Origin of the sequence: Halorubrum sp. Ea1 (assembly GCF_002252965.1) — an archaeon.
Taxonomy (GTDB): Archaea; Halobacteriota; Halobacteria; order Halobacteriales; family Haloferacaceae; genus Halorubrum.
Map to the genome: position 1 here is coordinate 1 of NZ_NHPG01000013.1, position 55345 is coordinate 55345.

57 protein-coding genes and 2 pseudogenes (1 of these 59 cut by a window edge) are annotated in these 55345 nt (G+C 61.2%); 21 read left to right on the top strand and 38 right to left on the bottom strand.

Going from position 1 to position 55345, the window contains the following annotated elements; genetic code table 11:
* Positions 1–377 precede the first annotated feature (377 nt).
* Positions 378–1847, top strand: coding sequence for an orc1/cdc6 family replication initiation protein (locus tag DJ73_RS01680; RefSeq protein ID WP_170938201.1), 1470 nt, complete (start codon positions 378–380; stop codon positions 1845–1847).
* A gap of 1002 nt (positions 1848–2849) precedes the next feature.
* Here the strand turns inward: DJ73_RS01680 and DJ73_RS01685 are convergent.
* From DJ73_RS01685 to DJ73_RS01700, 5 genes and pseudogenes are all read right to left on the bottom strand, one after another.
* Positions 2850–4070 (bottom strand): RNA-guided endonuclease TnpB family protein, encoded by a 1221-nt coding sequence (locus tag DJ73_RS01685; RefSeq protein WP_094557123.1) that lies wholly within the window; start codon positions 4068–4070, stop codon positions 2850–2852.
* A 9-nt stretch (positions 4071–4079) separates the two neighbouring features.
* On the bottom strand, positions 4080–4220 hold the full coding sequence (locus DJ73_RS19550; RefSeq protein WP_141212883.1) for a DUF2080 family transposase-associated protein: 141 nt from the start codon (positions 4218–4220) through the stop codon (positions 4080–4082).
* 320 nt (positions 4221–4540) lie between these two features.
* Positions 4541–4864, bottom strand: a complete 324-nt coding sequence (locus DJ73_RS01690) for a hypothetical protein (protein ID WP_094524453.1) — start codon at positions 4862–4864, stop codon at positions 4541–4543.
* A gap of 116 nt (positions 4865–4980) precedes the next feature.
* Positions 4981–5151 (bottom strand): annotated as a pseudogene (locus tag DJ73_RS20755) (PadR family transcriptional regulator); the annotation flags it as partial.
* Positions 5152–5472: 321 nt separating this feature from the next.
* Positions 5473–6307, bottom strand: a pseudogene (locus tag DJ73_RS01700) (site-specific integrase); the annotation flags it as partial.
* On the opposite strand from DJ73_RS01700, the gene DJ73_RS20035 reads away from it, so the two are divergent.
* Positions 6291–6461: a hypothetical protein gene (locus DJ73_RS20035; protein ID WP_176451051.1), complete on the top strand. Its 171-nt coding sequence runs from the start codon at positions 6291–6293 to the stop codon at positions 6459–6461. The pseudogene DJ73_RS01700 and the gene DJ73_RS20035 overlap by 17 nt on opposite strands.
* A gap of 231 nt (positions 6462–6692) precedes the next feature.
* On the opposite strand, the gene DJ73_RS01710 is transcribed toward DJ73_RS20035, so the two are convergent.
* From DJ73_RS01710 to DJ73_RS20565, 4 genes are all read right to left on the bottom strand, one after another.
* Positions 6693–7088 (bottom strand): hypothetical protein, encoded by a 396-nt coding sequence (locus DJ73_RS01710; protein ID WP_094524454.1) that lies wholly within the window; start codon positions 7086–7088, stop codon positions 6693–6695.
* Positions 7089–7160: 72 nt separating this feature from the next.
* Complete coding sequence (locus DJ73_RS01715) at positions 7161–7457, bottom strand: DUF6516 family protein (RefSeq protein ID WP_094557124.1); 297 nt, start codon at positions 7455–7457, stop codon at positions 7161–7163.
* A 427-nt stretch (positions 7458–7884) separates the two neighbouring features.
* Positions 7885–8166, bottom strand: coding sequence for a helix-turn-helix transcriptional regulator (locus DJ73_RS01720; RefSeq protein WP_004599500.1), 282 nt, complete (start codon positions 8164–8166; stop codon positions 7885–7887).
* A 375-nt stretch (positions 8167–8541) separates the two neighbouring features.
* Positions 8542–9216 carry a helix-turn-helix domain-containing protein gene (locus tag DJ73_RS20565; RefSeq protein WP_198948036.1) on the bottom strand — a complete coding sequence of 225 codons (675 nt, stop codon included), beginning with the start codon at positions 9214–9216 and terminating at the stop codon, positions 8542–8544.
* A gap of 280 nt (positions 9217–9496) precedes the next feature.
* Here DJ73_RS20565 and DJ73_RS01735 point away from each other — a divergent pair, with 280 nt between their 5' ends.
* Positions 9497–10456, top strand: a complete 960-nt coding sequence (locus DJ73_RS01735) for an NADPH:quinone reductase (protein WP_094524456.1) — start codon at positions 9497–9499, stop codon at positions 10454–10456.
* A gap of 390 nt (positions 10457–10846) precedes the next feature.
* Here the strand turns inward: DJ73_RS01735 and DJ73_RS01740 are convergent, their stop codons facing one another.
* The 5 genes from DJ73_RS01740 to DJ73_RS01760 form a co-directional block, all read right to left on the bottom strand.
* Entirely contained in the window at positions 10847–11269 is a 423-nt protein-coding gene (locus DJ73_RS01740) for a twin-arginine translocation signal domain-containing protein (RefSeq protein WP_094524457.1), read from the bottom strand.
* Positions 11266–12042 (bottom strand): CPBP family intramembrane glutamic endopeptidase, encoded by a 777-nt coding sequence (locus DJ73_RS01745; protein ID WP_176451052.1) that lies wholly within the window; start codon positions 12040–12042, stop codon positions 11266–11268. The genes DJ73_RS01740 and DJ73_RS01745 overlap by 4 nt, the downstream gene beginning before the upstream one ends.
* A 73-nt stretch (positions 12043–12115) precedes the next feature.
* Entirely contained in the window at positions 12116–12889 is a 774-nt protein-coding gene (locus DJ73_RS01750) for a CPBP family intramembrane glutamic endopeptidase (protein WP_141212018.1), read from the bottom strand.
* Between the two features lie 1085 nt (positions 12890–13974).
* Positions 13975–14829, bottom strand: a complete 855-nt coding sequence (locus DJ73_RS01755; protein ID WP_094557126.1) for an ABC transporter permease subunit — start codon at positions 14827–14829, stop codon at positions 13975–13977.
* The gene (locus DJ73_RS01760; RefSeq protein ID WP_094557127.1) at positions 14826–15851 is read right to left on the bottom strand and encodes an ABC transporter ATP-binding protein; all 1026 of its coding nucleotides are present in this window, start codon (positions 15849–15851) and stop codon (positions 14826–14828) included. The genes DJ73_RS01755 and DJ73_RS01760 overlap by 4 nt, the downstream gene beginning before the upstream one ends.
* A 373-nt stretch (positions 15852–16224) precedes the next feature.
* Between DJ73_RS01760 and DJ73_RS01765 the strand changes: the two genes are divergently transcribed.
* Complete coding sequence (locus tag DJ73_RS01765) at positions 16225–16887, top strand: hypothetical protein (RefSeq protein ID WP_094524462.1); 663 nt, start codon at positions 16225–16227, stop codon at positions 16885–16887.
* Between the two features lie 174 nt (positions 16888–17061).
* Here DJ73_RS01765 and DJ73_RS01770 read toward each other — a convergent pair whose 3' ends face one another.
* The 3 genes from DJ73_RS01770 to DJ73_RS01780 all read right to left on the bottom strand — a co-directional run bounded on the left by DJ73_RS01770 (position 17062) and on the right by DJ73_RS01780 (position 19096).
* Entirely contained in the window at positions 17062–17481 is a 420-nt protein-coding gene (locus DJ73_RS01770; RefSeq protein WP_094524463.1) for a DUF4260 domain-containing protein, read from the bottom strand.
* A 231-nt stretch (positions 17482–17712) separates the two neighbouring features.
* Positions 17713–18396: a helix-turn-helix domain-containing protein gene (locus DJ73_RS01775; RefSeq protein ID WP_094557128.1), complete on the bottom strand. Its 684-nt coding sequence runs from the start codon at positions 18394–18396 to the stop codon at positions 17713–17715.
* Positions 18397–18484: 88 nt separating this feature from the next.
* Positions 18485–19096, bottom strand: a complete 612-nt coding sequence (locus DJ73_RS01780; protein ID WP_141212509.1) for a hypothetical protein — start codon at positions 19094–19096, stop codon at positions 18485–18487.
* Between the two features lie 389 nt (positions 19097–19485).
* Between DJ73_RS01780 and DJ73_RS01785 the strand changes: the two genes are divergently transcribed.
* From DJ73_RS01785 to DJ73_RS01805, 5 genes are all read left to right on the top strand, one after another.
* The gene (locus DJ73_RS01785; RefSeq protein WP_094524465.1) at positions 19486–20172 is read left to right on the top strand and encodes a helix-turn-helix domain-containing protein; all 687 of its coding nucleotides are present in this window, start codon (positions 19486–19488) and stop codon (positions 20170–20172) included.
* 110 nt (positions 20173–20282) lie between these two features.
* On the top strand, positions 20283–21332 hold the full coding sequence (locus DJ73_RS01790) for an ATP-binding cassette domain-containing protein (protein ID WP_094524466.1): 1050 nt from the start codon (positions 20283–20285) through the stop codon (positions 21330–21332).
* On the top strand, positions 21329–22246 hold the full coding sequence (locus tag DJ73_RS01795) for an ABC transporter permease (RefSeq protein ID WP_094524467.1): 918 nt from the start codon (positions 21329–21331) through the stop codon (positions 22244–22246). Before DJ73_RS01790 ends, DJ73_RS01795 begins: the two co-directional genes overlap by 4 nt.
* Before the next feature lie 76 nt (positions 22247–22322).
* Positions 22323–23315, top strand: a complete 993-nt coding sequence (locus tag DJ73_RS01800; RefSeq protein WP_094524468.1) for a transposase — start codon at positions 22323–22325, stop codon at positions 23313–23315.
* Positions 23316–23887: 572 nt separating this feature from the next.
* A complete protein-coding gene (locus DJ73_RS01805; RefSeq protein WP_094524469.1) occupies positions 23888–24403 on the top strand; it encodes a DUF5518 domain-containing protein in 516 nt (171 codons plus the stop codon).
* Positions 24404–24999: 596 nt separating this feature from the next.
* Here DJ73_RS01805 and DJ73_RS01810 read toward each other — a convergent pair.
* From DJ73_RS01810 to DJ73_RS01820, 3 genes are all read right to left on the bottom strand, one after another.
* Positions 25000–25470, bottom strand: coding sequence for a sensor domain-containing protein (locus DJ73_RS01810; RefSeq protein WP_176451053.1), 471 nt, complete (start codon positions 25468–25470; stop codon positions 25000–25002).
* A gap of 80 nt (positions 25471–25550) precedes the next feature.
* Complete coding sequence (locus DJ73_RS01815) at positions 25551–26372, bottom strand: CPBP family intramembrane glutamic endopeptidase (RefSeq protein ID WP_158217293.1); 822 nt, start codon at positions 26370–26372, stop codon at positions 25551–25553.
* 122 nt (positions 26373–26494) lie between these two features.
* Positions 26495–27409, bottom strand: coding sequence for an alpha/beta fold hydrolase (locus DJ73_RS01820; RefSeq protein ID WP_176451054.1), 915 nt, complete (start codon positions 27407–27409; stop codon positions 26495–26497).
* A gap of 196 nt (positions 27410–27605) precedes the next feature.
* Between DJ73_RS01820 and DJ73_RS01825 the strand changes: the two genes are divergently transcribed.
* Positions 27606–27962, top strand: coding sequence for a YbjQ family protein (locus DJ73_RS01825; RefSeq protein ID WP_094557133.1), 357 nt, complete (start codon positions 27606–27608; stop codon positions 27960–27962).
* Between the two features lie 263 nt (positions 27963–28225).
* On the opposite strand, the gene DJ73_RS01830 is transcribed toward DJ73_RS01825, so the two are convergent.
* The 3 genes from DJ73_RS01830 to DJ73_RS20045 all read right to left on the bottom strand — a co-directional run bounded on the left by DJ73_RS01830 (position 28226) and on the right by DJ73_RS20045 (position 29887).
* Positions 28226–29317 (bottom strand): PAS domain-containing sensor histidine kinase, encoded by a 1092-nt coding sequence (locus tag DJ73_RS01830; RefSeq protein ID WP_094557134.1) that lies wholly within the window; start codon positions 29315–29317, stop codon positions 28226–28228.
* A 260-nt stretch (positions 29318–29577) separates the two neighbouring features.
* Positions 29578–29724 (bottom strand): hypothetical protein, encoded by a 147-nt coding sequence (locus DJ73_RS20040; protein WP_158217295.1) that lies wholly within the window; start codon positions 29722–29724, stop codon positions 29578–29580.
* A gap of 22 nt (positions 29725–29746) precedes the next feature.
* The gene (locus DJ73_RS20045; protein ID WP_158217296.1) at positions 29747–29887 is read right to left on the bottom strand and encodes a hypothetical protein; all 141 of its coding nucleotides are present in this window, start codon (positions 29885–29887) and stop codon (positions 29747–29749) included.
* A 78-nt stretch (positions 29888–29965) separates the two neighbouring features.
* Here DJ73_RS20045 and DJ73_RS01835 point away from each other — a divergent pair, with 78 nt between their 5' ends.
* Positions 29966–30748: a methyl-accepting chemotaxis protein gene (locus tag DJ73_RS01835; protein WP_254921561.1), complete on the top strand. Its 783-nt coding sequence runs from the start codon at positions 29966–29968 to the stop codon at positions 30746–30748.
* A gap of 34 nt (positions 30749–30782) precedes the next feature.
* Here DJ73_RS01835 and DJ73_RS01840 read toward each other — a convergent pair whose 3' ends face one another.
* Positions 30783–31088, bottom strand: coding sequence for a putative quinol monooxygenase (locus DJ73_RS01840; protein ID WP_094557135.1), 306 nt, complete (start codon positions 31086–31088; stop codon positions 30783–30785).
* Between the two features lie 312 nt (positions 31089–31400).
* Here DJ73_RS01840 and DJ73_RS01845 point away from each other — a divergent pair, with 312 nt between their 5' ends.
* From DJ73_RS01845 to DJ73_RS01865, 5 genes are all read left to right on the top strand, one after another.
* Entirely contained in the window at positions 31401–32966 is a 1566-nt protein-coding gene (locus DJ73_RS01845) for a methyl-accepting chemotaxis protein (RefSeq protein ID WP_254921562.1), read from the top strand.
* 120 nt (positions 32967–33086) lie between these two features.
* A complete protein-coding gene (locus tag DJ73_RS01850; RefSeq protein ID WP_094557137.1) occupies positions 33087–33452 on the top strand; it encodes a DsrE family protein in 366 nt (121 codons plus the stop codon).
* Positions 33453–33613: 161 nt separating this feature from the next.
* A complete protein-coding gene (locus DJ73_RS01855; RefSeq protein ID WP_094557138.1) occupies positions 33614–36040 on the top strand; it encodes a PAS domain S-box protein in 2427 nt (808 codons plus the stop codon).
* A gap of 91 nt (positions 36041–36131) precedes the next feature.
* A complete protein-coding gene (locus tag DJ73_RS01860; RefSeq protein WP_094524479.1) occupies positions 36132–36563 on the top strand; it encodes a helix-turn-helix domain-containing protein in 432 nt (143 codons plus the stop codon).
* On the top strand, positions 36556–36972 hold the full coding sequence (locus DJ73_RS01865) for a helix-turn-helix domain-containing protein (protein ID WP_094527525.1): 417 nt from the start codon (positions 36556–36558) through the stop codon (positions 36970–36972). The genes DJ73_RS01860 and DJ73_RS01865 overlap by 8 nt, the downstream gene beginning before the upstream one ends.
* A gap of 17 nt (positions 36973–36989) precedes the next feature.
* Here the strand turns inward: DJ73_RS01865 and DJ73_RS01870 are convergent, their stop codons facing one another.
* Both DJ73_RS01870 and DJ73_RS01875 read right to left on the bottom strand, forming a co-directional pair.
* Positions 36990–37931 carry a 2-dehydropantoate 2-reductase gene (locus DJ73_RS01870; RefSeq protein ID WP_094557139.1) on the bottom strand — a complete coding sequence of 314 codons (942 nt, stop codon included), beginning with the start codon at positions 37929–37931 and terminating at the stop codon, positions 36990–36992.
* A gap of 175 nt (positions 37932–38106) precedes the next feature.
* Positions 38107–40161, bottom strand: a complete 2055-nt coding sequence (locus DJ73_RS01875; RefSeq protein ID WP_094557140.1) for a glycoside hydrolase family 15 protein — start codon at positions 40159–40161, stop codon at positions 38107–38109.
* A gap of 159 nt (positions 40162–40320) precedes the next feature.
* Here DJ73_RS01875 and DJ73_RS01880 point away from each other — a divergent pair, with 159 nt between their 5' ends.
* Entirely contained in the window at positions 40321–40665 is a 345-nt protein-coding gene (locus DJ73_RS01880) for a co-chaperone YbbN (protein ID WP_241881461.1), read from the top strand.
* Positions 40666–41407: 742 nt separating this feature from the next.
* Here DJ73_RS01880 and DJ73_RS01885 read toward each other — a convergent pair.
* The 3 genes from DJ73_RS01885 to DJ73_RS01895 are packed head-to-tail and all read right to left on the bottom strand — an operon-like array spanning position 41408 to position 43653.
* Positions 41408–42217 (bottom strand): nucleoside phosphorylase, encoded by an 810-nt coding sequence (locus DJ73_RS01885; RefSeq protein ID WP_094524483.1) that lies wholly within the window; start codon positions 42215–42217, stop codon positions 41408–41410.
* Positions 42218–42255: 38 nt separating this feature from the next.
* A complete protein-coding gene (locus DJ73_RS01890; protein ID WP_094557141.1) occupies positions 42256–42861 on the bottom strand; it encodes a class I SAM-dependent methyltransferase in 606 nt (201 codons plus the stop codon).
* Between the two features lie 57 nt (positions 42862–42918).
* On the bottom strand, positions 42919–43653 hold the full coding sequence (locus DJ73_RS01895) for a helix-turn-helix domain-containing protein (protein WP_094524485.1): 735 nt from the start codon (positions 43651–43653) through the stop codon (positions 42919–42921).
* 88 nt (positions 43654–43741) lie between these two features.
* On the opposite strand from DJ73_RS01895, the gene DJ73_RS01900 reads away from it, so the two are divergent.
* The gene (locus DJ73_RS01900) at positions 43742–44854 is read left to right on the top strand and encodes an MBL fold metallo-hydrolase (RefSeq protein ID WP_094557142.1); all 1113 of its coding nucleotides are present in this window, start codon (positions 43742–43744) and stop codon (positions 44852–44854) included.
* Between the two features lie 2 nt (positions 44855–44856).
* Positions 44857–46146, top strand: a complete 1290-nt coding sequence (locus DJ73_RS01905; protein ID WP_094524487.1) for an MFS transporter — start codon at positions 44857–44859, stop codon at positions 46144–46146.
* 760 nt (positions 46147–46906) lie between these two features.
* On the opposite strand, the gene DJ73_RS01910 is transcribed toward DJ73_RS01905, so the two are convergent.
* Both DJ73_RS01910 and tnpA read right to left on the bottom strand, forming a co-directional pair.
* Entirely contained in the window at positions 46907–48181 is a 1275-nt protein-coding gene (locus DJ73_RS01910) for an RNA-guided endonuclease TnpB family protein (RefSeq protein WP_094557143.1), read from the bottom strand.
* Positions 48178–48609, bottom strand: a complete 432-nt coding sequence (tnpA, locus tag DJ73_RS01915) for an IS200/IS605 family transposase (RefSeq protein WP_094557144.1) — start codon at positions 48607–48609, stop codon at positions 48178–48180. Before tnpA ends, DJ73_RS01910 begins: the two co-directional genes overlap by 4 nt.
* Positions 48610–48854: 245 nt before the next feature.
* On the opposite strand from tnpA, the gene DJ73_RS01920 reads away from it, so the two are divergent.
* Entirely contained in the window at positions 48855–49268 is a 414-nt protein-coding gene (locus DJ73_RS01920) for a hypothetical protein (protein WP_094524491.1), read from the top strand.
* 21 nt (positions 49269–49289) lie between these two features.
* Here DJ73_RS01920 and DJ73_RS01925 read toward each other — a convergent pair whose 3' ends face one another.
* From DJ73_RS01925 to DJ73_RS01945, 5 genes are all read right to left on the bottom strand, one after another.
* Positions 49290–50036, bottom strand: coding sequence for an NAD(P)H-hydrate epimerase (locus tag DJ73_RS01925; protein ID WP_094557145.1), 747 nt, complete (start codon positions 50034–50036; stop codon positions 49290–49292).
* A gap of 175 nt (positions 50037–50211) precedes the next feature.
* Positions 50212–51102 (bottom strand): sulfite exporter TauE/SafE family protein, encoded by an 891-nt coding sequence (locus DJ73_RS01930; protein ID WP_217900332.1) that lies wholly within the window; start codon positions 51100–51102, stop codon positions 50212–50214.
* Between the two features lie 24 nt (positions 51103–51126).
* Positions 51127–51408, bottom strand: a complete 282-nt coding sequence (locus DJ73_RS01935; protein ID WP_094524494.1) for a hypothetical protein — start codon at positions 51406–51408, stop codon at positions 51127–51129.
* Between the two features lie 3 nt (positions 51409–51411).
* Positions 51412–51843 (bottom strand): hypothetical protein, encoded by a 432-nt coding sequence (locus tag DJ73_RS01940; protein ID WP_094557146.1) that lies wholly within the window; start codon positions 51841–51843, stop codon positions 51412–51414.
* 130 nt (positions 51844–51973) lie between these two features.
* Complete coding sequence (locus DJ73_RS01945) at positions 51974–52489, bottom strand: redoxin domain-containing protein (RefSeq protein ID WP_094557147.1); 516 nt, start codon at positions 52487–52489, stop codon at positions 51974–51976.
* Positions 52490–52667: 178 nt separating this feature from the next.
* Here DJ73_RS01945 and DJ73_RS20760 point away from each other — a divergent pair, with 178 nt between their 5' ends.
* The gene (locus DJ73_RS20760; protein ID WP_094557148.1) at positions 52668–52934 is read left to right on the top strand and encodes a hypothetical protein; all 267 of its coding nucleotides are present in this window, start codon (positions 52668–52670) and stop codon (positions 52932–52934) included.
* Between the two features lie 123 nt (positions 52935–53057).
* Here the strand turns inward: DJ73_RS20760 and DJ73_RS01955 are convergent, their stop codons facing one another.
* Positions 53058–54596: a HAMP domain-containing histidine kinase gene (locus DJ73_RS01955; protein WP_094557149.1), complete on the bottom strand. Its 1539-nt coding sequence runs from the start codon at positions 54594–54596 to the stop codon at positions 53058–53060.
* Between the two features lie 37 nt (positions 54597–54633).
* Positions 54634–55345, bottom strand: the 3' portion of a protein-coding gene (locus DJ73_RS01960) for an RNA-guided endonuclease TnpB family protein (RefSeq protein WP_094557150.1). 515 nt of this gene lie beyond the right edge of the window; only the last 712 of its 1227 coding nucleotides appear in the window; its start codon lies off the right edge, out of view; it ends in the stop codon at positions 54634–54636.

Sequence of the window (55345 nt, forward strand, 5' to 3'; positions counted from 1 at the left end):
ACACACACCCCTCTATCGATGTGTTCGATGTGTTGCGCCCTTTGTGTTCTGTGGTTTATCAGACAACGTTTTCTATCCTACTATTCTATCGTCCAAACCCGTTCAAGAGGATGTTAAGCGTGTGGTTTCTACCGATCACCGGTGGATTGACCTGACGTAACGCAGATATCCCTCTGGACTCTTGTGCAAAAACACATCGATAGAGGGGTGTGTGTCTTCGACCGTGTACTCACGAACACATCGTCACCGGCTACCGCCAGTTAACCCATTATCATGATTATCAAGCGGTTAATCCGGTATCACGGGTTTCACACGGCTAATCACACTTCGATAGAGGTGGGGGAACCTTTTTGATAGAGGCGGGTATCAATTGGCATATGGGTACTGACGACTCCGATGATCCCGCAGATACCCGGGGACCGTCGGAGGACGAGTTGACGGCTCAAGCTGAGCTGTCGAATGCGTCGCAGTCTGATCCTTCGCGACAGTCTTCATCCTCTCACGTCACAAATGGTAACTCACAATCTGAAGACGAGGCTGACTCCGAGGAGTCATCACAGTCTATCGAGGACATGCTCCTCGAGTTCGACGATCAGGACGGGCTGATTCGGGACCGAGCGCTACTCGATCCGAATTACGTTGTCGAAGAGGACCGCATCGTGGGTCGTGACGAGCAACTCCAAGAAGTCACCAAGATGCTTCGCGTTGCGCTCGGTGACAACCGCCCCCCCAATCTATTTCTCTACGGACCGTCCGGGACAGGCAAATCCCTCATTACAAAAGCTGTTTGCCATAATATCAGCCGTATCTGTGAAAGCCGCGACATCCGGTTTGGCACTATTGAAGTGAACTGCCAGGATTTGGATACGCTTGGTATCGCCGTGTATGAACTCGTTCAGCAGGCTGCCGATGCGGCAGGTGTCCCTATCGAGGTGCCTAAACACGGCGTGGCGACGAAAGAGAAGTGGGATGAGCTCTATCGGATCGTCAACGAGCACTTCGACTCTGTTGTGTTTGTCCTCGATGAACTGGATATGCTCGTCGGACGGCGAGACAAACAGGAGCCCGCGTTTTCACGACTGCTGTATCAGCTCTCCCGAGCTGGGGCAAACGATGAGTTGAACGCATACATTTCGGTCGTTGCGATCTCAAACGACACGAAGATGATGGAGTCTGTTGGGAGTCGCGCTGTCAGTTCGTTAACTCCTGAAGACGTCCATTTCGACGATTACGACGCGAACCAACTCCAAGCAATTCTTCGACGCCGTCAGGACGCGTTCCATGACGACGTTGTCGACGACGACGTGATCCCACTCGCAGCGGCATTCGCAGCACAGACGCATGGTGACGCCAGAAAGGCGATCGATCTCATGCGGGTCGCCGGCGAATTAGCTGAACGTGAAGGCGACACCCGCGTGCGCGAAAAGCACGTCCGTACCGCACAAGAAAAGGTCGAAAAGAATCGGGTGTTGGAGGTCGTTCGCGGCATTAGCACACAGAAGAAGCTCTGTCTGTACGCCACTGCGGCGGTTGCTTCCCACACTGACGGCGGGACCGCTAGGAGTACAACTGGCTATCGTGTGTATCAGTATCTGACCGACGCTATTGACGCCGATCAGTACCACCAGGAAACGTATGTGAATAAGATGAAAGAGCTCACGACGTATTCGCTGGTCGACTTCGAGCGGCGGAGTCACGGCCCTAGCTCCGGGATGTTTCTCGAGTTCCAGTTTGGAGAACGGCCAGAGACGATTCTTGAAACCCTTCGAGAGGACTCGCGTATTGAAGCGATTTCTGAGGATGAGGTCACCTCTGTCGTCAAAGCGCAGATCCGTAACCAGACGTAGTAGAGATTCCAGCCATATTGTAGTTAGCTGTCCGCTCCGCGCTCTTTTAGAGGGCCGTCTCTGTGTATCTGGCCGCCTCCCCCCTAATGAGTAGTTTCCATTAGTTTCCGCACACCCCTCTATCGATGTGTTCGATGTGTTTGCTACCAAGCCACGTTCTTTATCATTTCAGTTGACATTTCCCTACAATGCTACCTTTCCATTTGGTCTCGTATACACCCCTCTATCGATGTGTATTGGCTGTCTGTTATCGGGCCACAATTCTTATTTGAGTCACCTATCTGAGACCAATTATTGCGTTTCTATTAGTCCCCGTATACACCCCTCTATCGATATGTAATTCGCTGTTAAACCCGCCAAAACGAATATATTCGGGAAAATAAATATTAGGCGGTAATCCGGCCCATCCAGTCTTGCTGAGTTAAGCGAACGACATCAAACCGCTAGATCAGAATACCGGTCAACGTGTTCATGAGAAGTAGTTCTTGTGGACACCCCTCTATCGATGTGTTCAGGAAATCGCATTCGGATACACCCTCCTATCGATGTGTAACGCAGAATCGGTGCCCCTCAAATATATCTACGTATCTGTGATCAAAACTAGCTGCTCCCCCCTCCGTCATCGAAGTGTAAATTTAGGGTCGACCGTCTTCCCGGCATTGATGTGAATATTGGTTCAGTCTCCGGCTTTTCTGATGTCATCGTTCGAATTTCATTTCCCATGGGCTGTTTTCACTCGACTTGTTACTCAGCTCATCTCTCACACGGTGTCCCCCGCTAAGGCTGTGCTATCCTACGGATTGTAGGTCTCTTCCAAAATACAAAATCAGCTTAGTAGCACTCTGTTGTCGGAATACGGCATATTTACACTTTGTACACGGGGTGTGTGGTGAGAATCTATCAGCGGATACACTCGTGATCAGGGGTGTGGTCTGTCTCAAATAGAAAAAGATGCTTCAACTGTGGAACTCTGTTCGACTGTTCGTGCGTGAACTACCCACCCTACCGCTCGCCTGACGGCTCGCGCTTGAGGGTGGGGCTTCCTGTTTCTACGACGCGCTTTGCAGACACAGATGTATCTACAGGGAGCGCAGTCTCCACAGGCGCTGATTCGGAGTATCCCACTCCTACGTCTTCGAGGCCGCGAGAAAGAATGTTCCACGCCGCGTTCGCGTCTCTATCCGCCTCGAACCCACACGCCGGACAGGACTGTTCGCGCACCCACAGCGGCTTCTCTGTCGAAACGCCGCAGGACGCACACTCTTTTGTCGTCCCTCTTGGGTTGACGGCCACGAAGTGCGTGCCTTCGCGTTCGCACTTGTATTCGAGCAACGAGAGGAATGTCCCCCACGCCGCACCTGCCCGGTTCCGCGAGTTGCCCGGTAGTTCGACCAATCCCTTCGTGTCCAAGTTCTCGACCGCTACAAAGTCGTACTCGGTGGCGCAGTAGTTCGAGAGCTTGTGGAGGAAGTCTCGCCGCTTGTGCTTCAGGTCGGCGTGTCGTTCGGCCACAACTCGACGCTGTTTCTCCCAATTCGCAGACCCGTGCTGTTTCCGTGAGAGGTCACGCTGTGCGCGTTCCAACCGCTCGCGTTCGTCAGACAGGTCAAGCGATTTGACGACGGTCCCGTCGGTGTCGTGGGCGTACTTGAGAATCCCCACGTCGATACCGACGCACCGATCGGGAGTCTCCGGTTTCGCAGGTGGGTCGTCCGGGGTTTCGACGCCGAGGATAGCGTACCACTTGCCGGTCGGTTCCTGTTTGACCGTGACGGTCTTGATTTCGGCGTCGTCGGGGAGGTCGCGGTGGAAAGTGAGTGGGATTTCTCCGAGTTTCGAGAGCCACAGTCGGGTCCGACCGCCCGTGTTCTTGAGCTTGAAGCCGGATTGACTGTAGGTGAAACTGCGGTACTCGCCCGGCGCTTTCCACTTGAGCGTCCCGACGCGGTAGCCGTTCTCTTTGCGTCCGCGTAGCGTCGAGAGGTTGTCGTACAGCCGTTGAACGACTTTCTGAAGAACTTTCGAGTGGACTTGTTTCGGGTCGTTCCACCACTTTTTGAGACTCGGCAGGAGTTTCTGTTCGGAGTATGCCGACATGTCGTCTGCTCGGTTGAGTCGGTGAAGGAAGTGGTTGTAGACCTGCCTACAGGTATCGACAGTCCACGCTAGCTGCTCTTCAATCACGTCGGACGGTCGGAGCCGATACCTGTAGTTGTAGTTCATCGAGTGGTGTTACTCGTCGGGTTCGGTGGTCCGGACAACTTTCACGTCCGCACCACGCCAACCCTTTGGGACGAGGATGTGAGCGCTGTTACCAGTAGCTTTGGCCGTCCCGTCTATGACTTCGTGACCTTCGATTTCGTGTCTATCCATCACCTGTGTTTACACCATATTTCAACATGCAGATGACGGTGGGCCTGTGGGCCGAGCATCGAACGTGTTTATTACTCGTGCGGCGCTGTATCCGCTCCCTACTCGCTCGCTCCGCTCGCTCGTTGAGGAAGGGGCCTTAGCGCCTCAATTCAGGTAAAAACGGCTCTATCGACTATTAACGGCTTAATCTAATCTAAAATTTTTTCTCGTCCCACTGTTTTCACTCTGGATGAGGGGTGTGTGGTCATCACTTTTCCAAGTGCACCAAAATCAAATCGCACACGGGCTATGGGAACTCTATAATCGGACGTATTGGCCTCTCATTCGTCCGGATTGACTGGCTCTTTATATTTGGACGTGACTTTGTCCCCCTCTCTCCACTGCCAGTAGTAGTAGCGGTTGTCGTTGATCTCCTTGATCGTGATCGTGGCCTTCGACGGGACGTCGTCCGGAAGATCGTCCGGCCGCTCGTCGATCTCGTCGTCATCCGACTCCTCCTCAAGGCGGGCTTCGCGAGCTTTGTGGTCTGCCAGCTCCTGGGCGTAGCGTGCGACGTGCTGGAGTTGGTCCGGCGAGTAGCCGTTGAGTGTGTTGACGATATCTGTCGGGAGTTCCGCCGGTGGCGTCGGTGGCTCGTAAGACATCAGCGGTCGCCTCGTGTTAACCAACAGAGCGCGTATTGGCATAGATTTGTTGGTTAATCATCCCGTCACGGGCTAAAGAGTACGAATAGCAAACTATTCGGGAATAGAACGGGCCGTTAGACGTCGTCGGGGCGGGGCGCGTTGTCGTACTTGACCATTTTCTCGGGTTTGTCAGAGATGGTGTCGTAGATCTGCTCGAGCGTCTACTCCGCTGCGAGCAGGTTGTGCTCCTCCAAGAACTCCAGACCCTCTTCCGTGAGTTGATAAAACTTCCAGGGGTGACCTCGCGCTGATAGATTTTGAATGTAGGATTCTTAATCATTTAGTTCCGGACGTACAACGGTATTCGCACTCGTAGGCCCATTCTTGATGGAAAAAGATGTCTACGCTCTTAATCGCCGAATTTCGCAACCTTCCCGCGATCGGTTTCGAAGTCGACGACCGTTTGACGCGTTTTGCCGATGAACACCCTCAGTTCGGCGAGTGGTTTCGATGGTATCGAATCCATTTCTGCAAAGCCAAACCAAGGAGAGACCGCAACAATAAGTTCCATTCCTCGTTCCCACCAGATACTCCTGAGATGGCGTTCTCAGGCGTTGGACGGCCGCTTATCCGTCGATCTGATTTAGAGCTTCGGTTGCAGCGTCACCGAGTTCGCCGGCTTCGATGTGTGAGCAGCGCTCTCGTACCATCTCTTCGGAGTTATCGAGATACCGGGCCGCCACCGTGTACCCGAACGCACGGACGAGGACCTCACCCATCCCGCGTCGACCACCGTGCGGAGCGAGATAGTCGTGTTTCGGATGGTCGATGTCAATTTCTGCAGATTCCGAGAGCCGCTGGAGAATCGACCTAGCGCCGTCAGTCGTGATCGACGGCGGCTGAATATTCTCATCAAGCGCCAGCAGCAGGTCGCGAGTATATTCTTCACGGTGTTCCGTAATTGCTTCTGGGCGTTCCCCTCGTTCGGCTAGCTCTTCCCGAACGAGCTCCGCAAGCGTCCGTTGGTCGAACGTCGGAAACACTGGCCACCGGTCCGTCGGCCGGTCCATCAGCTGGCGGTAGCTCCGCAGCGGCGAGAGCACCGGGTCGGGGAGACTCGCGGCGTCCCATTGCTGTTTTTTTCCGATAGACGTCCATACTCCCGTCGTCAAGTGAGAGGTCCTCCCAGCGGACGCCGTGCCGGCGCGGGTCATTGGGGTCCCGGAGGAGTTCGCCGACGCGGACGGCGGTGTACGCGAGGACGAACACCAGAGCCCGGTCACGAGCCGTCTTTAGTGCCGCGTAGCGCGCTCGCTGCTTGTTGAGGCGGTCAGTACCCTGTGGGAGTGTCGTGTACGCCTCGACGGCGGCGCGGGCCCGTTCGTCGACGTGGCGGGTGAGGGCGTGGCGCTGTTCCGACGTCCAGGCCTGCTGGTCGCCGGGCTTGCGGCCGTCGTCCTCCAAGCGGGCGACCGAACTCAGCGACGAGGGCCGGTCGGCGACGCGGCGCGCCGTCGAAGAACTCCACGCCGTCGAGGATCGCTCTCGGTCCGCAACGGAGGCCGTCGGCCAGCTCGAAGACGGGATGGAGCGCATCGGCGTCACCACGGCGTGAGGCGAACAGCGACACGCTCGGCCGGGTCGGGATCCCCGTCCGGCGTCGCAGCCGAGAGCGTGAGGACCCAGTCGTCACCGGGCTCACCGTCGGTCGCTGGCCCGAGGGCGACCGTCCCCGCGAGGTCGTCGTCGACGTAGTACCACTCTGCGTCCCGATCGACGTGGTAGTGTCCGTCAGGTCGCGGCTCCTCGGGATCGATGTCGTCACCCCTCGTGTTTCTCCGTAGAGTCAGGCGTTCGCCTTCGGGCCCTGTCCGGACTTAGTCGTGAGCGGGAGGTCCGCGTTGATCTCGTCGTACCACACAACTGGGCGCTTTGCTCGGCCATTTTCTTCGAGTTCGACGAGGCCGTAGTCGGCCAGCTCGTTCACGTTCTCGAGGACCTCTGGCGGGTTCCGGTCAACGAGGCGTGCGAGCTCGCGGATGCTCTCCGGCTCGTGTTCGACGATCGCCTCCAAGAGCTCGAGGTTGGTCGAGCGGAAAACGCGACCGAACGTTTCGAGGTTCTCGATCGACAGCGTCGGCTCACTGGGGTCAACGTCCTCGCCAGCGTCGATCGCTTCGAGACGCTCTTCGAGGTCACTACGGTCGGCGGACTTGATCTGAACGTGGAGTGTCTGGGTCATGGGTGGTGGGGCGTGAGATGGTCGGTTGTGATTGGTCGCGGGTCTGTACGTCAGTCACCGTAGTTGAACGGGCTACCAGTCGTCGCGCTTCTCTTCTGGGAGCGCCGCCCGCCAGGCGCGGAAGATCTCCGCAAGGCCGGGGTAGTCGATCTCGAAGGTCTCACCGCCGAGGTGGAGTTCGTGGACACCGTGGTGGTTGTCGAACCGGATGATCGGATCATCTGCGCCGGCTTCGCCGTAGTGGTAGGCGTACTTGATCCCGTCCTCGAACCGGTCTGAGGTTGGGACCGAAAGCACGCGTACCCGCGCAACGGTGCCGTCGGCGTAGGCTTCAATCTCGTCTTCAAGTACGGTGACATCATCGCTCATCCACACACGTGTCGATGCACTCTGTTCCGATAAGTGTTAGGGTGAAACCTAACAAGAGCAAAGAAACAGATAGCATCCATGACGGCAACATCGAGCGATCGCTCTGTCAGCTGTGAGGCTATACTCAGATGTGGCTAATGCGGTACTACTCGTCATCGGAGTCGTCATCGACGAGACCTAGGAAACTGTCCGTTGCCTGTCTGAGCTACTGCCCGGCTGATACCCTTCTCGAACAGATTCTCGATTCCATCTTTGGACACTCCATTGAAAAACAGTAGAGTCCGGCAATTGAAGCGACACGAGTTAATCTTAACCATAATATTAATCTAAAATACTCTTTCTACGATGTCTAGTGATGCTAAGTGGAGCTCACGCGAGAAGAGCGTGAAATACTAGAGTCGAACAGTCCTCGAACGCAGCGGTTCGATCACCCGTCGTGGTCAATATACCCGGCTTCCCATTCAGTCCGAGCTTCGATCTCTCTAGTGCCCCGGCGAGTAGTGCTGTACTCGTTGGTCCGTCGGTCCCGCTGACTTTTTTCGATGAGTCCCTTCTCAACGAGCGTGTCGAGGTTGGGATAGAGCCGACCATGATGGATTTCCTTTTCGTAGTAGTCCTCGAGCTCGTCTTTGATCGCGAGCCCGTGGGGGTCGTCAAGTCCGGCAACTACGTACAGCAGATCGCGCTGAAAGCCAGTGAGATCGTACATGTCGCAATTTACTCATTCGAGTTTTGAAATACTACTGATCTGGTCCTGTATGGAACTAAGAGATACATCACTCTTCCCGTGGGTCACCAACCGGTATTTCACCATATTCTGGACATGAGACCCATCCCTGTCCGAATGCCCACCCATCCCTTGGTCCGGGCTCCATTCGTGTTCATCCCCACAATGTGGACAGTCTACCAGTGGAGGGTCAATCTCCAGTGCCTCTTGCTGGATGAAATGATTTCCTTGGTAAGAATCACAGTGCTGACAGACGTTCCCCCAGACTTTCTTGCCGAGAGTGTTGCCTCCTATTCGCCCCCTCCTTGGCTACTTGTCGGCACTACAGAGTGTGCTATTCAAGTGCCGGACAGTTCGTCACAGCGATGACGAGAACGTGGCCAGTCCGGCTCTGACGAGTTTTGCCTCGCCTTTCTGGAGATGGTTGCTTGCCGTGTTTGGCGCACAGCCTAACTCTTCGGCGATGTCGGCGTGGGTAGCTTCGCGCGGCGTATCGTAGTATCCCAACTCAACGGCGACTCGGAGCGCCTCCTGTTGTCGGTCGCTCAGCGTCGTTGCCGGGTTCACGTCGGCACTTGGGAACTGCTGAATTGCGTCAATCTGGACGGAAACACTCTCTGGGAGGCTATCAACCGTCGACTGCAGTGTCGCCGGGTCCCCGACAATATGACCGTGTATACGGCCATCACGGTAGACGAGTGGTCGTCGAACAACCATTCCAGTCCGGTCGATCGCGGTTGCGGATCCTCCGAATATCGGGAGCTCCGCGTCACGTAGTTCGATGAGTGCGTACGATACCCGAGCCTCGGCGGCCGAGAGTTCGACCGATTCGACACCAGTCGTCTCCCGTGCTAATTCAGCGAACCGGCTTCCATCGCCGGCGATCGCATATATATGGGTCGAGAGTTCCGAGTCGCCGCGGTTCCAGTCGATAGCCCGTGCTTCGTCGTGAGCCTCTGCATCCAACAGGTACCGCAGGAACGGGGGTGCACGGTCGAGATCTGGACAGACCGTGATCCGGATGTGTTTCATAGCTGTTGACGATGTTCTGTATGACACGCCGTCACGGCTAAAATTCACTCCCTCCACTGAGCGCCTCTGTAGATATGACCCCTCTATTCACCCCATGGGGCCATCTGCTGCTGTCCATCTCCAACATAAACCCCTAGAGTATCATCCACAGAACCGCTACTGGAGATGCCTCCCATGCGTTAGATGTGATGGCGATGAACCAAACCACGAACGACATGCGAGGGCGCACCGCTCTGGCGAGTACCATCGCGGTAACCCACCTGTCTGAGGTGACCCAATCATGAGAGCCGTTCGCTACCACGACTACGGCAGTGCAGACGTGCTCCAGGTCGATGAGGTCGACCGGCCGACGCCCGACCACGACGAAGTCTTGGTCGAAATGCGGGCGGCCAGTGTCAATCGCGTCGACGTGATGTTCCGTTCCGGTCAGTACGGCGAGCTTCCGCTCCCGTCGATTCCCGGCGGTGACGGTGCAGGGGTCGTTGCGGCGGTCGGCGAGGATGTCGAGGCGTTCGAACCCGGTGACCGAGTCTTCGCATCCGGCATGGATCGTGCCGAGGGCGGCACCTTCGCCGAGTACGCCGCAATCCCGGCGGAGAAACTGGCGCGTCTGCCAGAAGATGTGTCGTGGACGGCCGGTGGTGCCATCGGTAACGTCGGTGCTACTGCCTGGATGGCACTGGAGAACCTCGCCGGCATCCAGGCCGGTGATCGGGTCCTTATCCATGGCGGCTCCGGCGGTGTCGGCCACGCCGCAGTCCAGATTGCTGCACACAGCGGGGCCGAGGTTATCACGACGGCTGGATCGGAGGAGGCTCGGGCCCGGCTTCAGGAACTCGGCGCGACTGTGGCGTTCGATTACGAGAGTGACTCGCTCGCTGAAGACATTCTCGCTGCGACCGACGGTGCCGGTGTCGACACGGTCCTCGACCATCGGCTCGAGGAGTATCTCGACCTCGATCTATCGGTCGTCACCGATGGCGGGACGGTCATCAGCACGATGGGCCACATCCCTGAGACGAACGGGCGGCCACTCTACAACAAAGAAGTGACCATCCAGCCGCTCAAGATGGATAACCATCCGACCCGACGACCGGTGCTGGAACGGCTCGCCCGCTTGATGAGACAGGACGTCTTGGCGCCTGTCGTCGCCGACACGTACGCGTTCGAGGATACGGCTCGGGCCCACCACGAGATACTTGCCGGCGGGTACGTGGGGAAGCTCGTCGTAACCCCGTGACCAGCGAATAATAATAAAATACCGTTGGTTGTATGATTAGTTGTGGTTCCGCCACTCAGTAGATTACAGGATCGAGCAACCCATGGATTCCCTCGTGCTTCACAACGGAACAATCGTTACCGTCGATGAAGACAACCGTATCATCAAAAACGGGACCGTTCGAGTCGGCAGCGACGGTTGGATTACGGCGATATTGCCAAAGGGGGTCCCTCGGAGTTCGAAGAGGGGTGACCGTCCCGTAACGACCGTTCCCAAGAGACCGGACAGTATGATTCCGAGGAGCCCAGAGGGCGAGTCCGGCGAGGATGCGTAGCGGCATCCGGAGTCGGCCTTCGGTGGCGTTCCAGACGAACCCTCGGGGATGTGCCGTCTTCAGAATCCGACGCACGTTCATGACGACTCACACCGTTTCGATGGGACCACATTCCTCACGCCGTCCCGATTGGTTAGCCGGAGTTCGAACACTAACGAGGGACACTCCGCCAAGTTCGACCACCGCGTGACCTGCTTCCAGGTGGGGCGGTCTTCCCTGTCGTCTTCAACCGCGACCTGATAGGTGTCGTCGGGATACCCTACACTGGTGAACGTCCGCCCGATGCCCGGTTCGATGTCCTCGCCGGCGAGCGATTCGACGACGTCACCGGCCTGGTTCGTGACGGTCACTGCGACTGTGTGCGTGACCTCCTCCTCGTTGGTAACGATCACCGTGAGGTCGCCGATGCCGTCCTCCGAGCCGACGCAGCCAGCCAGCGCCACGAGTGACCCGGCAGCCGTGGTTCCCGCCACGGCGCCGAGGAAGCTGCGGCGATTCATGGCCTCGTCCTGCTCCCAGCGGGCCGTGTGGCTGTATTGGCCAGCATTCCATCGTCAACGACCCTGAGGTTGCGATCAGTCCAGAGGAGCCACGTCCCGAGAATGGCGACCCCGAGGACGACGACGATGTTGACGGGAACGAACACCGCCATCGCCTCGGCGGTAAGGAACGCCGGAAAGGAATTCTGGAGGAAGTGCCATCCGACCAGCGGCCACAGCGTCCCCAGTCTGAACGCGATTGCCGCGAGCCCGATCCCCGAGACGGCGCTCAACACGCCGACAAGCAGCACTTCACTCAGTGGTACGCCCACCGCGAGCAGCGAGAGGTGGGAGACGCCGAAGAGGAAACTGGCCGCGAGGGCGGCGAGAATCCGGCCTCGCGACTCGAAACTCCGGAGGACGACACCCCGGTACAGGAGCTCCTCTGAGACGGCCGCGCCGAGAGCGAACCCGACGACGACAAGTACAACGACACCGGCCGTCGAGAGGGACTGTCCATCAAGGATCGTGAACTCCGGGACCGCGAAGGGCGCCGGCGTGAGCGCAAGGGTTACTCCCAGCGGGACGAGCAACAGGGCGGCCAACACGAGGAGATACCGGCGACCCCCGAACGCTATCGGTGTAGTCAGCCGGACCTTCTGCCACCAGCCCAGCCAGGCGACCAGGCCGACGACGAGTGCGACGAACAGCCAGTTGACGACGACCCGGATACCGATGACGGAGAGTCCGGGTGCGAGCGTCTTGACCAGGGGTCTGGCGAGTACGCCGAACACCAGCATCGCCGAAAGAATACCGACGTACAACTGTACCGGGCGCGATTGGAAATATCTCAGTTGCATCCCCTAATCACGCTCCGAGAGCAGCGACCAGTGCCAGGCTGACGCCGATCGCGTTGATCAGGCTGTGGATCGCGATGACCACGACGAGGTTCTGGGTGCGCTCGTAGATCGCACCGAGGATGACCGACCCGACGGCGATGCTCAGAAGGGCGAAGAAGACGCCCAGCGAGAGGAGATCCGAGCCGCCGATCCAGTAGCTCGGAACGTGTCCCAGCGTGAAGCCGACGGAAACGATGGCGATGGCCGGTACTGGTCCCATCTGTTCGCGGAGGCGGCCCTGGACGATACCCCGGAAGAAGTACTCCTCGATGGGGCCGACGATGAACAGTACGCCTAAGAGCGCAAATCCGTACACCAGAACCGGTCGTTCGGCGGCAGCAGCGGTGATGAAGTTCGTTGGCGGTATCGCATTGACCAATTGCATCCCGATCTCGATCAGGATTGCGGCGACAAGCGAAATGACGATACCCGCGACAATCCAGCCGCTCTCGCGCACCGTCGGGAGCCATCGCGGCACGTGGACGGTAACCGGTCGGATACGGTGGTACGCGACGCCAATCAGGCCGATGGCTATAGTTGCGAGGAGGCCACCGCCGATGTACGTAAACGCAAGGTCGCCACCGTACCCGAACTGTGCCTGCACGAGCTTGAAGCCCTCGACGATGGCCAGCGGCGGGATCGCGGCGGCAAATAGTAGCCCGAGTGCGACGAGAATCGCCCGTCGCGGGCTATCGGCAGTTCGGGGCTGTATATCCGGCTGGTTGTGATTTGAAGTTGACATGATGAACACCGCAACGAAGCGCGATGCTTCCGTTATTGCTCGAACCTATATACGGGAGGACAACTCCTGAAGACGTAGGCCGTATCCATCCGCCTTTTAAATACACCTTCTTGATCCGGTCGGAATCGAGCCCGCGCGGGTACTGTGCTGTTCTGGTTGCTGCGGGGAATCCGGTAAGCTGGGTACTACCAGCTCGGCAACCCAGCGATTGAGTATATGACGGTCGAGGCGGAACCGTTTTTGAAAATGGCAGCGAGGTCACTATTGACATCCTCTTCCGCGTGAACGCGGAGGAATCCCGAGCGTTGGGAATTTCAGGTTCGCAACCATGAGTCCGGTTTCTTCTTCGGGAACTCGTTTAACCCATCACGAAACGGTGGCTGACTGGCGGTGCCAAACCGCCGGTACTCCTATCCTCTATGTCGTTGATTTCCACCGGTTGTTTTTGCCAGCAGGGAATGGCTGACACGTCAGTGGACTTGGAGTTACCTTTGGGCTTGCTCGACCAACAGGCACAGACGAACGCTTCTGGCATTCGCGTTCACCGTGTTGGTGTTTCGGATATTGTCTCATTAGCGGCGGCGAGGCCACCTCCGAAGGCCGTTCGGAATCGCTTCGTTCCGACCTAGCCGTACTCTTTGATACGAATAGACTCCACTTGAAACTGCGGACTTTGGAAACTCGGGAATGCCACCGAACAATGGTTCGTGGAGAGTTCTGTCGGATTCATCCTGCGGCTGAAGCCGCAGGTATTCTCCTCGAATCTCTATAAGCTTGATCACCAACTTGTCGGCTGCGTCGGGGTCGAGTACGATCCAGTAATTAGGTCAGAGAAGCTCCGCTTTGTAGTTTTCTGAAATCAAACCAGATACCAGAAAAAGGAAATCCTAATCTCGATACTCGGAGATAATCGCACCGAGCACCCCGATTGTAAACCCGAGAATGATCAGCCAAACGGCCAACCGAGCGGGTATCTCGATAACGGGACGAATCCAGAGGAAACCACCAGTAACGACGAACAAGAGGCCCAGTAACAGCCAGTTTGTCGTATTTATGAGATATTGTGATGTGTGTGAATAGTGTGGTCAGAGGTCTGCGGCGGCAAAGCGCCGGTAGCCGAGCACCAGCGGAACGACGAGCCAGAGCGCGAGCACCGCGATGCTAGCCCACCCCGTGAGATAGAACGGGACCGCACCGTCCAGCATTCCGCCGAGAGTCAGGGCCGCCGCGGTACCGTCACCGAGGAACCACCCGAGGGCGTTCTGGTAGGCGGCCGATGGCGTGACGATGTTGAGGAACGCATACCAGCCCGGCACCGTCGCGATTCCGCCGAAGGCGAACCCGTTCACAACGAACATGACTGCCGGGGCTAGGAGATCGCCGAGGAACTCGAGGAGGACGAACACGCCGACCCCAAACGCCATCGCCCGCCCGCCGCTCCCCGTCGTCGCGGAGACGGCGACCATGATGCCCACGTACATGAGGGCAAATAGGAGCGTAACCGCGGCGAAGATCGCGTAGTCGACCGGCGAGAACGTCGGGAACAACGCGACGATCACCGCGAGCGTGACGGCGAGGCCAACGAGGATGGCAACCGCGAGCACCGCAGTACGGCCGATGAGCTTCCCGAGAACCACGTCCGCGCGGCTGTGTGGGAAGCCCAACAGGAGCTTGCTAGAGCCGCGTTCGCGTTCGCCGGCGATCGCTCCCGCACCGATGACGATCGCCGCGACCGAGACGAACAGCGTCATCACGGCCAGCAGGAGCGTCAGGTAGCCGAGGGTGCTCAGTTCACCGATATCCTGACTGAGTTCCGGGACGGTAGCGTAGAGGACCGCCAGCCCTGCAGAAAGGAGGACGAACGCGGCGGTGATTGCCCAGAGGGCCTTCGAGAGCCTCGCGTCCCGGAAATCCTTCCGAGCGACGACGGCCCAGCTCACGCGCGCACCTCCTGGCCGTCGGCCGAGGGAGTCACGACTTCGCGGTCGTCCTCGTCTGCGCTGCTCGTGGCCGTGTCGTCATCCGTCGTGTAGGCCGCGAACATCTCCTCGAGGGAGGTCTCCTCGACATCGAAGTCGACCACGGTCCCGCCGGCCGCCTCGACAGCGTGCATAACCGCCGTCTTCGCGTCCGGCGCACACGTCACGGTCACGCGAGTCTCGCTGTCGGCGTGGACGCCGGTCACGTCCGGAAGGGTAGCGACTGCGTCGACCATATCGTCGGTCACTGACTCGACGGTGAGGACCAGTCGAGTGTCGGTCCCCAGCGCATCCCGAAGCGCGTCGATGGTGTCGACGGCGACCAGTTCGCCGCTCCGGAGGATCCCGACGCGGTCACAGACTGCCTCGACCTGTTCGAGGATGTGCGAGGAGAAGAACACCGTCGCCCCGCGGTCGCGCTCCGCCCGAATGATCTCGCGCATCTCGCGTGCCCCGTTCGGATCGAGCCCAGTCGACGGCTCGTCGAGGATCAGCAGCTCCGGCGAGCCGGCCAGCGCCATCGCGAGGACGAGGCGCTGTTTCATCCCCTTCGAGAAGCCACCGGCCTTCCGGTCGGCCGCGTCGGCAATACCGACGCGCTCTAGCAGTTCGATCGGATCGTCATCACTCTCTTTCGACGCGATTGCGAATTCGAGGTGCTGTCGAGCCGTCAGCCGATCATAGAGGTGATAGCCGTCCGGGAGTACGCCGACCGCCTGTCGCACGGCCAGCGAATCCGTCTGTGCGTCGTCGCCCAAAACGGTCGCCGTCCCTGCCGACGGGCGGACGAAGTCAAGGAGAATGTCGATCGTCGTCGACTTCCCGGCACCGTTGGGGCCGAGGAAGCCGAAAATCTCTCCCTCGCGGACTGTCAAGGAAACGTTATCGAGCGCAGTGACGTCGCCGTACTGCTTGCTCAGTCCGACAAGTTCGATTGCGATTCCGTCAGAACGGTGGCCGAGTTGTTCATCAAGCTGACTCATACAGCACTCAATACGGGAAGAGGCCGCAAGATTGTGCTCGCCGTACCTATCCGCGTTTTATATACTCTTTGTCTTCACCAACGCAGAGGACGGCCGTCGCCTGATTATTTAACTACCGGATGGGTACGGCACCAATCATCAGTCAACCCCCGTCATATACTTGGCTGAGATGAGTACTCAAGCTAGTCCGTCGAATCGACAGTTCTTGACTCGCCGCGCGTTCATCGGCACCGGAGCCCTCGTGGCCGTCGGATCGTTGTCCGGCTGTCTCGCTCGCGGCCCTTTCCAGCGGGACGAGGTGACAGAGGCCGTTACAGGTACATTTGCGCCACCCGATGTACAAGAAATACGGGTCACCAACGCCATCGGCGACGTGACCGTACGAGCGGTGAACACCGACGAGATCGGGGTCCGCGTTCTCAAACGTTCGGTCGTCGGTGCTCGGGGTCTCGAAGACATTACCGTTCGGATCGGGGTGGAGAGCGGCGTCCTCACCGTCGAAACGAGTCTCGCGGACGAGGTGACGTGGTTCACCCGCTCCTCGCCGGGGACGGATGTATCGATTACCGTGCCACAGGGCACTGCCGGACCGATCGTCTCCTCGGCCGCCTCTCGGCTCGGGAACGTCTCCCTGTTCGATACTCGCGGCGATACGATCGCCCGAACGAATCTGGGGGACGTGACTGCCGCGCGCGTCGACGGCTACCTCACTCTCGAGTCGGAGCTCGGAACGATCCTCGCCGACGACGTGACGGGGTTAGACCGCGTCCGAACCGAACTCGGCCAGATCAAAGTCGAGGTGGCGGGCCTCCGAACGGATGTCGAGATCGGCACCCGGATGGGCGACGTCGTCGTCGGCGTCGCCGAGACGCTGGACCTCGACGTGGTAGCCGAGTCCGACGCCAGTGTCGACTCCGACCTCCCGCTCACCGGAGGCCGGTCCGAGCGCCGGCGGGTTACCGGTCGGCTCAACGCCGGCGGGTCCCGCCTCCACGTCTTCAGCGACGTGGGCGAGGTCTCCCTGCGGATGATGTGAGGAGACGGGGTGTCGAGGACGTATCGAATGGCCCCTATTTTAAATTTAGAAATCCGAATTTGGCGATATCAGTCACAGAATCGGTTACCCCGGTACCGGCAGCCCCGAAACGGTTCGTTGAGGAGCCGCTGTACGGACAGTTCGAGCCTCGGAAACGTTGTTTGTGGCTTCGTTTCAGTCGTTTCTCGTCCCGGCGGCGTCGGAGACAGCTTCGGCGGGGTTCCCCGCCGGAGTGCCGGGGTCGGTCGCACCGGAGAGGTGCGTGTGTTTGAATCCGGTCGGATACTTTAGTCCGTAGCCAACCGCACGGTCAACTCCGATGTGAGCGGCCCAGATGAGTGCGACCCATATGACGGTCGCCATGCCGAACCACATCCCAGCCGCCCCGAGTGCGACTGGCGTGAGGTACGTGTGGAACGCGTTATAGACGGCACTGCCGACCCGAGGGCCAGCGAGGTACGCCACCATCGAGATGTCGGGGGCGAGCGCAAGGATCACGAACAGCCACAGCGGGCCACCAATCGTGAAATATGCTACCGTCGCCACAGCGGCGATCCCAGCCCCTTCTAACCGAAGTATGAATTTCGGGTACATGCCACGATTACGCTGGCCGAGAATAAATACTCGTAGTGAAGTGTGTGAACGAAGTCGCGTGACGGTTGTCGTCATTCCCGCTCTGCTGACTACATCCTCTGTATCTTGCATGCCAATACTGACACCGACAGTAGATTTCAACAAGCCCGACCGCGTAATTGTTGAAGCCGTCACCGGTGGCTCGTGTCTGTTACTGAGCGGGCTACGACTCGAATCTTCAGACCTGAAGGTTCACTCAGTTTTTGAGGTGCCATCTCGATCGATGGGCATAGCCGCACGTAGCGTGTCGCCGATGAGCGTGTGATGGGCCCGGCGCAAGCGGTCGGAGAGCGACTGCGGCGTGATACCCAGTTCCTCGGCCACGGCCGCCATCGACGCTTCACGCGGAAGATCGAAGTATCCCATCTGCCAGGCCGTCACCAGTGCGTCTTGTTGTTTCGGGGTGAGCCCGAATCTGCTACCGGTCTTGGCGTAGGTCATCTTGTGGAGGCGCACCAAGTCGAACGAGAATCCCCGGTCACGGAGGAAACGAGTGAACTCGCCGATACGTGCCTGGCTGTCGAATCGGATTCGGAGACCCCATCCATTAGCGTCTCCCCTGGCTTTGAGGATTGATGTTCCATCGCTCGTATACTCTTGGGCGAGGGATTCGACGTGGTCACCCCACGTCGCGCGGTACGTAGTGAGATTCTCGGCGTCTTGCATCCGGTGGAGGGTGTCGATCGAGTCGTCCGCACGGGCGGCGGTTTCGAAGGCCGCGTTCGATACCCCCGAGACGACGAAATACGGGGTCAGAGACTCCATATCCGAGGCGACAAGCCGGTCGATCTCGACCACCGTCGTCGGCTCGGCATCGAACGTTTCGGAGAGAGCGAGGGCTCTTGGAGGCACGCGGAACTCTCCAAATATGCTCATAGAGTAACAATTCTAAATGGGATTGAATAACTGTTCGGGAGGCAGTATAGTGTCAGCAGAGCTGAAGAGTCGGCACACGATTATCAACTTAGTCCTGTCGGCGTGCGCGACGGTGAACGAGGCCACCGAGAGCCGCCCAAGCGACTCCAAACGGCACGAGAAGATTATTGGACTGCAGTAACAGCATTCGCAGCGCCGCCGGCAGAACGTCGTAGGGGAGGAGCATCCCCATTGGAAGCACGGCTGCGAATACGAGAAGCACAGCCGTAATCGTCGGGCGATCAGGATCCTTCCACAGGCCGATTCCGAGCAAGCCTGCTCCGACGACCACGAGACTATATCCCCCATATGCAGCAATGAGAAACAGCGTATTCTCTCCGGCTGCGGGCACTACCCGGAAGCCAGCCGACACCGACGCGGTGACAGCCCGAACGTGTAGTCCTGCGACCAGAACCATCCCGGAAGCTACCACTCCGAGGCCGATTCGGCCAATTCGCCCGTACTGGTCGCCGAGAGTAGCTGGCACTCCGATCACCCCGCCTATCATCAGCGTCCAACCCAGTAGCCTGAAGACGTCGAATACGGTCGCATCGTATGGTCTGGTACCGAAGACGACGGGTTCCAGCAACGACGAGGCGGTCCAGCAGAACACTCCCACGACCGCACCGGTACCACACCACGCTATCGTCGAGGAATGCACCCTGCTACCGCTTGCTCGTCTACGAACCATCGAAACCCTGCCCGTCGGTCACGGATCCACTCTCTTCGGAGTCGAATTCGGGCGTGTATATCATCAGGCTATGAGGTCAAGACGTGAATCTCCGCGTGAGGATGCCGTTTGAAAGATGGTATTAGCCATTTATACTGGCTATCTTATATTCGGTCGAACGTCAACATCCTTTCGTCGTACCCATTCGTAAGTGGTGTACAGTTAGGATAATCACGTGCTCGTTACCTAGCCGAGTCTATTTGCAATATTCCGGAGGGTGTCATAGAACTTTTCGCACAGTGTCGACAATTGCCGACTAAGCGGCGATGAGCGGGCAATCGTTCCAAGTTGTATATCCGTGATGGTGGGTATTGAGAGATATGGGTCTCATCGCTGAATACGAGATCACCTGTGAGCGTCTCCCGCTGGTGGGGGTCGCAGGGGATGTTCCAGAAGCAACGCTGGATGTCGAACTCCAGCCCAATCACGGGAATCATCCACCGTTCATCGTGCACGCGACGCATGAAACGCCCGCGTCGATAGAGCAAGCATTCGAGTCATCATCGTTCGTTGCGGAGTATACTCTGATCGGGCAGGCAGGCGAAACGTGTCGATATCAGGTTTTGCCGGCTCTGGGAATGGAAGCCCAACTCGGCGATCATATCAAGGATCCCTCAGAGCTCCGTGCACTCGCCACTACCGACTCTATTATTGACCGAATCCGCGTCACGCCGACCGGGTGGATACAAAGTGGATGGTTCAACGATAAGGCGGTGTTGGACGAGTTTCGCACGTTCTGGCAGCGTAACGGTGAATTCGCCTTGCGGCGACTCACGTACGATGGCGAGGCCGCAGAAGCGGGCGATGGACTTACTGACCAGCAGCGTGAGGCACTGCGAATCGCCTACGAGATGGGGTACTTCGACATTCCGCGAATGGCAACGCTCGATGAAATCGCTGGCGAGATTGGGATCACCGCCTCGTCGCTCTCCGAGCGTCTCCGTCGGGCACAAACCCACCTCATCGAAACAACTGTTGCGTCGACGTGGCCGCCGCTCCCCGAGTGAGATTTCGGTTTCTCCTGCGCCGCATATAAACTGCCGCACAAGTGAGAGACAGGCTTAGCGGGGACTCCTCCGAAGTATGGCATACCCCTATGGAGTCGCAACCTCCCCGAATGCAGGTCGATCGTGTACGCCAGCCAAACGAAGAGCAACTTGCCATTGATGCGGCCGATATACATGTCACATATGCGGATGGGACGGAGGCCGTTCGCGGTGTCGATCTCACTGTTGAGAAGGGCGAATTCTTCGGCTTTCTGGGTCCGAATGGTGCCGGAAAGACGACGACTATCAAGACCCTCGTGACACTGCTCCATCCGAATCACGGTTCGGTGACCATCAACGGATATGACGTCGAAACGGAGCCACAGGCGGTGTCTGAATCCATCGGCTACATGGCTCAAGAGACCAGCGTCGACGAGGAACTCACCGCGCGTGAGAACATTCAATTTGCTTGCAAGGTGTATGGGGTCCCAGCCTCCGAGCAAGATGAACGTATCGAGAAACTTCTCGATTTGGTCGGTCTCACGGACGTTGCTGACAAGCGGGCAGAGAACTACTCCGGCGGGATGAAAAAGCGACTGGACGCTGCCACCGTCCTCGTGCATCGACCGCCGCTGGTGTTCCTTGATGAACCGACGACCGGGCTCGACCCTGAAGCCAGAATGCGCCTTTGGAACTACTTCGAGCAGCTCAACGAACACGGAACGACCGTGTTTCTCACGACACAGTATCTCGAAGAAGTGGACCGTCTCTGCGACCGCCTGTCCGTGATTCAGGACGGGAAAATTATCGCAACTGACACCCCGGACGCTCTCAAGTCGGCTGTTGGTGGCGACATTCTTGACCTAGCACTAGAAGACTCGTCCAGACAAGAGACAGAACGCGCAATAGAAGTAGTGCGTGAATCGGACGCCCTCGAAGCGGCGACTATTGAAACAACGGACGATGGATTCACCATCACAGCCGAAGACGCTCGGGAAGCTGTAGGTGACCTCTTCGTCGCGCTGCACAAGGCTGACGTCGTAGTCACTGGATTCGATGTCCGGTCGCCCACGCTTGATGACGTGTTCCTTACGCTCACTGGTGAGAGTCTGGAGGCTTCCAACCAAGACGGGGCGAACGAACAGAGAGTTACTGTCCCTGAACAGGAGGTGGCCGAATGAGCAATATCACCGATGAGGGTGATGTCTCTGGTAGCGATACCGCACAGAAAGCTCCGGGGAACAGCTCTGTGGCAGACATGCAGATCAGTGTCAAACGGTGGCTCGTCAAGACATCCCGGAACCCCTTCGTGACGTTCTCATCGCTGATCCAGCCGGTCATCTTCTTCGTGTTGATGGCTGAAGTCCTCGGCGCTATTGTCAGCGGCGCACTGGCTCAGACGGTCGGTAGTGACATCAACTACATCACGTACCTCACCCCAGCCATCGTGATTCAGTCCGCGCTCGCTGCGGCTGCGGTCTCCGGTATCGGATTAGTCGACGACATGGACACGGGAATGTTCGAGAAACTCCTCGCCTCACCGATGGACCGGGGTGCCATGTTCCTCGGCAAAGTCCTGTCGGAGGTGGTCCGAATTGTCGTCCAGACCACAATCATCCTCTTGCTTGGCTACGTGATGCTGTATCTCCAGTCAGGCGCGTCGGTCGGGAGCTATCTCCGGACAGGGCTACTGGGTTTCATTGGCGTCATAGCGATTGCAGTGATATTCGGTGGCGCGTTCATGGCGTTCTCGAATATCGTCGCGCTCGTAACGCATGATCAAGAGGCGACGACCATGATCGCCAATCTTCTGACGTTTCCGCTGTTGTTCATCTCCAGTGCGTTTGTCCCGCTTGAGGTTCTTCCAGGATGGATTCAGTCAGTTGCAGTGGTCAATCCTATCACCTACGGTGTTGACGGTGTTCGAGCGTTCATGCTCGGCCAGAATGTGATGACGGTTTTTTACGTAACGGCCTTCTCGGGTCTCTGGAATACAGTAATTCCTTCTGTCGCCGTTCTCATCGGTTTCAACGTCGTTCTCGGTGGGTTTGCCGTCCACCTGCTCAACCGAGCTTCCAAAGCCAAAGTCCAGTAATCATGTCATTCGTTCTCACATCAATCATATATAAGATAAATATCGAAACCGGCGACCGAAGTGAGTGCTGAGGTAAATGAGTTTGACTATTCTACGAGAGGACTCCTACATTGAGGCGTTTTTCGATATTGTAGAGACGGAGACTCTCGCACTGTTCGAGCATCTTCAATTCGAGTTCCTGACCGAATTCGATGTGTTCGCCCCCACTCCCGAGGGGCGAACACGTGAACACCACCCGCCGGAGCTGTTTCGAGGCTTTCTGCACTGCTACTACAAGGACATCTACGGCATCCGCCCGGTTACACGCGAACTCAACAACGACCCCGTCTGGCTCGGATGTGGCTTTAATCGGCCACCCTCACGAGACGCAGTCGACCGCTTTCTCATCGACCTCGAACACATCGTCAAGGAAGTTTTCGAGCGCCTCGTCAAGCAGGCCGCTCGACGGGGCTTGCTCGACTCTACGTTTTGCATCGATTCGACCGATATCCGGGCTATGCCTACCGATTCCGACGCCTCGAAGAACTACGACCCGACTGCCGAGGAGTACTACTACGGCTACGGCTGCACGGTAGTCTCGACCGGCGCAAAGATTCCGATTGCGGCGGAGTTCACCCAGAGCAAGCAGGCGTCCCAAGAGACGGCGATGCGTGTTACCCGTGACGCGCTCGTCGTCAAGCAGCCGATGTGGATGCTCGGCGACAGCGCCTACGATATCCTCGACTGGCACGATCATTTGCTGAGTACAGGGGTGGTGCCGGTCGTCCCGTACAACCCGCGCAATACCGATGACCCGCTCGACATCGAGTACAGGGTCGAAGACCGCATCGAGACTCACAGTGAGAGTGTCCATCTCAAGCAATCAATTTTAGACGAGACGTACAACCGCCGGTCACAGGCCGAACGAACACTCGGAGCCTGCAAGGACTGCGGCCTCGGGACGCTGCGCGCCAGAGGCCGCGTCCACGCGCGAGCGCAAGTCTTCCTCGCGCTATGTCTCCGGCTGGTCGTCGTAATCACAAACTACGAGCGCGGGGATGCTCCGGGAAGCACGACCATCAGGGTATGAAACAGTTCTAACTCCGCAGAGGGTGCCATAGAACTCTCCACATACCTTCGGTAGTAGCTGAGTGAACGGTAGCTGATAGCAGAGTTTTTGCCAGGGCCTGTGAACCCATGGTAGCCGTCTTCTCCGCTACTATCCACACCATGCTAACCGTTCTATGACACCCTCATATTCCGTCCTACACATGGCGTTCCTGAAGTTTCTCTGGCGGGTGATGTGTTCCACAGTTCAATTCGAGGAGTCCCTGAATCGCACCATAATCTCAGGACGACATCGAGAATACCGACTGTCCTACTGTGTCTCAATATATAATGCACGGATGGATACGGCGGGAGCCATGTGTCCATACAGATCGTATCTATTGGTATGTCCTGAGCAACAATTGATGAAGAGACAGTTGTACAGGATCGTGACGAGCAGACGCAGCCGCTGAGCAGAACGTTCGATGTGGCTATCTCGTTGTTTCTCGTACTCGCAGAGCGGTTTTCGGAGCTGCCGGATACCTCCTCGCCGGGTTCGCGGACGTTGGGCGGGTCACGTCCTGGGTAGCTTCCGGACGGATTACATCGACTGAGATGAGTGACCCCGAACTGATCGACGCGGTCTACGCCTTCATTTGGGGAAACGGAGTCAGCTTGACACTAACCGGCGTGATGCTGGTCGTGGCTGGTATCGCGTTCTTCGGGTTCCAGACCCGCGCGCGTCGACGCTTCGACGCAACCGGGATTGTATCGCCGAGCACGACCGAAAACGCCATCCTCGGGGCGATGGTCACGATCGTCGCGTCGTTCGTGCCGTTCTCCCCCGTCATCGGTGGCGGGGTCTCTGGCTACCTCAACCGCGGATCGGATAGCAGTGCCGTTCGAACTGGTGGCTTGGCTGGCCTATTCGCCACCATCCCGGTCATCACCGTGTTCGCAGTCGTCATCTGGAGTCTCCTGGCGAGCGCCACGGGGCTGACGGCGATCATCGTCGCTACCCTGGCATTCTCGCTGATAATCTCTGTGGCGTACATGGTCGGCCTGAGCATCCTCGGTGCCTACCTGGGCACCCACCCATCGTTCGCTAACACGTTCGGTGACGCCGAATAGAGGGGGGATCGGGTTCAGGCTAGCAGATATCGGCGGCCCCGTCTTCGCCCGAAAATACTACTACTCCCGTTCCGACTATTCTTGGTTCCCCTTTCCGGCTATCGGGGGTTCACGCAGCCTTCATGAGAGTCGTAGTTATCGCGACACCAACCCGAAGACAACGCCAGCGAGTAGACAGCACTAGGGGTTGAAACCTTTCTGCGACGGTACCAGTATATGGAAACTCGATGGATACGACGGGACGGTACCACCCCTGTACCGTACGTCTCTGGTTCGGCCGTGACATCTCGGAGAGTGTAAGGACGCTTGGTGGCACGCGGAACTCTCCGAAGATGCTTCTAGAATAATAGTTCCCAACTGAACTCAATAGCTGTTCGGAAGAGTGTCTGTAGTGGCGAAACCGAGGCTTAGTACGGTGCCACGATGTTTCCCCACTCTCGTCGGCGATCATCCGCGAGGGCTCACTGTGTTTCGAGAAACACTGTAGCAATTCGGCCCGATAATCGTGCGGCCTGGTTTAGGATGTAGGTGGTAATCCCGAGGGCAATAATGCCGATAGGAACCGCTACGATCGCTTCCGGTAATGTATCGATCGTTCAGACGCCGAGTTGGATGCCGTCTTCAACGAGGGAATAGGTGAGTGGTGCCGTGAGCAACCCGATTGAGACGGTCAGTGTCGTCACTACGAGAGTAAAGGACGCGATGCCGACCGGGAACTTCAAAAGCAGATAGCAAAGCCCCACCCAAGTTGAACGCGCCGTCAGGCGAGTCCTCGCTCGCGACCAGATACCCTCGTCCACCCCGGTCTCCATATCGTCGGGTGCTTGAATACCAAGCCCAAGGAGGTTGTTTGCAAGGCGGCGTTCAAACGAGGCCAGCCGGCGACTCCCAATTACGACAGCGATCAAGAGCGGAATTCCGAGTAGCGTAACCCCGAGTCCGATGCCGAGTGTCAATCCAGTTGTTAGGACGACAAAATACAGTCTTCCTAAGGGGAACGTCAGCAGGAGATAGAGGAGATTTCGGTATGTTCGGGGGCGGATAACTGATCCGAGCGTCTGACTCAATAGTGACTGCTGTCGGCGATCCTCGGACGTGCTAACAGTTCGTGCAATGATGTTTTGTGGTATAACTTTGTACCCCAGTTCTATCCAGATGGCCGTTCGACAGCATCAGGACTGATCTCAGCTTCACCACCAGCTTGGGCGGCACGCCGGTCCTGCCAGAGGAGCCACATCCCCATCAGACCGACCACGACTGACAGGCCGAGATACGCGAGTATGAACGTCGTCGTTTCCTCAGCACCGATTGTGGCGGGGACCAGCGGAAGCGTGATGTCGGCCGCGACGTGCCAGACGACGAGCGGCCAGAGGCTCCCCAGTCGGAACGCAACAGCTGCCAGGCCGATCGCCATCGGAATCATCAGGACGACCCCGATCAGCCAGTCACCGACCGATGCACCGAATATCACCTGCGAGACGTGGGATAGCGCGAACAGTGCTGCAGTCACGAGGGCGGCAAACAATCGTCCCTTCGATTCGAGGGCGCGGAGTAACACTCCTCGGTAGAGGAGTTCTTCGCTGAGACCAGCACCCAGTGCGCTCCCGACGACGATGACGAGCAACGCGACCCATCCGGATAATGTCGCGCCCTCAGTGAGCGAAACGTCGGGAATGGCGATTCCGAACGCGAACGGGAGGGCCACGAACCCGAATAGCGGCACGAGATACACCAGCGCACGGCGATTGACCGGTGCGGCCAAGCGGATCTTGCCCCACCAGCCGAGCCACGCGACGAGCCCGATGACGAATGCGACCAAGATCCAGTTCGTGATCAAGGAGATGCCATCGAGCGTGAGGCTCGGGAATACGGCGCCCAGTATGTATCGCGTGGCGATGAATAAGGCGACGATGAACCCGAGGGTTCCGACCGCGAAGCTCAGCGGGCGACGCTCGACGAAGGTTGTCATATGAATAGAGACGTCTGAACAGCACAAGTGTTCTCGCACAGTACCCATCCGTGTTTTATATACTCGGTCTTCACCATCCATGCCGTCCGACAACGACAAGATGGGTATCTCGAGCGGGAAGCTCACTCCTCGTCAGGGCCAAACCGTTCATCCAGAAATCTCCGAATATGGTCGGTTACACGTTCTTGGCCTGGGAGCGAGAGGAAGTGCCGTTCGCCAGCCAGGGTGATACACTCGACGAGTGCTGGTAACGTCTGCTCGACACGTGGACGAATTCGACTCGCCGGGAAGAACGGGTCCCGTTCGCTCAAGATGACTAGGGTCGGCGTGTCGAACGCGGCCAGGTCTGCCAGGTCGTCCGGACCGGGGAATGAAGCCTGAAGATCGCCCGTCCGGAGTGCTTGCCCGACAGTCTCGATGACGACGTCGTCGACAGTTTCTATCGAATCGCTGAACATCGGGGCCAGGGCACGGCTCAATAGCCCTCGTCGTGGGACGACTCGATACGCCAGCGACAGAACGACGATTCGGGCGAGAGCCGACGAGAGGGGAGTACCGAACCCTGCGGGAGCGACCAGTACGGCTGCAGCGATTCGGTCAGGGGCGTGAACTGCCGCCTCCAAGAGAACTCCCCCACCGTGAGAGACCCCAATCATCGCTGCCCGATCGATTCCGAGGTCATCGAGCACGTCGACGACCCACGGACCGTACTCGTCGGGTTCGTGCGGGTCGCTCCAGCCGGGCTGTTCGGGCGTATCCGGCGCGATGAGGTAGTACTCGCTGGAAAGTTCCTGAACCCACGCGAGGGTCACCGGATTCGTGACGTTGCCGCCCTGGAACACCACTACCGGCGGTGCAGTTGCATCCCCAGCAGTCAGGACGTGCGTTCGGCCTGTTCTGGTCTCGATCCACCGGTCGGTAACGGGGACATCGAGGAGTACGCTGATGGCGTCGTCGTAGAGGTCCCCGAACCGAGACACCTTGGCAGGTCGAATACCGCCGTCGACCGAGCCAGCAGATTGCTCGGAAAACTCCATGCTACCAGTGGCAGCGGGTTCGCGACCAGAGCGAGGTCGTGTATTCATACTAGTGACACGTCGGGTGACGCGATATAGTTGCGTGGCCACTGGTTCGCATAGCGACCTGCCCGCCTCTATCGAGGCCGTAGCCGCGCTAGGTGAACGCATGGGTCACTACTGGTTTATCATCTCTGCCCCCCTCTTAGCGGTAGATATGTCCTCAGAAGGCGTTTTGACAGATGTAGAGCAGTCACTTGTCGCCACCGTCACGACCGAGACGGTCCCTGGCCACGAGATTGTGGAGGTGCTCGGTATCGCCCGGGGCAACACTGTCCGAGCACGGAATGTGGGACGCGATATCACTCAGGGGATTCGGAATCTCGCTGGCGGCGAACTCAAGGCCTACTCGACGTTGCTTGCCGATGCCCGAGATCAGGCCATCGAGCGGATGGAAGCGGACGCACTTGAGATGGGAGCGGACGCCGTCGTGAACGTCCGCATGGAAACGTCGGAGGTCACCCAGGGCGCGTCGGAAGTGATCGCCTACGGCACAGCTGTCAAACTCGCCTAAAAGACTCCCTGTCGCTCTGTCCCGGCCTACGATCTATATGCATTGAGAGCACCGGTCTCAACTATCAATTAGTATTGAAAAAACTCTCTCGCCGGTCCAGTTCGAATACACAGACGCCCGTGACCGCTCTCTCGAGTAACCGAGAGATACCCATTAACGAGACATATATCTCGCGGACAGTCACGGAAGGGACACGTTCGCCGCGAGTTCACGACATTTGCGGCAGCGGTGCGTCCGTCCGCGTCGAGGTGTCCGAGCCCGCGTCAGAGGTCAATTCCGCTGACTTCGAACCGGGCTCCGCCGCTCGCTGACGCTCCGACTCCGATCTCCCAGCCGTGGGCCTCCGCGATTTCGGCGACGATCGCCAGCCCGAACCCCGTTCCGTCTCCCGTCGTCGTATGACCCCACTCGAAGACGTCGTTCCTCTCGTCCGCCGGGACACCCGCCCCGTCGTCTTCGACGTAGAAGCCACTCCGGTCCGACCCGTCGAGCGTTCCGACCCGAACAGCCACCGACGACCCGCCGTGGTCGCTGGCGTTCTCGAAGAGGTTTACGAAAAGCTCGTGGAATCGGTCTCGGTCCGCTCGAAGGGTCGTCGAGGACTCGATCTCGAGCGTCGCCGGCGCCATGTCGCAGTCGACCCAGACGGTCTGCGCGACCGCCGCCAGATCGACTTCGGTCCGCTCGTGAATCAAGTCGCCTTCCCGGGTGAGCTGGAGGAGTTCCGACAGCATCTCTTCCATGCGATCGGCGGCGTTCTCGATCGCGTCGAAATGCTCCGAACCGCCGGTCTGTCTGGCGAGCTCCGCGTGCCCCTGAATCACTGAGAGGGGATTTCGGAGGTCGTGTGAGACGATACCGGCGAACCGGTCGAGCCGCTCGACCTTCTCTTCTAATTGCCGGCGGTTCCGGACGCGATCAGACACGTCCCGGAGCATCGCGACCATCTGCTTCGGTTCGGCGTCCGCCGCGGCATCGCCCCCGTCTGCCGGCTCCAGCGCCGCTCCGGATATCTCCGTCGGGACCTCGTCTCCGTCCTTCGTCAGGCACGTCAGGTCGTCGGTGAAGCCGGTCCCTTCCGTTTTGACCTGTGAAATAAACTCCTCGCGAACCCGAGCGATGTCGTCTGGGTGGATGGCTTCGGGGTCCATCGACAGGAGCTCTTCGCGGGAGTATCGCAGCAGCTCGCACGCCCTCGGGTTGACGTCGACGAACGACTCGGTCCCGAAGTCGACGATCATGACGGCGTCGTTGTTGTGCTCGAATACCTTTCGGTACCGCTCCTCGACGGACGACCGGCCGCCACCGTTTTCGCTCGCTTCGACGTCTCTACCCCCCGTCGGTTCGTTACCCATGTATCGGCTGTCCTCGTCTGAAATTCCAGTGTCTCATTCGGTCGATCGGGCCGCACGACGGCATATCACTCCCCGCGGCGGAAAGCCTGTTTTCCGTCACTCTGAAGCAGGTTCGTCCTCGGGTGAGATAATATTTCACAGGCCCGACGGGCGGGAGTCACTCGCGCCGGCCGATCGCCGGTGCCCCTCTCGAGGCGACGGTTCGGCTCGTCCCGGGTGTCGCGACTCCCCGTGGTACCACGGCATCGCGAACACTGGATTTATTCCGGCTTCCGAGCGTCGTCGTCGACGAACGTCTCGCAGGTGAGACAGTACTCGCGCTCATCTTTCAGCTCCGATGGCTCGATGATCGCGAGCCTGCTCTCCGTTTCTCGACCGCAGGTCGGACAGGTAGCGTCTCCGCTCATGGCTCGATCCGTTGGTCCAGCTCTACGCTTCGTCCCCGAAGTTCTCCTCGTACGCGTCGGGGTGATTCTCTTTGGCGTGATCTTTCAGCTGGTCGAGCGTGTCGAACGTCGCGCCGCAGTCACAGGCGTGGATATCGCCGTCGTCGTGATCGTGGTCTGACATCGTATCTGATAATGTGCGGACCACGATTAAATAGCCCCCGCGGAAGTGTACGCCAACCGCCTCGGCGGACGCATACTCATGAGTCGACAATCACGCGATCACAACGGAAGTGGAGGATCGGACAGGGCGGCGGATCGAGACGGGAAGACCCCGCTCTCGACGCTCACGGCCGAGCACGCGAAGCTCCTCTCGGAGATCGGGACGGAGTTGAGCGAGTCGAGCGACGCGATCGAGTCGCTGTCTCGCGGCGCCGCGGAGGCGAACGCGTCCAGTTCTGACACGGCTTCGCTGGCGGAGACGGCACGTGGATCGGCTCGGGAGGCGAACGCCGATGTCGACGAAGCGAAGGTCGCGGCCGCCGCGGCCGAAGAGAAGTTGGAGACCCTCCGCGAGACGGTCACCGAGATCGACGACATCGTCGGGATGTTGAACGAGATCGCCGACCAGACGAACATGCTCGCGTTGAACGCCTCGATCGAGGCCGCTCGCGTGGGTGAGGCGGGCTCCGGCTTCGCTGTCGTGGCGGACGAGGTCAAGGACTTGGCCGAACAGGCACAGGAGCGCGCGACGGAGATCGAGGCGACCGTTGAGGAGGTGCGATCGACCGCAGACGAGACGATAGATCAGATCGAAACGGTCGACACGCGTACCGACACCGCGGCGGCGTCGATCACGGACGCGGTTGACGACCTCGACGGGATCGCCGACAGCGCGGTTCGGACGTCGGAGAACGTCGACCAAGTGACCGAGACGACGCAGGCGTACGCGGACAACCTCGACGACATCGCTCGAGACGTGATCGACGCGATCAGTCAGGCGAACGAGCTGAACGATCGAACGGATGAGGCGACGGGTCGATAATTCGTCCGGCGACGAGTAACCGGCTACGCTCGCCTCACAGTTCCATCTCGGTCGCCGAGTCGACCTCGAACCGTGTGACCTCCGGCTCGCCGGCGAGCAGGTCTGGCAGCGCCGCCTCGAACTCTCGGAAGTGGTCCGTCTCCGAGTGCGCCTCGAACGCGGCCTCGTCCTCGTACCGTTCGAAGAACCGGACGACGTTCGGATCGTCCACGTCCGTCGCCGGTCGGTAGTCGATCACGCCCGGCTCGGCGCGGGACTGCTCTGCGAGGTCGGCGATCAGTTCGAGCGCCTCGGCGCGCTTGTCCGGGTCCAGCGGGAAGACTGCGTGTAACACGATCATGCGATCCCCGCTCGTCGGCCGCGACGAATAAACCCCCGTCGCGAGGGCGTTCGACTCGGGCAGACGGAAGTAACGGCTCGCGAGACAAACGCCTACGTGAGCCGCAAGAAATCCCGTTACGTCCGCGTTACGCGTGAGACCCGTGATTGATAACCGGCACCGACGAATTAAATCGAAGACCGTCACAGCCACCCACATGGACTCGCGACAGATCACAGGTTGCGTCCCGCTTGACCGTCGGTGGAGGTGGGGTGCGTGACGTCGGATCAAAGCCGCCGCGGAGCGGTTCGAAGCAGACTCGTCCCCGCCGTGGTGGAACAGAACCGACTCGTCAAGTTCGGCCTCTCGATCGCCTTCGTCATCGCCGCGATCGCTGTGACGGGCCTGTTTACGATCCGGCAGACGGCCGGGGTCGTCGACCCGGCCGCGCACGCGGCCGTAACCCGGAACATCCTCCTGATCATCGCCGTCGCCGTCGTCGGTCTCGGAGCCGTCGGGGTGGGACTCGCCCGCCCGACGATCCGCGAACTCGACGAACTCGGTCGACGGGCGGAGGCGCTTGAACACGGCGACCTCGACGTCGACCTCGAACCGAAGACGGACGACGAGATCGGCCGGCTCTACGAGTCGTTCGGCGCGATGCGAACCGCGCTCAGATCCCGGATCGAGGACGTGGAAGCGGAGCGCGAGCGCGCCCGCGAGGCGAAACGCGAGACGGAGCGGTTCGCCGACGCCCTGGAAACCCGCGCCGAGGCCTTCGCGGGGACGATGGGAGAGGCCGCGGACGGCGACCTGACCGCCCGGCTCTCGGTCGAACGCGACGACCCGGAGGCGCTCCGCGAGATCGCGGACGCGTTCAACGAGGCGCTGTCGGAGCTCGAGACCACCGTCTCCGACGTGCGCCGCTTCGCCGGCGAAGTGGCGGACGCGAGCGACGCGATGACGACGAGCGCGGAGGAGGTCGCCGCGGCCGCCCGCGAGACGAGCGGGTCGATTGACGAGATATCCGCCGGCGCGGAGAAGCAGAACGATCGGCTCGTCGAGATCGCCGGCGAGATGGAGACGATGTCCTCGACGACCGAGGAAGTCGCCGTTTCGGCCGAACAGGTCGCGGCGACGTCGGACCGGGCGACCGAACTCAGCGACGAGGGTCGGTCGGCGACGCGGCGCGCCGTCGAGGAACTCCACGCCGTCGAGGACCGCTCCCGCTCCGCGACGGAGGCCGTCAGCCAGCTCGAAGACGGGATGGAGCGCATCGGCGTCATCGTCGATACGATCACGGAGATCGCCGACCAAACGAACCTGCTGGCGTTGAACGCCTCGATCGAGGCGGCGCGGGCCGGCGAGGCGGGCCCCGGGTTCGGCGTCGTCGCGGAGGAGGTGAAGAGCCTCGCAGAGGAGACGAGCGAGGCCGCCGCGGAGGTCGAGTCGCTCATCGCGGAGCTCGAAGAGCGGACCGACGAGAGCGTGACGGAGATGGCGGCGATCCGGGAGCGGATCGACGCCGGCGTCGACACTGTGGAGGCGGCGGAAGCCGCGCTCGCCGACATCGACGACCGAATCACCGAGGCGGACGACGGGGTCAAGGAGATCTCCGACGCGATGGACGAGCAAGCCCGTGCGGTCAACGACGTGACGACGTCGGTGGACGACGTCGCCGAGATCAGCCAGCGGACCTCGACGAACGCCTCGTCGGTCGCGGCCGCCGCCGAGGAGCAGGCCGGCTCCTCGGACCGCGTCTCCGAGAAGGTGGAGGGCCTAGCGGATCGGACGACCCGCCTCCGCGAGTCGCTCGCGACGTTCCGGACCCGTGACCGGGGCGACATACCGTCGGCCGAGGGGCAACGCAGTGACGCGCCGTCGGCGGCCGACGACTGACGCCGCGCTGGTTGGGGCGGTATGTCTCGGTCTCCGGCCCTCTCCTCGCCGGTAACTGGGTCGTAACGAGGTAACTGAGTCCCCCGATAGCGTTTATATTGACTGCACCTGCGGGGCCGTATGGGAAAGTACGCGGTGTTGCTCAGTGCCGGTCCCGACAGGACCGGGAGCGCGCTTAACGGGGTAGAGTACGCGCTCCGGCTCGCCGACGACGGCCACGACGTGCGGGTGTACCTCGACGGCCGGGCGACCCGATGGCCGGGCGAACTGGCGACCCGAGCCGACCACCCGCTTCGCGACAACCTCGACCGGGCGGTGGCCGGCGATATCGAGGTCGCCGCCTGCGCGTTCTGCGCGGCCGCGTTCAATGCGACGTCGGGCTGTCGAACGGAGGGCATTCCTCTTCTCGGAACGGCTGGAGAAGAACACGGACCGGACGTCGCGGCCCTCGTCGACGACGGATACGAACTGCTCACGATGTCGTGAGGCCGGACCGACCCCGTTGTGGACGAGGGGCAGGTCCCCCGTCCCATCGGAGCGGCGACTCTCTCGTGCGGCTGGTTTCTTAAGCGAGCGCACCGAACGAATCAGACGAGAGACGTTCGAATGATCCACTCACGCCTCGCGTCCCGGCGCGCTCCGACGCCATGACGAGGACCTCCGAATCCGGTACCACGTCGGGCGACGAAGCCACCGTCTTCGAGCGCCTGTTCGAGCACACCCCAGACGCGGTCCTCGTCATCGACGCCGAGGCGAACCGCATCCTCCGCTGTAACGACCGGGCCTGCGAACTGCTCGGATACGATCGGGAGCGTCTCCTCGCACTCGGACCGCCGGACATCCATCCGCACGACTACGAGGTGTTCGAGGAGTTCGTCGAACGCGTCCGTGACAGCGGAAGCGGGTTCACCGCGGAGCTGTCGTGTCACACGCGGGACGGCGAAGTCGTCCCCGTCGACGTCACCGCGACGACCGTCCGGTTCGATGGAGACGACCGGATACTCGCGATCCTGCGGGACGCGTCGGCGCGTACGAAGCGCGAGCGGGAGCTACGCCGCCGGTCGGCGGCGATGGCCGCGGCCGACGACGGGATCGCCGTGCTCGACGGCGAGGGCGCGGTCGTCCACGCGAACGCGGCGTACGCCTCGCTGTTCGGGTACGACGACCCGGACGCTATGGTTGGCGCGACGTGGGGCGGGCTGTACGCGAATCCGGACCGATTCGAACTCGACTGCCGACCCGCAGTCCTCGAGTCGGGCGAGTGGCGGGGAGAATTAACAGTTCCGCGGCAAGACGGCGACGACGTGCCCGTCCGAGCGTCGGTGACTGGACTGGAGGACGGCGAGTTCGTCTGCGTCGCTCGCGACGTGAGCGAGGAGCGTCGCCGGGAACGCCGGCTCACGGGGTTGACGGAGGCGAGCCGCGACCTCCTCGCCGCGACCGACCGCGACGACGTGAGCCGGATCGCGATCCGGACCGTCGTCGATATCCTCGGCCACGAAATCGCCTGCGTCAGGCTGTACGACGCCGGCGCCAACGAGCTGGTTCGGACGGTCACGTCGGACGCGGCCGCGGAGCTCGTCGAGTCGGCGCTCGCGTACGACCTCAAATCGTCGAACGCCGGCGCGGCGTACCGGAGCGGGGAGACCGTCCGGAACGAGTCGCCGACCGACGAGGCGTACACGGACGACCCGTGTCGGGCCGAAGTCCACGTGCCGCTCGGCGAGTTCGGCGTCCTCAGTGCCTTTGACCGCGAGGAGCCGCTGACCGCGGTCGACGTCCGGCTGATCGAGCTGTTCGCCGGCGTCGTTCGTTCGGCGTTCACCCGTGCGGAGCGCGAGGAACGACTCCGGACCCGGCGGAGCGAACTGGAGCGCCGCCGCGAGGAGTTGGCGGCGGCGGACCGATTCAACACCCTCGTCACCGAGGTCATTCGCTCGGTCCTGCGAGCGACCAGCGGTGCGGCGGTCAGGCAGTCGGTCTGTGACGAACTCGCCGGCTCGTCGCTGTACGAGGCGGCGTGGATCGCGACCGTGGAGACGAGAGACGACGCCGACGCCGTGACGATCGACTCCAGTGCGGTCGCGACGGGCTCGTTCAGCGAGACCGACGAGGAGTCGTTCCTCACGTCGCCGTTCGCGCGCCGACTGGTCCGGAAGGCACACGACGCTGACACCGCGGTCGTCGAGCGCCGACGCTTCGAGTCCGAGAGCCGTGACGAAGCCGAGTCGGTCGCGGACGACGAGTCCATCGCCGCGGCGGTCCCCGTCGCCTGCGGCCGCCAACGCTTCGGCGTGCTCGCCGTGGCCGGGGCCGAAGAGAGCGGGTTCGCCGAGGCGACGCAGAGCGGCCTCGAACTGCTCGGTGAGACGCTCGGGTTCGCGATCATCGCCGACCGGCGCCGGAACACGCTGATCGAGAGCGACTCCGTCGAACTGGAGTTCTCCTTCGAAAGCCCGCTTGGGGATCTCTCAGCGGCGTTCGACTGCCGGTGTGATCACCTCGGGAGCGTCACCGACGCGGGCGACGCCCACGCCTACGAGACGCGGATCACCCACGGCGACTTCGCCGAGATCCGCGCGTTTCTCGACGACTACCCCGCGGTCCGAGAGTGTCGCCTCGTCGAGCGTCGCGGCGCGACGTGCGTCGTCGAGATCACGGTGGCGGGCGCCCCACCGGGGCTGCTTGCCGAGGCCGGGTTCAGTCTGGTGTCGTTACACGCGAGCGACGGCGACACGAGACTGATGGCCGAGGTCCCGAGCGACGAGGACGTTACGCGCGTACTCGACACGCTCTCGGAGCACTGGGACGGCGTCGAACTGGTCGCCAAGCGCCAGACCCCGACCCGCAGGGCGGACCTCCCGGTCCCGATAGACGGCGCGGCGGGCCTCACCGACAGGCAGCGGTCGGTACTGGAGACGGCCTACGAGGAGGGATACTACGACTGGCCCCGTAGGCACACGGCCGAAGAGGTTGCCGAGAGCCTCGGTATCGCCTCGGCGACGCTGCACCAGCACCTGCGCGCGGCGGAGCACACCCTCGTCTCGTCGTTCGTCGACGACGAGCGAGAGTGACGGAGTGACCCGGGACCCTATGTGTCTCGGTACCCCTCCACCGAGACACGTAGCGTGGGTGACCATACTACTGGGGAGTGACCCCAGAACCATGAGCACCGAACCGATCCCGATATCCCGTCTCGACGGCTCACACGAGCGCACGCAGCGCCTCCTCATCGAGGTCGCCGACGTCTTGGGTCACAAGTGGCATCCGGTCATCCTCACCCAACTGCTGAACGGGGAGCCGCACACGTTCAGCGAGCTCGGGGCGGCGATCGACGACGTGTCGAACAAGATGCTCTCGGACAGCCTCTCGACGCTCGAATCAGAGGGACTCGTCGACCGAGAGGTCGTCAGCGAGAAGCCGGTCCGGGTCCGGTACACCCTGACCCGCCGCGGGCGGGAACTAGAGTCGGTCCTCGATCCGATGCTCAGGTGGGGTCGCGAGCATCTCGCCGGCGATGTAGTCGACCGTCCGCGGGAGCCGGCCGGCCCGCGTCTCCCGGGTCGCCCCGGCGGGGAGGAGGTCGCCGATGAGTAGTCGCTCCGACCGCGGCGGCAGCGCGACCGCAGACGCTCTCGCGACGCGCGGGACCGGTGGCCGGTCGGACCGGGACGACGGGCTCGCAGTGGAGGAGCCCTCCCGCGAGGAGGTGCTCCGCACCGTGTTCGGGCTCGGCGGCCACGACGTCCGGACGTACGACGCGGTCGCCGAGTCGCCGGGATCCACCACCCGGGAGCTCGCCGACGACCTCGACCGCGACCGTAGCAACGTGAACCGGTCGCTGAACCGGCTCCGAGAGGCGGGACTGGTGACGCGGAACCGTCGCCTACTCGATGCGGGCGGGCACGTCTACCAGTACTCCGCCGTCGGATCGAGCGACGACGTCGTCGCGCGGGCGGTCGACCGCTGGCGGTCGGCCGCGCTCAACGCGGTTGTGTCAGAGTAGCGCAGTTTTCACAGCAGTCAGGAGTCGTCGGATTTGCTCGACTGGTTTCGCTGCGCCCACGGTTGCAGAACCGCGTAGACGGCCTCGTTCATCGGGACGGCGACGCCGTGCTCTCGACCCCGCCGGACGACCGCGCCGTGGAGGGCTTCGAGCTCCATCGGCTTGTCGTGCGTCATGTCGTAGTGGAGCGACGAGTACGAGTCCGCGCCGAGGCCCTCGGCGAACTCCATCCACCGGTCGACGGTCCCTTCCGGGAGCTCGATCCCGGCGGCCCGGCCGACCCGACACGCCTCCTGAACGATCCGTCGGTACATCTCCCGGGATTCCTCGTGGCTCCGTATCTCGCCGAGCGGGAGGCGCACCGCCGCGGTCATCCCGGCCTGGGCGCAGATGAACGCGGCCTTCTCCCAGAGATCGGTCCGTATGGCGTCGGACAGCTCGGCCTCCATTCCGTCGGCGCGGTCGCACCGCTCCAAGAACCGCTCGGCCCGGTCGCTGTGCGCGCCGTCCAGTTCGCCGAAGGTGAAGCTAGTCGGACCGCCGGTGTGTTCGACGACGCCCGGCTCCGCGATCGTCGAGAAGATGTAGGCGACACCGCCCATGACGTGCTCCCGGCCGATCTCGGCGGCGAGCGTCTCCTCGTTGTCGAGGCCGTTCTGCAGCGAGACGACGGCGGTGTCGTCACCGAGAAGTGGCCCAAGCTCACGGGCCGCCGCCTCGGTGTCGAATGATTTGACCGTGAACAGCACGACGTCGCAGCGGCCGACGTCGGCCGGGTCGTCGGTCGCGGGGAGATCCGCCGAGAAGTCCCCGTCGACGCTTTCGACGCGAAGGCCGTTGCGGCGGAGCGCGTCGAGATGGTCGCCTCGCGCGATGAGGTGGACGTCGGCGCCGGCCCGAGCGAGACGACCGCCGAAGTACGCGCCGACGCCGCCCGCCCCGTACACCGCGACCTTCACCGGCCCTCACTCTCCGTCGGAATCGGACTGGAGTCTGACATCGTTCGGTACGGTTCGGACCGGTCGTGTTAACCCTTGTCTACTCCCGCCGGTCGCGCAGTTTCCAGGTGGTTCGCCGATCGACACGACTTCTTCGTCGCGGCGGGCGTCGCCGGAGAGCCTTCCCGCACGCCGGTCAGTCGGTCCCGCCGTCTGGCGCGAGCCCGAACGCCTCGTCGCGGACGTGGTGTTCGACGAGTAGCAGGTACGTCGCCTGGCTCCACTGGAGGTTCGAGTTCCAGCGGACCCGACCGCCTCCGTCGACGCGCTCCGGGAGGAGCCCGGCCGTCGTCGTCCACTCGTGGACGTCCTCGAACACGTGGTCCGCGACGGCGTCCGAGCCGCTCCCGCCGAGCCGCCTTGCGACGTCGGCGTACGCCTCGCAGAGCGGCCAGCCGCCGTCTTCGACGGTCCCCGTGGGCGTGTAGCGGTCGCCGGGGTACCGCCCGAGACAGGGCGAGTCGCCGGCGACCCACGCCTCGTCGGCGGCGGCGTCGAGGGTCGCTGTGACGGCGTCGCTCTCGGCGTCGGCGACGTTCCACGGCCAGACGGCCATGAACGACGCCGCGTCCGGCCGGGCGTCGGCCGGCGGATCGGCCGGTGTCTCCGGGCTGTCCGCCGTGACGAGGGCGTCGCCGTACGGCGTGGACTTGAAACAGTACTTCTCGAAGCTATCCGCCCACACCGCCGCCCGCTCACGGCACTCCTCGGCGAACGCCTCGTCCCCGTGCGCGTCGGCGAGCTCCCCCATCGAGCGCAGTCCGGCGATCGCCGCGGCGGTGCCCTCGGTGCTGTGGCCCCAGATCTCCTCCCACGGGTCCTGGTGTTTCTCCGGGAAGCCGTAGCCGTTGTCGTACGAGAGGAGGAACTCGGCGGCGCGCCGGGACATGTCGTAGTGCTCGTCGAGGAGGTCGTCGTCGCCCGTCTCCCGCCAAACGAGCCAGTGGGCGTATATCGGCCCACCGATTTGGTCGAGTTGGAGCGCCCGCCAGTGGGCCTCGCCGGTGACGAAGTAGTTCTGCCACCACGTCCCGTGCCGGTCGATGCCGCGGTCGTCGACGACGTCGCCGGTGATCTGGTTCTCGTCGAACCACCGGAGCGCGAGTCGCGCCTCGCGTTCGGCCCCGGCCGCGACCAGCGCCTGCGTGATGATAACCTGATCGCGGGGCCAGATGAACTTGTACGTCATATCGCTCGGCTTGAACGCGCCGGCGATGACGCCACAGCAGCCGTCCTGCGCGCACTTCATCGCCGTCAGCGATCGCTCGTACAGGTCGTTGACATCGGGGTCGTCTGTCGGCCCGTCCGAGACCGTCTCGTGCCAGTCTTCCCACGCCGCCGCGAACGACTCCCGCTCCGACTCGTAACCGCGGTCGAGGAGCCGGAGCGCGTGCTCGACCGCCGCCTCCTCGCCGTACCCGAATCCCACCCCAGTGAGCCACGACGCAGCGTCGGTCTCGCCGACGTACAGCCCGACGCCCACGTCGAGGTTCCCCTCGGCCCGGTCGGTGTCGTCGATGAATCCGTGGTTCCTCTCGTAGATATCCGCCCACGCGCTCCGGTCCGGGCCCTCCGCGACGCCGGTGTGGCCGATCCGGCGCCCGTCGAACTCGCGGTCCCCGTCGCGGTCCTGTGCTATCGCCACCCACCGGTCGCCGTCGGTCGCGACCACTAGCTCCGCGCCGTCGCGCTCAGTGACGAACGCCTCCTGAACCGCGTTGGGGTCCTCGTGGTCGTGGCCGTGGATTCCGAGGTCGGCGACGGTGTAGAAGGTCCGCTCCGCGACCGTCTCGAACGCCACGTCTGTCTCGATCAGCAGGCCGCAAGTGTCCACGCTCGCGACGACGCGCTGCGTGAGGGTCCCGGTCGATCCGTCCTCGTCGAAGCGGTTCTCGAGGGTTATCTCCGGGACCTCGCTCGACGCGTACGAGACGTCGCTCTCAACGGCGTCGTCGCGGGCGTCCAGCGTGTGTTCCTCGTCGGCGTTCCACGCGAGTGTGTGGAGATCGTAGAATAACTCGATGTCTGACCGAAACGCCGACGTCTCCTCGATAATTGCGCCGTGACGGTCGCGCTGAGGATCGTCGTATCTGTTCGCGGTCAAGAGGACGTTCGCACCGTCGTCGCGCGGCGCGCTGAGAATCGCGTCCTTGTCACTCGGTACCGACGGCGCGTTCGACTCGACTGGCATGGTCGGTGAACGATTGGTGCGTTGATAAGACCGAGGCGATAATGTACTTGCGTTACCATTCGGTATGATCATGTTCGACTCTTCGCCGGTGAGCCGATGGTAACCCGTTTACCTCGTGGTTCGGGAAGCGATATGAAGGCGTAGGCCCTCCGATCCGATATGTCATCTGACGCGGCTTCCGGCGGCGGTGCGAAGACAGACGGTATTGTCGACGTGGAGAGCGCGGAGTCGTTCCATGAGGCGGTCGCAGAGAACGATCAAGTCGTCGTCGACTACTTCGCGGACTGGTGCGGTCCGTGTAAACAGCAGACGCCCATCCTCGAGGAGCTGTCCGGCATGATCGACGCGCCGATCCTCGGCGTCGACACCGACGAACACAACGGACTCGCCGCGGAGGCGGGCGTCCGGTCGATCCCCACGGTCGCGGTCTACCGCGACGGCGAGGAGATCGAGCGGTTCGTCGGCGTCACGGGAGCCGACACGATTCGGGCGGCGCTGGAGTGAGGACGGGGAGCGCTGAGACGGTCTGGCGGACATCGGATCGCGGCGGGCGTCGACGCGTCTTCGCATATCAGTTCGGACCCGATGTATTCTCAGCCCTTGACATCCTCTCCGCCCTGAAGGGCGAAGATTCCCACGGCACCGTACCGCTGGGTTGGGGTGTTTACTGTTTGTAGCTGTCTCGGTGACGGCTACTGGCTGTGTCAATCAACCGTTACTCCTATCCCGACTTGGGATTCAGAGGTACTTCTTACTGCACCCTGAAATCCACAACAGAAAGGGTGCTTTCTGTGTGGGTTCGGGCCATCCCGATATTGTCCGATTAGATGGGCGGGTAGACCGCCTCGGCTACCGAGTAGTACGAGAATCACTCACTTGAACCACCCGACCAGAAGTTCCTGGTTACTGTAGAGAATTGTCGGATTCATCCGCGCGCTGAAGCGCGAGGCTTTCTCCTTGATTCTCCGTAACAGGGGCCAGAACGAGAACGGCCGGCCACGAACCCGCATCGTTTTGGCTACTTCCTCCTCGTACAGGAAAGTTAGCAATTCCCGACAGGGTCTCGCGTTCTTGCTGGGGTTTTCTCGACTGGGAGGCGAAGAACTGCGACCGCTCTGTTGAAATACTCAGCAGCCGATTGTTTTTCACCAACAGTCGCTCAGTACAGGGAACACACGTATCAACGTACAGTGCTGCTCCACTAACTTCGTGTCAGTAACCGCCTCTCCGTCTGATGAATTTCTACTCAATTGAGAGACTGCCAGGCGGCAGCGGCTGCATCAATCACCTCTAACGCATCTTGACTTCCAGCTGCTTCCCCCTTCTCGAAATCGTCCTCGGTCTGTCCCATCTGATTGGTTACATGAGCGACGCAAACGACTGGCAACTCTCGAACCTCGGCGAACGTGTACAGCGCCGCTGCCTCCATTTCGACGGCAAGAACTCCTTCTGATCTAGCACGTTCAATCGCAGTCTCCGTTTCCCGAAACGGCGCATCCGTCGTCCACGTCGTTCCCGTGTACACAGGACGTGACACAGTTTTGCACGCTTCTTCGACCGGAGCGCTGAGCTCGTCACCGAGAGTCGCATAACGGCTGGTCGAACGGTAGTGGTGGCTCGTTCCTTCGTCGCGGAGCGCACGCTCAATGAGAACGAAGTACGGTGGATCATCCTTCAGCACAATCTGCCCCGAAGAGGTTACGCTAACGAGAAATCGACAGCCAGCGGCGAACAGTTGCTCCGCAACGAGAACGGCGAACGATGCCCCAACAGCGCATCCCACGATACCGAACACCTTACCGTTCCGTTCGAACCGATAGAGATCAGTGTGGTAGCCGGGCCACGTTTCGACTTTGTCCGCTTCTCCGGTGGCCTTCAGGTGGCGCACGATATCACCGTCCGGATCGAGGAGACAGATATCGGGCACGGAGCGTTCCGGGAGGTCTTTTTGCCGTCGGGCGTTCTCCAGCAGCGCTTCTGGTGTGAAAACGGACGGTTCGTCGAATTCTTTCGCGTCGAAAAGCGGAGAAGAACCTGAACCGGGCGAGTCGGTCATGTCTTTCGTGTTCGCGGGGCCAGACAAGGATATTGTGGTCAGCCGGTTGGGGTCCCGACTATCGCCGAGATGGCGGCAGTCGTCGGATCAGAGCTCTCGAAGACTTCCTCGTCGGAGATACGCAAAAAGAACCCCTGCTCGCCATCGACGTGTTCCAATATCGTTTGGGTCAGCGTCTCAGAACCTCGGTGGATCATCCGCGGTAAATAGGACCCCTCTCGCTGCAGGTTCGATTGCACGTACTCGGAGCGCGTGTTCAACACCAGTGCAACTAGGGCTCCCTCGGAAGCGAGGACGCGGGTCGCCTCGGCAAGCGCTGAATCGACCTCGGGAATGAATTCGAGCGTTGAAACGAAGACGACAGTACCGACCGACGCCGTTGCAATGGGAAGTGCGGTCGCATCACCGAGAACAATCGGTGCAGCAACTCGGTCCCGGGCTGCTTGAACCATATCCTCCGAGCGATCTAAACCGATTATTTCGTAGTTTAAAAGGCGCTCTTCGAGTGACCCGATGCCGCATCCAACGTTCAGAATCCGGTCATCTTCGGTGACGTGCTGTCTGATATAGGCGGCCTCTCGATCCATGACCGCAGTCCCAAACTCGGTCTCACAGAATCGAACGAAACTCCGGACGTCGCTCATCTCATTGGGCGATTGCTATTGAATAAATAACTTATTGCCTGGCGAACTGATGACAGATTAGTCGGCGGTTCGTTCGGTTCGTCGGGTCTTCTCTACTTGTAGCGGGTCGTCGGTGGATGTCGCGGTAACCAGTCGTAGGAACTGTCCCGCGTTCGTGAGGAGTTTGTTCTCCGCTTTCCGGAGGTGTTCTTCGTACGTCGAACGAGCGACGGCCGTCTGATCGGCCAGATCTCGAAGCGAGGTCCCCCGCGGTTGCTCGTAGTACCCACTTTCCAGTGCTAACTGGAGTGCCGCAAGCTGTCGGGCAGTGAGGTCCTCGAACAGTTCACTCGCCGGAGCCAGCATGCTGTGGGGGATCTGCGTCTCCGAAATCGAGGTCTTCGAGAGCAGTTCGATCTCTCTGTCGGATCTCAGATCACCGAGTAACTCCCGGACGTCTTCACCGTCGAATGCTACTACGGTGTAGTGTTCCCAGCCTTGGCGGTAGATCGTCGGCGACTGATACAGACAGTTGTGTTTCTCGAAGCGGTCGATGATGGACCGTTCGAGTGAACAGAGACACGACTGTGTGACAACGTGATACCCGTCGTCATCTTTCGATTCGTGTAGAACGGTTCCGAGGTGGTCGATATCGTCACGCAGCCCGTCGGTCGGGGTCGTCTCTGACGTGATCTCCAGCACTTGGCAGTCGCTCAGCGGCCACTCACGGATGGTCAAGTCCGGATGTCGTTCCGAGATCTCCCGGTACGGACACTCGTGTTTAACGCGAATCGAGGCCTCGTACAAGCTCATACTACGTATTTTGAACGGGTTACGATTAACAGTGCCGGTCATGTCCGGCAGTACTCATATGCGAATATAATCCTATCTACAAACACCGATGCAAGATATCTCGCCGGAAAAACTCAGCGAGCAGTTGCGACATGGCGACGGCAAGCCACTCGTCCTCGATATTCGCCATCGAGAAGACTTCGAGGAGTGGCATATTCCGGGTAGTGTCAACGTCGATGTCTACGACGAATTAACCGACAACCCTGAACAAGCCAAAGAACACCTATCGGACCTCCCCCGTGAAGAGGAGATTGTTACCGTCTGTGCCGCAGGTGTCGTCTCGGAGACCGCGACGCAAGTGCTCCGAGAACTGGACTACGACGCGGTGACGCTCACGGACGGACTGAACGGTTGGAGCCGCGTACACCGGCAGGCGACGGTTCCGGTCGATCTCGATGGCACGCTCATTCAGGTTGCACGCCCGGGGAAAGGCTGCCTCTCACACGTCCTCATCTCTAACGGCGAAGCCGTAGTGTTCGACCCGTCACACTATCTCGACGAATACGACGTGATTCTGGACGAGTACGACGCCGACCTCATCGGTGTCTTCGACACCCACGCACACGCGGACCACGTCTCGGGTGCCGCGGAACTCGCAGATCGTCACGGCGTCCCGTACTATCTCCACCCGAAGGATGCGCTTGCCATCGATGCGACGCCGGTTGAAGATGGACAAACTGTCACGGCCGGCAGTCTCGATATCGCGGTCATTCACACACCGGGACACAGCGAAGGGAGCGTCTCGTTCGATATCGACGGTGCGGCGTTGATCACGGGCGATACGCTCTTCCACGAGAGCGTCGGGCGTGTCGAACTCGGCGTCGAAGCCGGTATCGAAGACGCCGACGTCGAACAGAACGCTGCGACGCTTTACGAGAGCCTTCAGCGGCTGCTGAACAGGCCAGACGATGCGGTTGTGCTGCCTGCACACGATCCCGGCTCGCCTGAACCGCCGGTGACTGCGACCCTCGCTGAGGTCAAAGAACGGAACACGGACCTCGGCCGCGACCGCGACGAGTTCGTCGAAGAACTCGCGTCGGATATCCCGGACCATCCCCCGAACTTCGAGCGTGTCAAGCGAACGAACGTCGGTCGAGAGTCGGTTCCTACCGACGAGTTAGCTGAACTGGAGCTGGGTCCCAACAACTGTGCTGCCGAATAAACATGAGTACGGGTACTGAAATCAAACAGGGAATCCGCGAGCACCTCGGGCAGTTCTCGCTACACGTCCTGCTCGTGTTCGCCACCGGATTGACCATCGGGTCCGAACGGACCGTCGTCCCCGTTCTGGGAGAGGACGTCCTCGGCGTCACGTCGTTCCTCGTTATCGGTTCGTTCGTCGTCTCGTTCGGGATCGTGAAGTCGATCCTCAATCTCTACGCCGGCAAATGGGGCGAGGAGTACGGCCGGAAGCCAGTTCTCGTCGCCGGATGGGCGACGGCACTCCCCCTACCGGTCATCCTCATCTTCGCTCCGAGTTGGGGGTGGATCACGGTCGGCAACATCCTGCTGGGTATCAACCAAGCGTTGACGTGGAGTATGGCGATCAACGCGAAGATCGATCTCGCAGGATCCGACCAGCGCGGTCTCGCAGTCGGCATCGATGAATCGTTCGGATACACCGGCGTCGCTGTCGGTGCGTGGCTCACTGGCGTCATCGCCGGGCAGTGGAGCCTTCGGCCCGAACCGTTCTACTTCCTCGCAATAGTCGTCGTGCTGGCGTTCCTCATCTCGATCTTCCTGATCAAAGAGACCGTCCAGTACGCCCAGGCCGAAGGTGACGACGACCACCGCGACGCGAACTTGCCGTTCAACGAGGTGGTAAAGCGAGCGACCTACGGCGACAGAACGCTGTTCGCTGCGGCTCAGGCCGGCCATATCGAGAACTTCGTGGACACGCTGTTCTGGATCGCCGTCCCGCTGTATCTGGTGAGCCAAGGCCTCGGTATTGCGGCTGTCGGTGTCGTCGTCGGCGTCCACAGCGCGATGTACTTCCTCCAGATTGCGACCGGTGGGCTCGCTGACCGTATCGGCCGCCGACCGCCCGTGATCTGGGGGATGTTCCTCGCAGGGGCCGGCGTCCTCGGAATGGTGCTCGTCGAGGGGTATTTCGCGTGGGCCGTCTTGGCCGCTGTCTCCGGTTTGGGTATGGCATTACTGTATCCGAACCTGATGACTGTGCCGAGCGACGCCGCTCACCCGACGTGGCGGTCAGCGGGTATGGGTGTCTATCGAATGTGGCGTGACTCCGGCTACGCAGTCGGTGCAATCCTGATCGGACTTTCGATGGAGCTCGTCAGCGCCGAAGCCGCATTCTACATGACTGCACTTCTCATGTTCATCTCCGGCGCCATCGTGTACGTCTGGATGGAAGAGACGCACCCAGACTTTGGGACACACGAGCCGCCCGCACCTGCGACGGAGCGACCAACTGACACAGTCACTCAAGACTAGTTCAATATATCCGGCTCTGTTGAAATCCTCAGCAAGTGATATATTCTGACCCAGTCGCGGTCAGTACAGAGGATTCATCTCTCAATCACTGGTTGTAGAGCAGAATGTCTCGTCAGGAGTTTCGTGAGCAGAGAAGTGAAAAGTAGAAGGCCGTATTCCGATATATGCCACCGTGCAGTCCCCGTGACTCTGATCGTCTGTGTAAACAAATGAATCTGTCATCCCATCGTCAAGACCTACTGTGACGGTGTATTGATCTACACGAGCGCTCCACGCGCTGTCTATAGTGATACCAGATTCAGAGCTATCAGATGGTTCTAGTGAATATTCACTATCGACGACCGTTGTGTCTCCCTGTTGTATCCGAAGTTGAACCACAATGTCGCCTGCTCGCTGGTTGGCTAATACAACACCACCTAAATGAAGTCCCTGCTCGAAACCGGCCTCTAGGCATCCTGACGTTCCGAGGAGTCCCCCACCTGCTGCAATACAGAATCTCCGCCGGTGCATACGCAAGTTGCGGAATTGGATTAGAACAGCACTGAACGAAAGTGTGACGATTACAGAACCATCACGGAACTTGCACCACTGAACGACGATCAATACGCAGTTCTCATTGACCGGCTGTTTCAGGCAATAATATGTTTGAAGAAGAGGATTTCAACAGAGCCATATATCCCCACTCGTTAACCAACAGCTGTTTCAGACGTTGACATCCTCCCCGCGCTAAAGCGCGAGGATTCCTCCGTTGGGGGTTCGGCTACCGGCCCACGGAGGCAACTTGCGGGTTTGTGCGCACTTCTTTGGGACTTTCCTGAGGGTGTGGTTTCCCCGACCAGTCGTGGTCGTCCCACTCGAATCGCACGGGCCGTGCCATCGGCCTGATTTCGCAATCGCTGTGTTCTCGAAGGAACGTCTCTGACGCCGTGAGGTCGGCGTGACCTTCGAAGCCACACGGACACGTCAGCGTATCCTCGTTGCGAACCGTCTCCTCGTGGTCACCACACTCGGGACATGTCTGACTCGTCCACGCTTCCGACTCAACTTCGAGAGAGATGCCGTACTCTTCACAGACGCACGCGAGACGGTGGATGAACTTCTTGAACGCCCAGAAGTTGTGCGTCTTCTCGTTCACCCTGACCGACCAGTGTGTTTCCAGCACGTCGGTCAAGTCGCCTACGTACACCGTCGCCACGCCCTCGTCGTACAGCCGTTCAACGAGATCGCACACCAGCGCGTTCTGTGCGTGGTCACGGCGTTTCGTCCGCTGTCGGTACAGCCGTCGAATCCGCTTGGAACTGTGGCGTCCCTCTCGGAGTTTCGACTGTAAGCGGGCGATCTCGTCGGTCGTCTCGCGGAACCGTCCGAACAACTCCCGTCCGTCGTAGAGGTACTGGCTCCTAGTGGTCGTGGAGCAGGCGACGAGATTGTTCGCGCCAACGTCGAGGGCGGCTTTTTCCGAAGCCAGTGGTGAATCCAGTCGAGAATCAGGGACGGTGACTGGTTGGAAAGCCCTGAACGTGTCGCTCAGCTCGTCGTACTCAAGTTCCAGACGACCCTGTTTGCCGTCCCACTTCGGGTTGCCTCGGACTTCGAGGCGAAGTCGTTCGTGGTAGCCGAGTCCGTATTTGTCTTTCAGTTCTTGCCCAACAGGAATTTCGAGACGGCTACGCTTCCCCCACTCAATCGTGTACTGGTTACACCGAATGTAGGTGCGGAGTTCGCGTCCGTCCTCCTCGTTGCCCCAGTACGACGGTGGGTTGGCGTACTCGCCGTTCTCTTTGAGGGCAAAGAACGATCGCCACGCTTCGCTGTTCTTGCGCGTGACCTGTTGAACGGTCGCGCTTCCGACGACACCGTTGTACTGTCCACGGTACTCGGAAGTGTCCCACACGTCGCCGTCATCGAAGTAGTTCTGACGGCGTTCATAGGTGAGTTCGTTCCACAGAGAGGCGGAAGCGTCGAGTAGCCGTAGGAGGCACTCTCTGTCGTTCTCAGTCTGGGGGACGACCTCGAAGGTGTTGACGCGCTTCATGAGTCCTCACCCCCTTGTTCAGTGATGTACTGTTCGACAGCGCCCTTCGAGGCGCTCCCCGCTGTTCCGACGTAGTACGAACGAGTCCACTTCACGCGGTCGTCGTAGCGTTGGTTGTACTTCCGCGCCGAGATGCCCTTGATCCAGTTGACGATGAGTGACGGGGCGTTCTTGGGTGGACTCCCGATGAACAGGTGTACGTGGTCGGACATGACCTCGGACTCGGCCAGTTCGAGGCCCTTGTCCTCACAGATTTCCGCGAAGATGGTTTCGAGACGTTCCTTCGTCTTCCCCGTCAGGTGCGAACGCCGATACTGAGCGGAACCCTGTTCCGCGAGGTCAGCGGGACCCTCGGTCCCGCCCGATTTCGGCACGAACACTATGTGGTAGTAGAGTTCATATTTCGCGTGACGGGTACTCTTCACCATCTATGTATACTATCACGGTCGGGCGGCTTAAAGACTGCGTTGGAACCCCGTCTATGCCACCGCCAGCGGTTGAATACTGTTGGTCGGCTTCATCCCCGCCCTGAAGGGCGAGGCTTTCGCCTCGAATCTTCCGTAACTATCTCACCGACGAACCGGGATTCAGGTGTGTGAACGCGTCACGGACGCGTAACCCGGTCACGCGCCCCTCAGACAACGCTTATGTCAGGTGTCGCTTCGGGAGTGACATGGCGACAGAGACCGAGGCGGCCGCGTTGCAGCCGCTCACGACCGCGGAGATGGAATCGACGATGGCCGGGATCAAGCGCATGCTCAAGATCGGCGCGGCGTTCGCCGTCGTGGGTTACCTCCTTGTCGGGTTCGCGCTCTTCCTCGAGATCACTGCGTTCCACCCGCTGTTGGAGGAGTACTTCGCGACCCACACGGGGTGGAGCCTCGCCGGTGGCGGCGCCGACAGAGCGGGAGAAACCGCGCTCAACTCGCAGCTCGCGGCGATCCACTCCTTCCCGTCCGTGCTGCTCTGGCTGAAGCTGGGCGGCGTCGCGCACGTCCTCGTCGGGATCTTCGTCGCCCTCGCGGCGATCGTCCGGACGCTGGCGCTGATGCCGCACCGCCTGGCGTACGAGATGGCGAACGAATAGGATCGTACCGCGTGTCGGGCGTCACGTCCTCGATAGCGGCACGGAAAACGCCTCTCCGAACGGATTCGTGTACCCGATCCCGAGGCGATCGTACGCGGTCGAGGGAATCGAGAGATCGACGAGCAGGAGGTCGCCGTCGACCGCCGCGACCCCCGTCTTCGGCAGAGCGAGCGTGGCCGTGAGATCCGGTTCGACCGCGACGCCCGGCCGCTCTCCCGTCGTCGCGTTCGTGCCGGAGGGGACGTCGAGCGAAACGGTCGCTTTCGACGCGCTGCCAACGGCCTCGATCAGTTCTGCCGTGGCGCCGCGGGGTTGGCCCGTCAGTCCGTAGCCGATCAGCGCGTCGATGACGACACCCTCGAGCGCCGCGTCGATGTCGGGGCCGGAGTCGCCGTCGGCCCATTCGACCGGCACGTCCATCGCTTCCAGTATCGAGAGCTGTTCCGCGGTGACGCCGTCGACTTCGGCCCGGGCTCGGTCGAGAACGACTCGGACGGAGAGGTTCCGATTCGCAAGATGCCGAGCACACGCCAGCCCGCCGCCGCCGTTCCCGCCGTTGCCGGCGAGCACCGTGACGGGGAGTTCGCTCCGGTTGCTCGATCGGACCTCAAGGACGGCCTCAGCGAGCCCTCGACCGGCGTGTTCCATCATCCGGGGTAGATCGAGACCGACCTCTTCGACTGCAACGCGGTCGACCGCCCGCATCTCTGCGGCTGTGACCGCCGTCACGGGGCGACCGTCCGGATCGACGAACGTAGCCGTGTCCATGCGTAGCCGTTCGAAACGGGGATTAAAAAACGGTGGTCGTCCGCGAGGCCCACCCGGGAGTGTGTGTCCTGAACGCCGACTCGTCACGCGATGACGTGTCACCCGCGATCCGGGGCCTCCAGCGGCCGTGTATTGCGCCGGAGAGGGATTCCGGGAGGCCGACCCGGTCACGGTCTCAGACCCCGAATGTGGTCACGAGGACGACCCCGCCGACGACCCCGAAGACGATCCCGAGCCCGCGCTCCATGAGCCCGCTCGGGACGTACTTTCCGGCGCGGGCACCTATCGTCCCGCCGACAAGCACCCCTGGGATCGACCAGACCACCACGTACCAGACGGGCGTCGCGGCCAGCGCGTGGACGGCGGCCCCGGCGACCGCGGCGATCGCGAGCACGAACACCGACGTGGCGACGGCGACCCGCGGCGGCATCCGACACCGCGCCACGAGCTGGGTCGTCACGATCTCGGGGAGGCCGGCACTGATCAATCCCGTGATCGCTCCGCCGAGCGCCGCGAGCGCGACGCCCGGCGGGCGCCAGCAGGTCGGGTAGACGAACCGCTCGCCGCCGCTGGCGGTGACGACGGTGGTACCGCACTCCGCGTTCTTCTTTTCGAGGAACTCGCCCTCGCGCTCGCCGGGTTCGGTCTCTTCCGGGGAGTCGGAGTACAACAGGAACCCGCCGAGCACGAACAGCCCGACGCCGAACCCGCCGCGCAACAGCGTGTCGGGGACGTAATGTGCCGCGAACGAGCCGATCACGATCGCCGGCAGCGCGCCGACCAACAGCCACTTCGCGGTCGCGTAGTCGACGACGCCCTGCTTGACGTACGACCGGAGACCGTTCCCCATCCCGAACACTTCAGTCATCAGGCCCGCGCCGACCGCCTGCGCGGGACCGAGCCCGACGGCCAACAGGAAGAACGGGCTGAAAAAGAGCGCGCCCGAGACGCCGGCCGCGATGGCGACCATCGAGAACAGCACCGACGCGGGGAACACCCACCAGTGATCGAGGACTCGATCGACCGACACTACTGAGAGCAGCGGCAGCGGGTCGATCCCGGTCATCAGTGCGAGTGCGTCCGCCATCGATCACGCTGAGTGGTGCGCGCCGTGGCCGACCCACAGCAACAGCAGGTGCGTCGCGATCGCGAGCGGGAGCCAGCCGACCGGCAGTGCCGCCGCGACGGGATCGACCGCTCCGAAGACGTAGACCGCCGGGAACGCGATCGCCGTCCAGAACGCGGCGCGTCGAACGGCCGCTTCTATCCCGCGACCGACCGCCGAGCCGGCCGCCGCGGTACACCTGCGCACCGGGCGGTCGTCGCGCAGACATCCCGGGCGACGACCGTCCGCGTTCGTGTTCGTGCGCACGCCTTACACCGGGAGCAGCGCGATTCCCGCACCCAACACGACCCCGTAGACGACGTGGAAGAAGCCGAACGAAGCCATCGTCTTCGGGTCGGGTTCCATCGCGAGGACGATCCGCATCCAGAACATCATCCCGCCGACCATCAGGACGAGTCCGAAAGCGAGCCCCCAGAGTACGCTCCCGACGAGGACTCCCGCGCCGACATCCAGCACGAGGGCGGTCGCGCCGACCGCGAAGGCGGCCCCCGCGCCGACCCCGTACAGCATGTGGAGCAGCATGCCCTGTTTCATGTACGACTCGGGCCCCTCGTCGCCGACGTACTTCGCCCAGAGGGCGGCGGTCGGCGGCGGCGAGTCGTCTCCCATCGTCATCATGAACATCGTCATGACGACGGTCGCGATCAGTCCAGCGATCAGTCCGGTGAATACGCTTACCATGATGTGTGACACGCGCCGGCGAACCGACGCAGGTTACCTCTAGTAACCTAGATACGAGACTACCCAATAAAAGCGCGCGAACGGATCGGTAACCGGGTTACCGGCCGGTAATCGTCGTCGTCGGTAGTGCTCACAGATACGACTTCCCGTCCGGCAGTTCGCACTCGTCGCCGTGACACTGCGCGGCGTGTTCGACGGCCGTGAGGTCCGGCTCGTCGTCCGTCTCCCCACTTCGCCACGCGTACTGGACGGTGCGGTCGGGATCGACCACGAAGACCGCCGAGCGCGCGACCCCGCGGTGGTCGTCTATCTCGTCGGCGCGCACGCCGTACGCCTCGGCGACACGGCCGTCGCTGTCCGAGATCAGCGGGAAATCGATCCGGTGTTTCTCCGCGAACGCGCGGTGGCTGTAGACGCTGTCGGTCGAGATACCGAGGACGACGGTGTTCTCCAGCAGCGACAGCGCCTCACTGTCCCGCAGCGTACACATCTGTGTCGTACAGACCGGATGGAAGTCGAACGGATAAAACACCAATACGACCGCCCACCCGTTATCGGTGTATTCGGCCAGGCTATGGGTGTCGATCCGTCCGCCGCCCGCACCCGGAAGTTCGAACGTCGGCGCCGTCTGTCCGGTTCGGAGCATACGTGTCAGTCGGCGTCGGGACGGCATGAGCCCCGGCCGATAGTGTGGTGTGATCGCACACGCTGTGGTCCGGGTCAGGTTATCCGATCAAGTCGATGGGCTCGAGCCGCCCGCCAGACAGTGCTTCCGCCCCGCACACGTAGCAGCCGTCTACGACCATTCGCCGCTTCGCAGCGGTATGACGCTCGCGCTCTCGATCGAACTGACGGCGACGATCGCCGTCGTCGTCGCGGTCGCAGGCGCCGCCAATGGCGTCGCGGGATTCGACTTCGCCGCCGCCGGGAGCGACCGCTCGACCGTCGGCGGCCCCTCGGCAGCCGAACCGCTCGATCCGTCAGAGCCGTCGTCAATCGACCCAGATTCGGCGCCGGCGTCGGAGGATCCGAGACACCCCGAGACCGACGATATCCCGACCCCGAGGGCGCCGAGCAGGGTTTGTCTGTGAATCAGTGTCATACAATAAATCAGAGTCAACGGATGTAAACAGCGCTCAGATCGTACGTCGAGAGCGCACGGACGGTTCGTCCGAACCGAGAAAGCGCTCGACCGTCGAGTGGTGATCAACCCGTCATCGACCGATGGCTGCCAACACTCGGTCCCGGATCGTCTGCCGGTCTGGAAGCGGCGGAAGCGTCGTCGAGAGCGCACCGACGAGTCCGCCCCAGAGGAGGTGACCGACGAACGAGGCCTGGCCGAGATTCGGGAGCGGCGTCGCGACTCCCACGGCGTTCAACCAGAGGCTCATGACCACTCCCGCCAAGACGAACCACAGGAAGAGCCCGTACGCGGCCCCCGCGGCGACGCTGGCCCCGACGGACTCACCGAGCAGCCTGCCGGGTATCTCGGAGCGGACAACGGTGAACACGGTCGCGAACACGGCGCTGTGGAACAGGTGCGCGACCCACCCCACAGACGAGACGGACGCTCCGTACAGCGCGCCGATCACCGGCAGTGTTCCGGTCGTCGCCTGAAAGAACGCGCCCATCGCGACACCGGCCGCCAGCCCGATGCCGAGCGTCCGCCACAGCGTCCCGCTCGCGAGTCCCGGCGTGTCGCCCGCCGTGCCGGTTCGGCCGGTTCGCGGGAGCCGCACCCGGAGGGTAGCCGCCTCGCCGGTGTCGTCGACGCCGATATCCCCGCCGTATCTCGCGACGAGGAGCCGGACGACCGGGACGCCGTAGTCCACGTCGTTCCGCTCCTGTTCGGGGATTCCCTCGACGAGCACTTCCCGTTCCCGAGCGCTGAGCCACGCTCTGGGGGCCGTGACGGACAACTCGACGTACCGGTCCCCGACGTCGATCGCGAAGGGATCGGCGCCCGAGTCCGCCCAGTCGGGGAGCGCCGCGAGTTCGTCGAGCAGCCGGTCAACGTATCGGTCCGCTCTGATCGTCACCGACGGGACCGACACCGCCGACTCGTCGCGACCCGTGCGCTCAGCGTGTCTCCGGATCGCCTCGTCGAGCCGGACCGGCCCCAGCGCGCTGCCGCCGTCGACTGTGCCAACGGTGAGGAACCGCGTCTCGTCTACTGCCCGTTCGATCCGCGTGATCGCGTCGGTGATCGCCGTCTTGCTCCGGTCGGCGGTCTCTTCGCGCTCCTCGAACAGAATCTCCGAGTGGCCCCGGAGGATCGTGACGGAGTTCCGGACCTCGTGTCTGAGGATCCGATTGAGGAGCCGCGCCTGTTCGATTTGCCGGTCTACGGTGGCCTGCCGTCGGTCCGCCTCCGCGCCGCGGATCCCGACGAGCAATCCCGCGCCGCCGCCGACGATCCCGACGGCGGCAGCTGTCGCAGTGGCGTCCCCCGGTGACGCCGCGGTCAGCAACGGTCCGAGCACGAGTCCGACCGCCGCGGCGCCGCCGAGGAACCAGCCGAGGACGGTCCGGGTGTACGTCCGGTCCCGGGCGCTGACCGCGAGGTTGATCCCGTACAGGACGACGCCGAATCCGACCGCTAACACCAGTACCGCGCTCACTTCCGTCGCGAATCTCCTCTCCGTCACCAACAGGTCGGCGACCGTCCCCCGCGTCAGCGCGAACGCGACGACCGCTATCGCGACGCCCTCGGATTTAAACGCGAGACTGTCGCTCGGAGACGGTCGGTCCATACGTTCGATTATTGTCCGTTTGTGAATCGCCTCGGGGTCAAGCCCCGAGGCTTCCTGCTTCTACGACGCGCTTTGCAGACACCTGAGTGGTGTCCGTAGGGAGCGCAGTCTCCACAGGCGTGTCTTCGGGCCATCCCAGCCCTAACTCAGAAAAACCGCGTTGCAGGACATTCATCGCCGCGTTCGCGTCACGGTCACACTCAAACCCACACGAAGGGCAAGAGTGTTCCCGCACCCAGATAGGCTTCGCCGTCTCCACACTACATGACGCACACTCCTCGGTCGTCCCCTCAGGTTCAACTTTCACGACGTGACAACCGTACAAATCAGCCTTGTATTCAAGGAGCGTGATAAATTGTCGCCACGCCGCATCCTGCTTGTTGCGAGCGTTATGCGACTGTTCCAGCATTCCCTTCACATCCAAGTCCTCAACGAATACAGCGTCGTACTCGCGGACGAGCCACGTCGTAATCTTGTGCTGGTAGTCCAGCACCTTCCGCTTGATGTGACGCTTGACCTTCGCCACTTCCCGGCGTTGCTTCTCGTAGTTGTTTGACCCCTTCTCCTTGCGAGACAATTTGCGTTGCTCGCGTTGGAGTCGTTCGTACTCGTCTTCGAGGTCGAGCCAGTCCACAGTGTTCCCATCGCTGGTGTGGATGTAGTTCAGGATTCCAAGGTCAATCCCGACGCTATTACTCGTATCCAACGAGTCCACGTCGGGTTTCTCGGGGAGGTCAGCGTCGTCGGTT

Excerpts from the sequence above, each read along its gene's own strand:
- DJ73_RS01880 (WP_241881461.1), top strand. The coding sequence starts at position 40,321 with ATGTCATCTGACGCGGCTTCCGGCGGCGGTGCGAAGACAGACGGTATT.
- DJ73_RS01760 (WP_094557127.1), bottom strand. The coding sequence starts at position 15,851 with ATGAGTCAGCTTGATGAACAACTCGGCCACCGTTCTGACGGAATCGCA.
- DJ73_RS20565 (WP_198948036.1), bottom strand. The coding sequence starts at position 9,216 with ATGAAACACATCCGGATCACGGTCTGTCCAGATCTCGACCGTGCACCC.
- DJ73_RS20760 (WP_094557148.1), top strand. The coding sequence starts at position 52,668 with ATGACGCTCGCGCTCTCGATCGAACTGACGGCGACGATCGCCGTCGTC.
- DJ73_RS01690 (WP_094524453.1), bottom strand. The coding sequence starts at position 4,864 with ATGTCTTACGAGCCACCGACGCCACCGGCGGAACTCCCGACAGATATC.
- DJ73_RS01685 (WP_094557123.1), bottom strand. The coding sequence starts at position 4,070 with ATGAACTACAACTACAGGTATCGGCTCCGACCGTCCGACGTGATTGAA.
- DJ73_RS01865 (WP_094527525.1), top strand. The coding sequence starts at position 36,556 with ATGAGTAGTCGCTCCGACCGCGGCGGCAGCGCGACCGCAGACGCTCTC.
- DJ73_RS01955 (WP_094557149.1), bottom strand. The coding sequence starts at position 54,596 with ATGGACCGACCGTCTCCGAGCGACAGTCTCGCGTTTAAATCCGAGGGC.
- DJ73_RS01925 (WP_094557145.1), bottom strand. The coding sequence starts at position 50,036 with ATGGACACGGCTACGTTCGTCGATCCGGACGGTCGCCCCGTGACGGCG.
- DJ73_RS01855 (WP_094557138.1), top strand. The coding sequence starts at position 33,614 with ATGACGAGGACCTCCGAATCCGGTACCACGTCGGGCGACGAAGCCACC.
- DJ73_RS01825 (WP_094557133.1), top strand. The coding sequence starts at position 27,606 with ATGTCCTCAGAAGGCGTTTTGACAGATGTAGAGCAGTCACTTGTCGCC.
- DJ73_RS01820 (WP_176451054.1), bottom strand. The coding sequence starts at position 27,409 with ATGGAGTTTTCCGAGCAATCTGCTGGCTCGGTCGACGGCGGTATTCGA.
- DJ73_RS01830 (WP_094557134.1), bottom strand. The coding sequence starts at position 29,317 with ATGGGTAACGAACCGACGGGGGGTAGAGACGTCGAAGCGAGCGAAAAC.
- DJ73_RS01735 (WP_094524456.1), top strand. The coding sequence starts at position 9,497 with ATGAGAGCCGTTCGCTACCACGACTACGGCAGTGCAGACGTGCTCCAG.
- tnpA (WP_094557144.1), bottom strand. The coding sequence starts at position 48,609 with ATGGTGAAGAGTACCCGTCACGCGAAATATGAACTCTACTACCACATA.
- DJ73_RS01800 (WP_094524468.1), top strand. The coding sequence starts at position 22,323 with ATGAGTTTGACTATTCTACGAGAGGACTCCTACATTGAGGCGTTTTTC.
- DJ73_RS01815 (WP_158217293.1), bottom strand. The coding sequence starts at position 26,372 with ATGACAACCTTCGTCGAGCGTCGCCCGCTGAGCTTCGCGGTCGGAACC.
- DJ73_RS01715 (WP_094557124.1), bottom strand. The coding sequence starts at position 7,457 with ATGAGCGATGATGTCACCGTACTTGAAGACGAGATTGAAGCCTACGCC.
- DJ73_RS01945 (WP_094557147.1), bottom strand. The coding sequence starts at position 52,489 with ATGCTCCGAACCGGACAGACGGCGCCGACGTTCGAACTTCCGGGTGCG.
- DJ73_RS01680 (WP_170938201.1), top strand. The coding sequence starts at position 378 with ATGGGTACTGACGACTCCGATGATCCCGCAGATACCCGGGGACCGTCG.
- DJ73_RS20040 (WP_158217295.1), bottom strand. The coding sequence starts at position 29,724 with ATGAGCGGAGACGCTACCTGTCCGACCTGCGGTCGAGAAACGGAGAGC.
- DJ73_RS01750 (WP_141212018.1), bottom strand. The coding sequence starts at position 12,889 with ATGTCAACTTCAAATCACAACCAGCCGGATATACAGCCCCGAACTGCC.
- DJ73_RS01795 (WP_094524467.1), top strand. The coding sequence starts at position 21,329 with ATGAGCAATATCACCGATGAGGGTGATGTCTCTGGTAGCGATACCGCA.
- DJ73_RS01920 (WP_094524491.1), top strand. The coding sequence starts at position 48,855 with ATGGCGACAGAGACCGAGGCGGCCGCGTTGCAGCCGCTCACGACCGCG.
- DJ73_RS01940 (WP_094557146.1), bottom strand. The coding sequence starts at position 51,843 with ATGGTAAGCGTATTCACCGGACTGATCGCTGGACTGATCGCGACCGTC.
- DJ73_RS01930 (WP_217900332.1), bottom strand. The coding sequence starts at position 51,102 with ATGACCGGGATCGACCCGCTGCCGCTGCTCTCAGTAGTGTCGGTCGAT.
- DJ73_RS01895 (WP_094524485.1), bottom strand. The coding sequence starts at position 43,653 with ATGAGCTTGTACGAGGCCTCGATTCGCGTTAAACACGAGTGTCCGTAC.
- DJ73_RS01785 (WP_094524465.1), top strand. The coding sequence starts at position 19,486 with ATGGGTCTCATCGCTGAATACGAGATCACCTGTGAGCGTCTCCCGCTG.
- DJ73_RS01770 (WP_094524463.1), bottom strand. The coding sequence starts at position 17,481 with ATGTACCCGAAATTCATACTTCGGTTAGAAGGGGCTGGGATCGCCGCT.
- DJ73_RS01710 (WP_094524454.1), bottom strand. The coding sequence starts at position 7,088 with ATGACCCAGACACTCCACGTTCAGATCAAGTCCGCCGACCGTAGTGAC.
- DJ73_RS01900 (WP_094557142.1), top strand. The coding sequence starts at position 43,742 with ATGCAAGATATCTCGCCGGAAAAACTCAGCGAGCAGTTGCGACATGGC.
- DJ73_RS01890 (WP_094557141.1), bottom strand. The coding sequence starts at position 42,861 with ATGAGCGACGTCCGGAGTTTCGTTCGATTCTGTGAGACCGAGTTTGGG.
- DJ73_RS01740 (WP_094524457.1), bottom strand. The coding sequence starts at position 11,269 with ATGAATCGCCGCAGCTTCCTCGGCGCCGTGGCGGGAACCACGGCTGCC.
- DJ73_RS01790 (WP_094524466.1), top strand. The coding sequence starts at position 20,283 with ATGCAGGTCGATCGTGTACGCCAGCCAAACGAAGAGCAACTTGCCATT.
- DJ73_RS01720 (WP_004599500.1), bottom strand. The coding sequence starts at position 8,166 with ATGTACGATCTCACTGGCTTTCAGCGCGATCTGCTGTACGTAGTTGCC.
- DJ73_RS01905 (WP_094524487.1), top strand. The coding sequence starts at position 44,857 with ATGAGTACGGGTACTGAAATCAAACAGGGAATCCGCGAGCACCTCGGG.
- DJ73_RS01850 (WP_094557137.1), top strand. The coding sequence starts at position 33,087 with ATGGGAAAGTACGCGGTGTTGCTCAGTGCCGGTCCCGACAGGACCGGG.
- DJ73_RS01860 (WP_094524479.1), top strand. The coding sequence starts at position 36,132 with ATGAGCACCGAACCGATCCCGATATCCCGTCTCGACGGCTCACACGAG.
- DJ73_RS01910 (WP_094557143.1), bottom strand. The coding sequence starts at position 48,181 with ATGAAGCGCGTCAACACCTTCGAGGTCGTCCCCCAGACTGAGAACGAC.
- DJ73_RS19550 (WP_141212883.1), bottom strand. The coding sequence starts at position 4,220 with ATGGATAGACACGAAATCGAAGGTCACGAAGTCATAGACGGGACGGCC.
- DJ73_RS01875 (WP_094557140.1), bottom strand. The coding sequence starts at position 40,161 with ATGCCAGTCGAGTCGAACGCGCCGTCGGTACCGAGTGACAAGGACGCG.
- DJ73_RS20045 (WP_158217296.1), bottom strand. The coding sequence starts at position 29,887 with ATGTCAGACCACGATCACGACGACGGCGATATCCACGCCTGTGACTGC.
- DJ73_RS01805 (WP_094524469.1), top strand. The coding sequence starts at position 23,888 with ATGAGTGACCCCGAACTGATCGACGCGGTCTACGCCTTCATTTGGGGA.
- DJ73_RS01835 (WP_254921561.1), top strand. The coding sequence starts at position 29,966 with ATGAGTCGACAATCACGCGATCACAACGGAAGTGGAGGATCGGACAGG.
- DJ73_RS01885 (WP_094524483.1), bottom strand. The coding sequence starts at position 42,217 with ATGACCGACTCGCCCGGTTCAGGTTCTTCTCCGCTTTTCGACGCGAAA.
- DJ73_RS01840 (WP_094557135.1), bottom strand. The coding sequence starts at position 31,088 with ATGATCGTGTTACACGCAGTCTTCCCGCTGGACCCGGACAAGCGCGCC.
- DJ73_RS01775 (WP_094557128.1), bottom strand. The coding sequence starts at position 18,396 with ATGAGCATATTTGGAGAGTTCCGCGTGCCTCCAAGAGCCCTCGCTCTC.